Annotated in this window: 49 protein-coding genes, 8 tRNA genes, 1 other RNA gene and 1 pseudogene (1 of these 59 running past the window's edge); 27 read left to right on the forward strand and 32 right to left on the reverse strand. The window is 70.4% G+C overall.

Going from position 1 to position 57671, the window contains the following annotated elements:
* The 5 genes from ACIREO_RS34575 to ACIREO_RS34595 all read right to left on the reverse strand — a co-directional run.
* Positions 1-2082, reverse strand: a 2082-nt coding sequence (locus ACIREO_RS34575) for a DEAD/DEAH box helicase (protein ID WP_404117628.1), incomplete at its 3' end; no start/stop codon positions are given.
* Between the two features lie 239 nt (positions 2083-2321).
* Positions 2322-2879 carry a hypothetical protein gene (locus ACIREO_RS34580; RefSeq protein ID WP_404117631.1) on the reverse strand — a complete coding sequence of 186 codons (558 nt, stop codon included), beginning with the start codon at positions 2877-2879 and terminating at the stop codon, positions 2322-2324.
* A gap of 121 nt (positions 2880-3000) precedes the next feature.
* Entirely contained in the window at positions 3001-3384 is a 384-nt protein-coding gene (locus tag ACIREO_RS34585) for a fluoride efflux transporter FluC (protein ID WP_404117634.1), read from the reverse strand.
* Positions 3381-3824, reverse strand: a complete 444-nt coding sequence (locus tag ACIREO_RS34590; protein ID WP_404117827.1) for a CrcB family protein — start codon at positions 3822-3824, stop codon at positions 3381-3383. The genes ACIREO_RS34585 and ACIREO_RS34590 overlap by 4 nt, the downstream gene beginning before the upstream one ends.
* Before the next feature lie 50 nt (positions 3825-3874).
* Positions 3875-4228 (reverse strand): metallopeptidase family protein, encoded by a 354-nt coding sequence (locus ACIREO_RS34595; RefSeq protein WP_069171480.1) that lies wholly within the window; start codon positions 4226-4228, stop codon positions 3875-3877.
* Positions 4229-4353: 125 nt separating this feature from the next.
* Here ACIREO_RS34595 and ACIREO_RS34600 point away from each other — a divergent pair, with 125 nt between their 5' ends.
* The 4 genes from ACIREO_RS34600 (at position 4354) to ACIREO_RS34615 (ending at position 6334) form a co-directional block, all read left to right on the forward strand.
* A complete protein-coding gene (locus ACIREO_RS34600; protein ID WP_404117637.1) occupies positions 4354-5889 on the forward strand; it encodes a metallophosphoesterase in 1536 nt (511 codons plus the stop codon).
* A 159-nt stretch (positions 5890-6048) separates the two neighbouring features.
* A tRNA-Glu gene (locus tag ACIREO_RS34605) sits at positions 6049-6121 on the forward strand.
* A gap of 39 nt (positions 6122-6160) precedes the next feature.
* A tRNA-Asp gene (locus ACIREO_RS34610) sits at positions 6161-6235 on the forward strand.
* A 22-nt stretch (positions 6236-6257) separates the two neighbouring features.
* Positions 6258-6334: transfer RNA gene (locus ACIREO_RS34615), tRNA-Phe, on the forward strand.
* A gap of 39 nt (positions 6335-6373) precedes the next feature.
* Here ACIREO_RS34615 and ACIREO_RS34620 read toward each other — a convergent pair.
* On the reverse strand, positions 6374-7204 hold the full coding sequence (locus tag ACIREO_RS34620) for a cytochrome c biogenesis CcdA family protein (RefSeq protein ID WP_404117640.1): 831 nt from the start codon (positions 7202-7204) through the stop codon (positions 6374-6376).
* Complete coding sequence (locus ACIREO_RS34625) at positions 7201-7962, reverse strand: DsbA family protein (protein ID WP_404117643.1); 762 nt, start codon at positions 7960-7962, stop codon at positions 7201-7203. The genes ACIREO_RS34620 and ACIREO_RS34625 overlap by 4 nt, the downstream gene beginning before the upstream one ends.
* A gap of 208 nt (positions 7963-8170) precedes the next feature.
* Between ACIREO_RS34625 and hrpA the strand changes: the two genes are divergently transcribed.
* From hrpA to ACIREO_RS34640, 3 genes are all read left to right on the forward strand, one after another.
* On the forward strand, positions 8171-12091 hold the full coding sequence (gene hrpA, locus ACIREO_RS34630; protein ID WP_404117645.1) for an ATP-dependent RNA helicase HrpA: 3921 nt from the start codon (positions 8171-8173) through the stop codon (positions 12089-12091).
* Between the two features lie 116 nt (positions 12092-12207).
* A tRNA-Asp gene (locus ACIREO_RS34635) sits at positions 12208-12282 on the forward strand.
* A 142-nt stretch (positions 12283-12424) separates the two neighbouring features.
* Positions 12425-12739: a DUF6274 family protein gene (locus tag ACIREO_RS34640; RefSeq protein ID WP_404117647.1), complete on the forward strand. Its 315-nt coding sequence runs from the start codon at positions 12425-12427 to the stop codon at positions 12737-12739.
* A gap of 524 nt (positions 12740-13263) precedes the next feature.
* Here ACIREO_RS34640 and bldC read toward each other — a convergent pair.
* Together bldC and ACIREO_RS34650 are read right to left on the reverse strand one after the other, a co-directional pair.
* The gene (gene bldC / locus ACIREO_RS34645) at positions 13264-13470 is read right to left on the reverse strand and encodes a developmental transcriptional regulator BldC (protein WP_003949541.1); all 207 of its coding nucleotides are present in this window, start codon (positions 13468-13470) and stop codon (positions 13264-13266) included.
* A gap of 671 nt (positions 13471-14141) precedes the next feature.
* Positions 14142-14984, reverse strand: coding sequence for a hypothetical protein (locus ACIREO_RS34650; RefSeq protein WP_404117650.1), 843 nt, complete (start codon positions 14982-14984; stop codon positions 14142-14144).
* 180 nt (positions 14985-15164) lie between these two features.
* On the opposite strand from ACIREO_RS34650, the gene ACIREO_RS34655 reads away from it, so the two are divergent.
* Both ACIREO_RS34655 and ACIREO_RS34660 read left to right on the forward strand, forming a co-directional pair.
* Entirely contained in the window at positions 15165-16256 is a 1092-nt protein-coding gene (locus tag ACIREO_RS34655) for a Leu/Phe/Val dehydrogenase (protein WP_404117652.1), read from the forward strand.
* A 346-nt stretch (positions 16257-16602) separates the two neighbouring features.
* Positions 16603-16860, forward strand: coding sequence for a DUF3073 domain-containing protein (locus ACIREO_RS34660; protein ID WP_328895287.1), 258 nt, complete (start codon positions 16603-16605; stop codon positions 16858-16860).
* Positions 16861-17019: 159 nt separating this feature from the next.
* Here ACIREO_RS34660 and purM read toward each other — a convergent pair whose 3' ends face one another.
* On the reverse strand, positions 17020-18093 hold the full coding sequence (gene purM, locus ACIREO_RS34665) for a phosphoribosylformylglycinamidine cyclo-ligase (RefSeq protein ID WP_404117655.1): 1074 nt from the start codon (positions 18091-18093) through the stop codon (positions 17020-17022).
* 60 nt (positions 18094-18153) lie between these two features.
* Positions 18154-19680 (reverse strand): amidophosphoribosyltransferase, encoded by a 1527-nt coding sequence (purF, locus tag ACIREO_RS34670; protein ID WP_404117658.1) that lies wholly within the window; start codon positions 19678-19680, stop codon positions 18154-18156.
* A 510-nt stretch (positions 19681-20190) separates the two neighbouring features.
* On the opposite strand from purF, the gene ACIREO_RS34675 reads away from it, so the two are divergent.
* Together ACIREO_RS34675 and ACIREO_RS34680 are read left to right on the forward strand one after the other, a co-directional pair.
* Complete coding sequence (locus ACIREO_RS34675; protein ID WP_351527697.1) at positions 20191-20283, forward strand: putative leader peptide; 93 nt, start codon at positions 20191-20193, stop codon at positions 20281-20283.
* A 199-nt stretch (positions 20284-20482) separates the two neighbouring features.
* Positions 20483-21949, forward strand: coding sequence for a sulfatase (locus ACIREO_RS34680; protein ID WP_404117660.1), 1467 nt, complete (start codon positions 20483-20485; stop codon positions 21947-21949).
* Positions 21950-22044: 95 nt separating this feature from the next.
* Here the strand turns inward: ACIREO_RS34680 and ACIREO_RS34685 are convergent, their stop codons facing one another.
* The 7 genes from ACIREO_RS34685 to purS form a co-directional block, all read right to left on the reverse strand.
* Positions 22045-22878: an META domain-containing protein gene (locus ACIREO_RS34685; RefSeq protein WP_404117830.1), complete on the reverse strand. Its 834-nt coding sequence runs from the start codon at positions 22876-22878 to the stop codon at positions 22045-22047.
* Positions 22879-22915: 37 nt separating this feature from the next.
* Positions 22916-23716, reverse strand: a complete 801-nt coding sequence (locus tag ACIREO_RS34690) for a sterol carrier family protein (RefSeq protein ID WP_404117663.1) — start codon at positions 23714-23716, stop codon at positions 22916-22918.
* Between the two features lie 52 nt (positions 23717-23768).
* Positions 23769-24962 carry a hypothetical protein gene (locus tag ACIREO_RS34695; protein ID WP_404117665.1) on the reverse strand — a complete coding sequence of 398 codons (1194 nt, stop codon included), beginning with the start codon at positions 24960-24962 and terminating at the stop codon, positions 23769-23771.
* 138 nt (positions 24963-25100) lie between these two features.
* Positions 25101-25628, reverse strand: a complete 528-nt coding sequence (locus tag ACIREO_RS34700; protein WP_404117668.1) for an ArsR/SmtB family transcription factor — start codon at positions 25626-25628, stop codon at positions 25101-25103.
* Between the two features lie 104 nt (positions 25629-25732).
* On the reverse strand, positions 25733-27982 hold the full coding sequence (gene purL / locus ACIREO_RS34705; protein WP_404117670.1) for a phosphoribosylformylglycinamidine synthase subunit PurL: 2250 nt from the start codon (positions 27980-27982) through the stop codon (positions 25733-25735).
* The gene (purQ, locus tag ACIREO_RS34710; protein WP_404117673.1) at positions 27979-28659 is read right to left on the reverse strand and encodes a phosphoribosylformylglycinamidine synthase subunit PurQ; all 681 of its coding nucleotides are present in this window, start codon (positions 28657-28659) and stop codon (positions 27979-27981) included. Before purQ ends, purL begins: the two co-directional genes overlap by 4 nt.
* A complete protein-coding gene (purS, locus tag ACIREO_RS34715; protein WP_404117676.1) occupies positions 28656-28907 on the reverse strand; it encodes a phosphoribosylformylglycinamidine synthase subunit PurS in 252 nt (83 codons plus the stop codon). Before purS ends, purQ begins: the two co-directional genes overlap by 4 nt.
* Before the next feature lie 384 nt (positions 28908-29291).
* On the opposite strand from purS, the gene ACIREO_RS34720 reads away from it, so the two are divergent.
* From ACIREO_RS34720 to ACIREO_RS34745, 6 genes are all read left to right on the forward strand, one after another.
* A complete protein-coding gene (locus ACIREO_RS34720) occupies positions 29292-29627 on the forward strand; it encodes an Lsr2 family protein (protein WP_404117679.1) in 336 nt (111 codons plus the stop codon).
* A 152-nt stretch (positions 29628-29779) separates the two neighbouring features.
* Positions 29780-29851 (forward strand) — tRNA-Gly (locus ACIREO_RS34725).
* 79 nt (positions 29852-29930) lie between these two features.
* A tRNA-Gly gene (locus ACIREO_RS34730) sits at positions 29931-30003 on the forward strand.
* Between the two features lie 166 nt (positions 30004-30169).
* A complete protein-coding gene (locus ACIREO_RS34735; protein ID WP_404117681.1) occupies positions 30170-31429 on the forward strand; it encodes a sensor histidine kinase in 1260 nt (419 codons plus the stop codon).
* Positions 31426-32049, forward strand: coding sequence for a response regulator (locus ACIREO_RS34740; protein ID WP_404117683.1), 624 nt, complete (start codon positions 31426-31428; stop codon positions 32047-32049). Before ACIREO_RS34735 ends, ACIREO_RS34740 begins: the two co-directional genes overlap by 4 nt.
* Before the next feature lie 22 nt (positions 32050-32071).
* Positions 32072-32147 (forward strand) — tRNA-Gly (locus ACIREO_RS34745).
* Between the two features lie 41 nt (positions 32148-32188).
* Here the strand turns inward: ACIREO_RS34745 and ACIREO_RS34750 are convergent.
* The 6 genes from ACIREO_RS34750 to ffs all read right to left on the reverse strand — a co-directional run bounded on the left by ACIREO_RS34750 (position 32189) and on the right by ffs (position 40799).
* On the reverse strand, positions 32189-33115 hold the full coding sequence (locus ACIREO_RS34750; protein WP_404117685.1) for a phosphoribosylaminoimidazolesuccinocarboxamide synthase: 927 nt from the start codon (positions 33113-33115) through the stop codon (positions 32189-32191).
* A 139-nt stretch (positions 33116-33254) separates the two neighbouring features.
* Positions 33255-34718 (reverse strand): N,N-dimethylformamidase beta subunit family domain-containing protein, encoded by a 1464-nt coding sequence (locus ACIREO_RS34755; protein ID WP_404117688.1) that lies wholly within the window; start codon positions 34716-34718, stop codon positions 33255-33257.
* A gap of 217 nt (positions 34719-34935) precedes the next feature.
* A complete protein-coding gene (locus tag ACIREO_RS34760) occupies positions 34936-36663 on the reverse strand; it encodes a hypothetical protein (RefSeq protein WP_404117691.1) in 1728 nt (575 codons plus the stop codon).
* 302 nt (positions 36664-36965) lie between these two features.
* On the reverse strand, positions 36966-38234 hold the full coding sequence (gene purD / locus ACIREO_RS34765; RefSeq protein WP_404117694.1) for a phosphoribosylamine--glycine ligase: 1269 nt from the start codon (positions 38232-38234) through the stop codon (positions 36966-36968).
* 97 nt (positions 38235-38331) lie between these two features.
* Positions 38332-40623 (reverse strand): DNA polymerase III subunit gamma and tau, encoded by a 2292-nt coding sequence (locus ACIREO_RS34770; RefSeq protein WP_404117697.1) that lies wholly within the window; start codon positions 40621-40623, stop codon positions 38332-38334.
* Positions 40624-40702: 79 nt separating this feature from the next.
* An RNA gene (gene ffs / locus ACIREO_RS34775) (signal recognition particle sRNA small type) lies at positions 40703-40799 on the reverse strand.
* Between the two features lie 132 nt (positions 40800-40931).
* Here ffs and ACIREO_RS34780 point away from each other — a divergent pair.
* The 6 genes and pseudogenes from ACIREO_RS34780 (at position 40932) to ACIREO_RS34805 (ending at position 46867) form a co-directional block, all read left to right on the forward strand.
* Positions 40932-41019: transfer RNA gene (locus tag ACIREO_RS34780), tRNA-Ser, on the forward strand.
* Between the two features lie 278 nt (positions 41020-41297).
* Complete coding sequence (locus tag ACIREO_RS34785; protein ID WP_404117832.1) at positions 41298-43748, forward strand: helicase-associated domain-containing protein; 2451 nt, start codon at positions 41298-41300, stop codon at positions 43746-43748.
* 92 nt (positions 43749-43840) lie between these two features.
* Positions 43841-44344 (forward strand): annotated as a pseudogene (locus tag ACIREO_RS34790) (hypothetical protein).
* Between the two features lie 66 nt (positions 44345-44410).
* Complete coding sequence (locus tag ACIREO_RS34795; RefSeq protein WP_404117700.1) at positions 44411-44689, forward strand: CopG family transcriptional regulator; 279 nt, start codon at positions 44411-44413, stop codon at positions 44687-44689.
* Complete coding sequence (locus ACIREO_RS34800) at positions 44686-45111, forward strand: PIN domain-containing protein (protein ID WP_404117703.1); 426 nt, start codon at positions 44686-44688, stop codon at positions 45109-45111. Before ACIREO_RS34795 ends, ACIREO_RS34800 begins: the two co-directional genes overlap by 4 nt.
* A gap of 469 nt (positions 45112-45580) precedes the next feature.
* Positions 45581-46867, forward strand: a complete 1287-nt coding sequence (locus ACIREO_RS34805; protein ID WP_404117707.1) for a hypothetical protein — start codon at positions 45581-45583, stop codon at positions 46865-46867.
* Between the two features lie 444 nt (positions 46868-47311).
* Here ACIREO_RS34805 and ACIREO_RS34810 read toward each other — a convergent pair whose 3' ends face one another.
* Positions 47312-48241 carry a helix-turn-helix domain-containing protein gene (locus ACIREO_RS34810; RefSeq protein WP_404117710.1) on the reverse strand — a complete coding sequence of 310 codons (930 nt, stop codon included), beginning with the start codon at positions 48239-48241 and terminating at the stop codon, positions 47312-47314.
* Entirely contained in the window at positions 48238-49035 is a 798-nt protein-coding gene (locus ACIREO_RS34815; RefSeq protein WP_404117713.1) for a peptidoglycan-binding protein, read from the reverse strand. Before ACIREO_RS34815 ends, ACIREO_RS34810 begins: the two co-directional genes overlap by 4 nt.
* 379 nt (positions 49036-49414) lie before the next feature.
* Here ACIREO_RS34815 and ACIREO_RS34820 point away from each other — a divergent pair, with 379 nt between their 5' ends.
* Together ACIREO_RS34820 and ACIREO_RS34825 are read left to right on the forward strand one after the other, a co-directional pair.
* A complete protein-coding gene (locus ACIREO_RS34820; RefSeq protein ID WP_404117835.1) occupies positions 49415-49861 on the forward strand; it encodes a hypothetical protein in 447 nt (148 codons plus the stop codon).
* Between the two features lie 168 nt (positions 49862-50029).
* On the forward strand, positions 50030-50683 hold the full coding sequence (locus ACIREO_RS34825) for a hypothetical protein (RefSeq protein WP_404117716.1): 654 nt from the start codon (positions 50030-50032) through the stop codon (positions 50681-50683).
* 448 nt (positions 50684-51131) lie between these two features.
* Here the strand turns inward: ACIREO_RS34825 and ACIREO_RS34830 are convergent, their stop codons facing one another.
* Positions 51132-52640, reverse strand: coding sequence for an oxygenase MpaB family protein (locus ACIREO_RS34830; protein ID WP_404117719.1), 1509 nt, complete (start codon positions 52638-52640; stop codon positions 51132-51134).
* Complete coding sequence (gene uppS, locus ACIREO_RS34835) at positions 52637-53326, reverse strand: polyprenyl diphosphate synthase (RefSeq protein ID WP_404117838.1); 690 nt, start codon at positions 53324-53326, stop codon at positions 52637-52639. Before uppS ends, ACIREO_RS34830 begins: the two co-directional genes overlap by 4 nt.
* Before the next feature lie 499 nt (positions 53327-53825).
* On the opposite strand from uppS, the gene ACIREO_RS34840 reads away from it, so the two are divergent.
* Positions 53826-54470: a dihydrofolate reductase family protein gene (locus ACIREO_RS34840; protein WP_404117722.1), complete on the forward strand. Its 645-nt coding sequence runs from the start codon at positions 53826-53828 to the stop codon at positions 54468-54470.
* 67 nt (positions 54471-54537) lie between these two features.
* On the opposite strand, the gene ACIREO_RS34845 is transcribed toward ACIREO_RS34840, so the two are convergent.
* The 3 genes from ACIREO_RS34845 to ACIREO_RS34855 form a co-directional block, all read right to left on the reverse strand.
* On the reverse strand, positions 54538-55005 hold the full coding sequence (locus tag ACIREO_RS34845) for a DUF4234 domain-containing protein (protein ID WP_404117725.1): 468 nt from the start codon (positions 55003-55005) through the stop codon (positions 54538-54540).
* A gap of 206 nt (positions 55006-55211) precedes the next feature.
* Positions 55212-55826: a glyoxalase gene (locus tag ACIREO_RS34850; RefSeq protein ID WP_404117728.1), complete on the reverse strand. Its 615-nt coding sequence runs from the start codon at positions 55824-55826 to the stop codon at positions 55212-55214.
* Between the two features lie 102 nt (positions 55827-55928).
* On the reverse strand, positions 55929-56849 hold the full coding sequence (locus ACIREO_RS34855; RefSeq protein WP_404117731.1) for an SDR family oxidoreductase: 921 nt from the start codon (positions 56847-56849) through the stop codon (positions 55929-55931).
* A 98-nt stretch (positions 56850-56947) separates the two neighbouring features.
* On the opposite strand from ACIREO_RS34855, the gene ACIREO_RS34860 reads away from it, so the two are divergent.
* Positions 56948-57520, forward strand: a complete 573-nt coding sequence (locus ACIREO_RS34860; RefSeq protein WP_404117733.1) for a TetR/AcrR family transcriptional regulator — start codon at positions 56948-56950, stop codon at positions 57518-57520.
* Between the two features lie 31 nt (positions 57521-57551).
* Here ACIREO_RS34860 and ACIREO_RS34865 read toward each other — a convergent pair whose 3' ends face one another.
* A protein-coding gene (locus ACIREO_RS34865) for an IclR family transcriptional regulator (protein WP_404117736.1) crosses the window boundary here: on the reverse strand, positions 57552-57671 show its 3' portion. Its footprint extends 630 nt past the window's final position; the window shows 120 of its 750 coding nt (coding positions 631-750); the start codon falls outside the window, past its right edge — the gene reads right to left on this strand; its stop codon occupies positions 57552-57554.

Genomic DNA, 57671 nt, shown 5'->3' on the forward strand with positions numbered 1-57671 from the left:
GTTGCTGCGGAACGCCGGACGGTCGTTGTCACGACGCTCGACGGGACGGCCACCACGGTCGTCCCGACGCTCACCGCCGCCGGAGCGGAAACCACCGGAAGGGCGGTCGTCACGACGGTCGTTGCTGCGGAACGCCGGACGGTCGTTGTCACGACGCTCGACGGGACGGCCACCACGGTCGTCCCGACGCTCACCGCCGCCGGAGCGGAAACCACCCGAGGGGCGGTCGTCACGACGGTCGTTGCTGCCGCGGAACGACGGACGGTCGTTGCTCCCGCGGTAGCCGGTCCCACCGGAGGGACGGCCACTGCGCTCGCCGGTACCCCGGTCGTTGCCACCGCGGTAACCTCCGCGGTCGCCGCCACGGTCGTCACGGCGGCTGAAGTTGCCCCGGTCGTCACGACGGTCGTCGCGCGCGGCCGGCTGCTCCGGGACGGACACCGCTGCGATGAGCGCGGCCTCGGCCTCGGCGGCGACCTCGGCCACCGCTGCCTCCGGGTCGTCGCCCCGCTCGCGGGCGGCACGGGCGACCAGACGGTCGGCCTCCTCGCGCAGCTCGACGGCACGGCGCTGGATGCGCTCCAGCTGCTTGGTGAGGTCGGCGGCCTCGCGCTCGGCCTGCTTGGCCGCGTTGTTCGCAGAGTCGGCCTGGACCTCGGTCAGCGAACGGGCACCGGTGATCTCGGCGACCTCGGGCTCGAAGACACCCGCGCCCTGCACGATGTGACGCGAGGCGTCGACGCCCGCGTCCTCCATCAGACGGAAGATCTGACGGCGCTGGTGCGGAAGCGCCAGCGAGACGACGACACCGGACTTGCCGGCACGGGCGGTACGGCCCGAGCGGTGCAGGTAGTCCTTGTGGTCGCCGGCCGGGTCCACGTTGAGGACGAGGTCGATGCCGTCGACGTGGATGCCGCGGGCGGCGACGTCGGTGGCGACCAGGGCGTTGACATAGCCCTTCTTGAAGTCCTCGAGCACGCGGGTACGAGCACCCTGCGTCATGCCGCCGTGCAGCGCGTCGGCCTTCACACCGGACTCGATGAGCTGCTCGGCGATGCGGTCGGCGCCCAGCTGAGTGCGGACGAAGATGATCGTGCGGCCCTTGCGGGCGGCGATCGCGGCCGTGACGGGCGCCTTGTCCTTCGGCTTCACGACGAGGACGTGGTGCGACATGGTCGTGACGTTGCCCTGGGCGCTGTCGACCTCGTGCGTCACCGGGTTGGTCAGGTAGCGCTTGACCAGCGTGCCGATCTCGTTCTCCATGGTGGCGGAGAAGAGCATGCGCTGGCCGCCGCCGGGGATCTGGTCGAGCAGCTCGGTGACCTCGGGCAGGAAGCCCAGGTCGGACATCTGGTCGGCCTCGTCGAGAACGGCGACCTGGACGTTCGCGAGCGAGCAGGCGCCGCGGTTGATGATGTCGCGCAGACGGCCGGGCGTGGCGACGAGGACGTCGACACCGCGCTCCAGCGCGTAGATCTGGTTGCCCATCGACGTACCGCCGCAGACGACCTTCATCTTCAGGCCGAGCACGTCGCCGTACGGCTGGAGGGCGTCCGCGACCTGCATCGCGAGCTCACGGGTCGGGGTGAGGATGATGCCGCGGGGCTTCTTCTTCTCGGTGTTGCCGCCGGACAGCGTGGCCAGCAGCGGAAGACCGAAGGAGAGCGTCTTGCCGGAGCCGGTACGGCCACGGCCGAGGATGTCCTTGCCGGCCAGGGCGTCCGGGATGGTCGCGGCCTGGATCGGGAAGGGGGCCGTCACACCGTTCTGCGCGAGCTTGCGGACGATGCCGTCGGGCAGTCCGAGCGAGGAGAAGGTGACGCTCGGCTCGGCGTCCTCCTCGGCGGCGGCCTCTTCCGAGGTGTCCGCGTCGGCGGTCTCCGCAGCGGCGGGCTCCACGACGGCGGTCTCCGCAGCGGCGGGCTCCACGACAGGGGTCTCCACGACGGGGGCCTCCGCAGCGGCGGGCTCCACGACGGGGGCCTCGGTGGCGGGGGTCTCTTCGGCTGCCTCGGGGGCCTGGGCCACTACGGCTTCGGCGGCCTGGACGACCTCGATGTTCTCGACGTCGTTCTCGGGCATGACGGTGTGGTCAGAACTGGAAATTGACATGCGAAATGCGAAACCTTCCGGAGTCTCGGCACGCGCCCGTAACTCCGTGTTTTCGCAATTTCGACCGCCTCAATGCGGTCCAGCCACGGCAAGGGAGAGTACGCGCCACACGGCGCTCTTCTGTGTCGGCGCCGGGCATAGGATCAAACGATCTACTACCATACGCACCCTCCCCCCATTCGTGCAAACCGGGTCTCCCCCGGCCTCGCTCATACCGGCGCGACCTGCGGTGATACCCGGGGAGTGGGCCACACCTCGGCCCTCCCCGGCGCCCCCATCGCGTCGTCACGTGACTGCGCTGCGGGCGACGCGGAAGGCTGCTCCGGAGGCGACGGGGGCTCCGGCTCGGGCGAGGGCGGAGGCTCCTCAGGGGTGACCGGCGGAGCGGGCGGCTCACCCGGGCCCGGATCGGTGGGCGCCGGGGTGGGCAGCGGCCCGCCGCGGGTCGGTTCCGGGGTGCCGGGACCCCCGGGCGCAGGGCCGGCCTTCCCGGGGCCGGCCGAGGGCGCACGGCCCGGCTCCTTCGCGTCCGGCTCGCGGGAGGCGCCACGGTCGGACTGCGCCTCGGCACGGCCGCCACCGGAGCCGGACCGGCCGGTGCCCGGCACGGCGCCGCCGTCCGGACGGGCCGACGCGCCCTTCTCGCCGGCGGTACGCGAAGGGGCCGGCTTCCCGGCGTCGTCGCCGACGCTCACACAGCCTGTGGACACGGCGATCGTCAGCACGGTGACGGCTGCCCAGCGGACGCGGGCGGACAACTGGCGCACGGGGTGGCACCTCCGGGGAGGAGAGGGAACGGCCGGAACGGGAGAGCGATGTGTCCAACTCCCCCGCCCCCGCCGGGGACACGCCCGGACACAACACCCGCACACACACCGGCCGGCCGGATCACACCGCGGAGCCCCCGAAGCCCCCCGCGAGCTCCGCCCCCAGGAACACCGCCCCGAGCCCCACCAGCAGGGACGCCAGCAGATTGGCGCCCGCCAGGAAGCCACGGCCCGTCTCGGCCAGTCGCAGGGTCTCGTACGAGAACGTCGAATACGTCGTCAGCGCTCCGCACAGCCCCGTGCCCAGCAACGCGTACACGGGTGTGGACACCGTGGCCCCCGTGAGTACGCCGAGCAGCAGACTGCCCGCGGCGTTGGCGGTGAAGGTCCCCCAGGGGAACACGTACGGCGTACCCGCACCGTGCCGCGCCTGCACCGCACGGTCCGTCAGATAGCGCAGCGGCGCCCCTACGGCGCCTCCGATGACGACCAGCAGCCAGTTCACGCGGTCCGCTCCCGTCTGTCGTCCAGCGCCCGTGTGAGCGCGGCCGCCCCCCACACCGCACCGAGGGCCGCCACGGCCGTCGCCGCCGCGTACGCCATCGCCGTGGCCACCTCCTGGCGCGCCAGCAGCCTGGACACATCGACGGCGTACGTCGAGAACGTGGTGAACCCGCCGAGCACCCCGACGCCCAGGAACGGCCGCACCAGCGGATGCGTGACCCTCCCCCGCTCGGCGGTCAGCACCATCAGCACACCGATCAGGGCGCAGCCCGCCACATTGACGGCGAAGACCGCCCAGGGGAAGCCGCCCCCGGCGGCGGGCCAGGCGAGGGACGCCGCGTAGCGGGCCGTGGCCCCGGCCGCGCCGCCCGCCGCGATCACCGCCAGGACCCGCCACTTCCCCGGGCCCTCCGTCTCCGCGCGCTGCGCGGGCACGGAGATGTCGACGTCCGGGTCGACGACCGGCCGCTCCGGCGGCGGGCTCTGTGCGCTCACCCGTACCCCAGTGCGTGCAGCCGCTCGTCGTCGATGCCGAAATGGTGGGCGATCTCGTGGACCACCGTGATCTCCGTCTCGGCGACCACGTCCTCGCGGGTCTCGCACATCCGCAGCGTGGGCCCCCGGTAGATGGTGATCCGGTCCGGCAGCACACCCGCGTACCACTCACCGCGCTCGGTGAGGGGAGTGCCCTCGTAGAGCCCGAGCAGCTCCCGGTCCTCCGCGTCCTCCGGCTCCTCCTCCACGAACACCGCGACGTTGTCCATCAGCCGCATCAGCTCCGGCGGGACCCGGTCAAGAGCCAGGCTCACCAGCTCTTCGAACTCCTCGCGCGTCATCTCCAGCACCCCGCCATTGTCACGTACACCGGGCCGGGACGGGCGGGCCGCACCCGGTTCCGGCGGCCACCCGCCCGGCCCACACCACCCCGCCCGCCCGCATGTCCGATGCCCGATCTGGGCATACGCGCCCAATGGCACGCCCGTTCCACGCCGCAGCCGTCCGTGTCCGCCGCCTCTTCCGCTCCCGCTCGCACGCCACCGCCCCCGCCGGCGGGCTCGCCCCCGCCGCGCACCCCTGGAAACGCGCGTTCGGCCTGCTGGCGGTGGTCGTGCTGGGCGCCTGGCTGGGGCTGCTGGTCGTCGGCAGTGTTCGTACGCCGGTGGGTCCCATGGACACCACCATGACCCTGCGGCCGTCCGTGAGCGGCGGCACCAAGATCAACGTGTCACCGCTCGGCGCCCTGGAGCTGGACTCCCACCACGCCCCCGTCCGCCTGGACGTGGACGTCGACCAGCTGGACCCGGAGCGCTCGCAGGCCCTCGTCAAGCACCCCGAACGCCTCTCAGGTCTCCAGGACGAGGTCACCGACGACGTCGCCTCCGGCACCCGGGAGCTGGCGGTCCGCTCCTGCGTGGCCGTGGTCTCCGGCGCCACCGCCCTCGGACTCGTCGTCTACCGGCGCCCCCGCCGCGCCCTGGCCGCCGGAGGCCTCGCCCTGGCCCTGCTGGCCGCCTCGGGCGTCAGCGCCTACGCCACCTGGAACCCGAAGTCCGTCCTGGAGCCGAAATTCTCCGGGCTGCTCTCCAGCGCCCCCTCGGTCGTCGGCGACGCCCGCTCGATCGTCAGCGAGTTCGACGTCTACCAGCAGGAACTGGCCCGGCTCGTCACCAACGTGACCAAGCTGTACGACGCCACGTCCACGCTCCCCGTCTACCAGCCGGACCCGGGGACCATCCGTGTCCTGCACGTCTCCGACATCCATCTCAACCCCGCCGCCTGGCACATCATCGCCTCGCTCGTAGAGCAGTACGAGATCGACGTGATCATCGACTCCGGCGACACCATGGACCACGGCACCGCCGCGGAGAACGGCTTCCTGGACCCCGTCGCCGAGCTCGGCGCGCCCTATGTGTGGGTGAGGGGCAACCACGACTCCAAGGTGACCCAGGACCGTCTGGGGAAGACCAGGAACGCGCACGTCCTGGACGAGGGCGGCGCCGTGGACGCGGCCGGGCTGCGGATCGCCGGCACCGGGGACCCGCAGTTCACCCCGGACCGCACACGCCCCATCGGCGGCAAGGCATCCGAGCAGCTCGCGGGCGCGCGCCTCGCCTCGGCACTGCGCGACCAGAAGCGGGCGGGCACCCCGGTGGACATCGCGGTGGCGCACGACCCGAACGCGGCGCGGGAGACGGACGGCACGGTGCCGCTGGTCCTGGCCGGCCATGTGCACCACCGGGTCAACGAACTGCTGCCCCTGGGTACGCGGCTGAAGGTCGAGGGCTCCACGGGCGGCGGAGGCCTGCGCGCCGTGCAGAACGAGAAGCCCGAGAAGGTGCGTGCCTCGGTCCTCTACCTGGACCGCGCCACCCGCCATCTGCAGGCCTGGGACGAGATCACCCTCGGAGGTCTCGGCCTGACGACGGCCGAGGTCAGCCGCCATCTCCCGGAGGAGAACCTGAAGAGCCCGGCCCCTTCCCCGTGCGCCCCTACGACCTCGCCGTAGGGCCTCTCGTCTGGATCAGGCCGGATCAGGGAGCGGTGCCAGGGCACGCGAGCCCGCCTGATCAAAACGAGAGGCCCAAACCGTTTTGGCGATAGCTCCCCGCAACCCGTATGCTTCTCACGTCCCCGACGCGCTGGAAAGCGCGCAGGCGGGCCCTTAGCCCTCATCGTCTAGTGGCCCAGGACGCCGCCCTTTCAAGGCGGTAGCACGGGTTCGAATCCCGTTGGGGGCACGCTTTACAGTGTGCGAGACTCGTCTCGCACATTAGCTAGGTCCTGTGGAGCAGTTTGGAGTGCTCGCCACCCTGTCAAGGTGGAGGCCGCGGGTTCAAATCCCGTCAGGACCGCTGCAGCCCGTATGAGCTGCGTGGCTGGGTAGCTCAGTTGGTACGAGCGATCGCCTGAAAAGCGATAGGTCGCCGGTTCGATCCCGGCCCCAGCCACCATCCGAAAGCCCCGTCCGCCGGACGGGGCTTTCGCCGTACTCAGCCCTCGTCACGCCGCCGCCGCACCGCCTGCACGGTCAGCCCGAGCAGCACCACCGCCGCCACGGCCGCCAGCGCCGCCGCGTCCGGCACCCGCTCGCCGAGACGCTGGGCCCACTGCTCGACGGCGAACGAGTCGTCCACGTCCAGGAGTCCGGGCAGCGCGGTCGTCCCGTCGTAGACGAGGAAGAGCACTCCGAGCCCGATGAAGAAGAGGCCGGAGAGCAACGAGGTGCTGTGCAGCTCGAAGCGGCCGGCCCGCAGCGGCCTGCCGCGCAGCCAGGCCCGGCGGCCGAGGTCGAAGCGTTCCCAGAGCAGGGCGAGCACGAACAGCGGGACGGCCATGCCCAGGGCGTAGACGGCGAGCAGCAGACCGCCGTAGACGGGGCTGCCGCTGACGGCGGCCACCGTGAGGACGCTGCCGAGGATCGGGCCCGCGCAGAAGCCGGCGAGCCCGTAGACCGCGCCCAGGGCGTAGACGGAGAGGGCGGTGGTGGGCCGGATCCTGCCGCTGAGGGCGGCGATCCGCCGGGACGCGAAGCCCAGCCCCACGATCTGGGCGAGACCGAGCCCGACGATCAGCCAGCCCGCGCCGAGGACGAGGGCGTCACGGTGCCCGTAGAAGAGGCGTCCCGCGTACGAGCCCGCGGCGCCGAGCGGGACGAGCGTGGTGGCGAGACCGGCGTAGAAGATGCCCGTACGCGCCAGGAGCCGTGAGGCGGAGTCGACGGAGTACGCGAAGAAGGCCGGGAGCAGCAGGGCGCTGCACGGGCTGACGAGGGCCAGGAGGCCTCCGAGAAGGGCGGCGAAGTAGCCGATGTCCGGGGTCATTTCGCGGGGTCACCGGCGCTTCCTACGTTCGCTTCCTCCGCCGCCGCGTCCTCGATGGCCTGGGTGAAGACGGCCATGGGCTGGGCCCCGGCCACGGGGCGGCCGTTGATGAGGAAGGACGGGGTGGACGTCGCGCCGATCCCGTAGGCCTGCTCCCGGTCCTCGCGGACCGCCTCGGTGGCCGCAGCGCTGTCGGTGTCGCGCGCGAAGCGGCCGAGGTCCTTCACGCCTGCCTGCTGGGCGAGGGCCCTGAGGCGTTTCTTGCCGAAGCCCTTCTCCTTGGCGTCCTCGGCGTAGGCGGCCCGGTGGAAGGCCCAGAAGCGGTCCTGTCTGCCGGCCGCCCAGGACGCGCGGGCCGCCGCCTCGGACGCCTCGCCGAAGATCGGGAAGTTGCGCCACTCGATGCGCAGGGTGCCGTCGTCGACGTACCTCTTGATCAGTTCGGGTTCGGTGTCCCGGGCGAACTTCCCGCAGTAGCCGCACTGGAAGTCGGCGTACTCGATGAGGACGACGGGGGCGTCGGTGCGGCCCTGCGCCAGTTTGTCACCGGCGTCGCGCCGGGCCAGTTCCGCCAGCTCCTCGTAGACATCGGGGTCCGGTCCCGCGGTGGTGGCTGCGGCCGGGGTGTCGGAGGCGGGTTCGTCCGGGGCGGTCGCCCGGTAGGAGACGAGGGCGAGGAGCCCGGCGGCGAGCACGACGACAAGGCCGAAAAGCATCGGCTTCTTCGCGGAGGGCGAGGGGCGGGCGGGCGTGGGCATACGGCGCTCCGTGCGGGTGCGGTGCGGAGGAGGGCGAGGAGGCGTGGGGTCGCCCTGCGACGGGGAACGGGTGATCAGTTGCCCGAAATGGTACGTCCTGTGATGCCATCGTCCCGCTCGGTCACCGGGCCTCCCGGGAGCGGTGTGACACGGCCCGGACGAAATACGTTCGCCAGTCCCTGCGCCCGGGTGAGATCCTGGGGTCCGTATGTCTACTTCCTTCGCCGACCTCCAGTCCCAGCTCGGGCAGCTCTCGCTCCGCGACGCGCACAGGCTCGGCCGTCGCCTCGAGGGTGCCCGGCGCATCCACAAGCCCGAGGCCCGCCAGTCCGTGCTGGACGAGATCTCCGCCGAGGCCGGCAAGGCGTCCGAGCGGCTCGCCGGCCGCGCCGCGCGGATGCCCGCCCTGTCGTACCCGGAACAACTCCCGGTCAGCCAGAAGAAGGACGAGATCCTGGAGGCGATACGCGACCACCAGGTCGTGATCGTCGCCGGTGAGACCGGATCGGGCAAGACCACCCAGATCCCCAAGATCTGTATGGAGCTGGGGCGCGGCGTCCGGGGCATGATCGGGCACACGCAGCCCCGCCGGATCGCGGCACGCACGGTCGCCGAGCGCATCGCGGACGAGCTGGAGACCCCGCTGGGCGAGGCCGTCGGCTGGAAGGTGCGCTTCACCGACCAGGTGAATCCGGACGCGACCTTCGTGAAGCTGATGACGGACGGCATCCTGCTGGCCGAGATCCAGACGGACCGCGAGCTCCTCGCCTACGACACGATCATCATCGACGAGGCCCACGAGCGGTCGCTGAACATCGACTTCCTGCTGGGCTACCTGGCCCGGCTGCTGCCCAAGCGTCCCGATCTGAAGGTCGTCATCACCTCGGCGACCATCGACCCGGCGCGCTTCGCCAAGCACTTCGGCGAGGCACCGGTCGTGGAGGTCAGCGGCCGGACGTATCCGGTCGAGGTGCGCTACCGCCCCCTCCTCGAAGAAGAGGGCGACGACTCCGACCGCGACCAGATCACCGCGATCTGCGACGCCGTCGACGAGCTGGACCACGAGGCTCCGGGTGATGTCCTGGTCTTCCTGTCCGGGGAGCGCGAGATCCGCGACACCGCGGACGCGCTGAACAAACGCAACCTCAGACACACCGAGGTGCTCCCCCTCTACGCCCGCCTCTCGCACGCCGAGCAGAACCGGGTGTTCCAGCGCCACACGGGGCGCAGGATCGTTCTGGCGACGAACGTCGCCGAGACCTCGCTGACCGTCCCCGGCATCAAGTACGTGATCGACCCGGGCAACGCCCGCATCTCCCGCTACAGCCACCGCACGAAGGTCCAGCGGCTGCCGATCGAGCGGATCTCCCAGGCCAGCGCCAACCAGCGCAAGGGCCGCTGCGGCCGTACGTCGGACGGCATCTGCATCCGGCTGTACTCCGAGGACGACTTCGTCACGCGTCCGGAGTTCACCGACCCGGAGATCCTGCGGACCAACCTCGCCTCCGTCATCCTCCAGATGACCGCGGCCGGCCTGGGCGACATCGAGAAGTTCCCCTTCATCGACCCGCCGGACCACCGCAACATCCGCGACGGCATCCAGCTGCTCCAGGAGCTCGGCGCCCTGGATCCGGCGGAGAAGGATCCGAAGAAGAGGCTCACCCCGCTGGGCCGCAAGCTCTCCCAGCTGCCCGTCGACCCCCGCCTGGCGCGCATGGTCGTCGAGGCCGAGAAGAACGGCTGCGCCCGCGAGGTCATGGTCATCGCGGCGGCGCTCTCCATCCAGGACCCGCGCGAGCGGCCCGCGGAGAAGCAGACCCAGGCCGATCAGAACCACGCCCGCTTCAAGGACGAGACGTCCGACTTCCTGGCGTTCCTGAATCTGTGGCGTTATGTCCGGGAACAGCAAAAGGAGCGCGGTTCCTCCAGCTTCCGCCGGATGTGCAAGCAGGAGTATCTGAACTTCCTGCGGATCCGTGAGTGGCAGGACATCTACGCACAGCTGCGTACGGTCGCCAAGCAGATGGGCATCGAGCTCAACGAACAGGACGCGCCGGAGCAGTCGGTGCACACCTCGCTGCTTGCGGGGCTGCTGTCGCACATCGGGCTGAAGGACACCGAGAAGAACGAGTACGTGGGCGCCCGCAACGCCAAGTTCGCGATCTTCCCCGGTTCGGCGCTCTTCAAGAAACAGCCGCGCTTCGTGATGTCGGCGGAGCTGGTCGAGACGTCCCGGCTGTGGGCGCGGGTCAACGCGAAGGTCGAGCCCGAGTGGATCGAGCCGCTGGCGCAGCACCTGCTGAAGCGCACCTACAGCGAGCCGCACTGGGAGAAGGACCAGGCGGCGGTGATGGCGTACGAGCGGGTCACGCTCTACGGGGTGCCGATCGTCGCCCAGCGCAAGATCAATTTCGGCCGTATCGACCAGGAGGCGTCGCGCGATCTGTTCATCCGTAACGCCCTGGTCGAGGGCGACTGGCGCACGCACCACCAGTTCTTCCATGACAATCGCAAACTCCTCGGCGAGGTCGAGGAGTTGGAGCACCGCGCGCGGCGCCGCGACATCCTCGTGGACGACGAGACGCTCTTCGACTTCTACGACCGGCGGATCCCGGAGCACATCGTCTCCGGCGCCCACTTCGACTCCTGGTGGAAGCACAAGCGCAGCGACGAGCCCGAGGCGCTCGACTTCGAGCGCTCGATGCTCATCAACGAGAAGGCCGGGGCCGTCACCAAGGACGACTATCCGGACTCCTGGCGGCAGGGGAAGCTCAAGTTCCGGGTGACCTACCAGTTCGAGCCGGGCGCGGACGCCGACGGTGTGACCGTCCACATCCCGCTCCAGGTGCTCAACCAGGTCACCTCGGAGGGCTTCGACTGGCAGATCCCTGGCCTGCGCGAACAGGTGGTCACCGAGCTGATCCGCTCGCTGCCCAAGCCGATCCGCCGGCACTACGTCCCCGCACCGGACTACGCGGCGAAGTTCCTGGACCGTGCGGTCCCCCTGCAGGAGCTGCTGCCGCTGACTCTCGCCCGTGAGCTCCAGCGAATGGTCGGCGTCCCGGTCACGGCGGACGACTTCGACCTGTCCCGGATCCCGGACCACTTGAAGATCACGTTCCGGGTCACCGACGAGCGGCGCCGCAAGGTCGCCGAGGACAAGGACCTGGAAGCGCTGAAGATCCAGCTGCGCCCCAAGGCCCGCCAGGCCCTCTCCAAGGCCGCCGCGGCCACCGCTGGGCCCTCGGGTGAGTCCATCGAGCGTTCGAACCTCACGGACTGGACGATCGGCTCCCTGGACAAGGTCTTCGAAACGCGTCGGGCCGGCCAGCCGGTCAAGGCGTACCCGGCGCTCGTCGACCAGGGTGAGAGCGTCGCCGTACGCCTCTTCGACACGCAGGCCGAGCAGCAGCAGGCGATGTGGCGCGGCACCCGGAAGCTGATCCTGCTGAACATCCCGGTGAACCCCGCGAAGTTCGCCTCGGACAAGCTCACCAACCAGCAGAAGCTGGCGCTGTCGCGTAATCCGCACGGCTCCATCCAGGCGCTGTTCGACGACTGCGCGACGGCCGCCGCCGACCGGCTGATCGCCGCGCACGGGGGGCCGGCCTGGGACGAGGCCTCGTTCCGGAAGCTGTACGACAAGGTGCGCGCCGACCTCGTGGACCTCACCGTCCGCGCGATCGGCCAGGTGCAGCAGATCCTGGCCGCCTGGCAGGCGTGCGAGCGCCGGCTGAAGTCGACGAACAGCCTGGTCCTGATCGACAACGTGACGGACGTGCGGGACCACCTGGCCCGCCTCGTGCCGCCCGGGTTCGTCACCGCGACCGGGCTGCGCAGACTGCCCGACCTGATGCGCTATCTGGTCGCCGAGGACCGCCGGCTGCAGCAGATGCCGACGAACGTCCAGCGCGACACGGCGCGCATGGCGAAGGTCCACGACATGCAGGACGAGTACGCCTGGCTGCTCGAACAGCTGCCGCAGGGGCGGCCCGTGCCCCAGGAGGTCCTGGACATCCGCTGGATGATCGAGGAGCTGCGGGTGAGCTATTTCGCGCACGCCCTGGGCACCGCGCAGCCCGTCTCCGACAAGCGCATCGTGAAGGCGATCGACGCGGCCGCTCCGTGACCTGGCCCTCCACGGGGCCGTAGCGGCTCCCGCACGGTGAGTGAGTTCGACCTGGCCCTCGGACCTCCTGTACAGTCTGTCTTCGCAGCAGGCCGCAAGGCAGGCAGCGAAAACCTGGTCCTGTGGAGCAGTTTGGAGTGCTCGCCACCCTGTCAAGGTGGAGGCCGCGGGTTCAAATCCCGTCAGGACCGCAGTAGACGGAAGCCCGGATCCTCTGGATCCGGGCTTCCGTGCGTCTTGACGCCGGCTCCCGCCGCGGGTAACTCCGTAGGACGGAGTCCGTCCCCCTTTCCCTCGACGCGGGGCGGCCTGGGCCACCGGGAGGCCGCACGCATGTCTGCGCCCACGGAGAGGCACGAGACCCGCGCGCTGCTGCGCGCCCATCTGGCGGCCGCCTCCGGCTACCGCCACCTCACCCGGCACTGTCCGATCTGCCACCGCCTGCTGCGGCTCGCCATGGAGCCCCTGACGGCCCCACAGACGCCCTGTGCGCCATCGGGGCCGACCGGGCCGCCGCCGGCTCCGGAGACCGCCTCCGGCGCCCCCGCGAGGGGCACTGAGGCCGAGGCGTCGGCGACGAAGGGCGACGCGGCCGCAGCGGAGCGCCGCACGCGCTCGCCCGGGGACGAAAGTCCTCCCGCGACATGACCATCTGCCGCAGCCAGGCACCCCCGCACAGTGGCAGGCTGGTGGTTGGCAAGACCACGCCGGTGTGACGGGAGTCACCGAATCAGTTTTTCGCAGGGGGCACTTTACGCACTTCCTACAACTGGCGAATTTAATATGTGCAATTGCACTGCCTTGGAAGTACATCCCGGACCGTTCCACCCGAGCCGTCCCACGACGCCCGGGACCCGGGCGAACAGCCCCGAACAACCCCGCCCACAGTCGCACGTGACCGCCCCGGCAAACCGACCCGTCGGCAGGTTCGGGCGGGCACCCGCACCGTTCGGACGCCCTTCACGAGCCGGCGGGCACATCCCTCAGAGCCCCCGGACACAAAAAAGATCGCGCTGGACCCGGCGGAGTCCAGCGCGATCGAACGACGTACCCGCATGTCACAGGCATGGCGCCCGTTGGGGCAGGCGCCCGTCGTATGGAGCTATGAGTGCGGACACCGAGGGTTGGGGGACCCTTCAGCGCCCTGTTGTGGCTGCGGCGACAGGGGTGTGTCAGGCCTCGCTGCGCTGCTGCGGAATACCCGCAAGCAGTGCGCGGACCTCTGCCTCGCGGTACCGGCGATGCCCACCGAGCGTGCGGATGGACGTGAGCTTGCCAGCCTTTGCCCAACGGGTGACCGTCTTCGGGTCCACGCGGAACATCGTGGCAACCTCAGCCGGGGTCAGCAGCGGCTCGGCATCAGGGGTGCGAGCGGTCATGAGCGGCCTCCTCGGGAGAACCGAACCATCTCGGTTCTTTCCTCTAAATTCTGCACCTTGACCCGCGTTGCCCGAAATGGCGGACGCGGGCCGAGTCGGTTATAGGACGAACGGCTTGTCTTCGGCACTACAACTACACCATCCGTCCAGCCACGTCGGCCAAACCGATGGAATTGCCCTCCCAGGTGTTCATCAGCGACGGAAGCCGATGGACCATGCCATAGCGGACAGTCACGCCCCAGTAACGATCAGTCACAGGACACTCAGGAGTCGTCAGGAGTCGTCAGAAGTTCTCAGACCCCCCATAGCGTGCAATGCTGAGCATTCCACCCATAGTTGGGCGGACAGAGTCCTCCCCCGGACTCCTTGTCCTATTTTGGCATGAGGAGTAGGGAAGGGCGCAAGGGCCCTGTTAGTGCTATCCGTCACGCTTGAGGCAAAGGCCCGGTTCGGGACGTAGGTCCCGCTCCTGGCGGACGGCTTCCCGCCCCACCTGTCTCACGCGTCACACCGAACGCCGGTTCACGGCCCGTCAGTCCCCCTCAGGGCATCTCCGTTCACCTCCGCCGGGATCCCTCGGTGCCCACGGATGTCGGACACCTCACAGGATGTCTCTTCCCTGCGGATAGCCCCTCTATGCGACGGTGCGTTCCAATTCACACCGCTTCAGCCTAGTTGGAGGATTGTAGGTCACGCACCGCGCGCCAGCGGTCGGCCAGCCGCCCGTACGCGACACCCGCCGCGTCACTGTCCCCGGAGCGCAGCGCGGCGATGCCCTCGGCCACATCCGCTGCGGAACGGTCAGCGGCGAGCTGCTCGGCGCTCAGCGCGTGGACCAGGCCGCCGTAGTCCAGCTCGACCATGGCGCGCGGATGGAACTCCTCGAGCCAGCGCCCCACCTCCACGAGCCCTTCGGCCAGCGGCCCTTCGTCGACGGTCTCCCGCAGCGTCCGCAGCGCCCTCGCCAGCCGGCGCCGCGCCTGCACCATCGGGGTCCGGTAACGCAGCAGCCGGTCCCCGACCGTACCGGCGGTCAGATACTCCCGCTCCGCGTCGTCGAACAGCACGAACCAGCGCACCGGCACGTGCCACACCGTGGTCCGGATCCAGGGGCGGGCATCCGGATTCCGCTCGGCCCACCGCTCGTGGTCCGCCGCCGCCTGACCCCGCACCACCGGGGGCAGCACCGCGTCCAGCACAGTGGCCGGAAACAGACCCCCCAGTTCGCTCATTGCGAGCCAGCCGCGCATCCGGGTCCGCCACGGGCAGACGCAGACCACCCCGTCGACGAGCGCCACGAAGGCGTCCCCGCTCTCGTGCACCGGCACGGGCACCGGAGGGGTGGGAACCAAGTCCGCCAGCGAGCGACGCAGTTCGTCCTGGGCAGTGGGGAGCTCGGAGCGCTGCGCGTAACGCGTCCAATGGCCCCGTTCGGGTTCGCGGAAGGCGGCGAGCGGTTCGTACACCCGCAGGTAGGACGCGTAAGGGATGAGCACCGAAGACACCACCGACATGCGTTAAATCGTGTCACGCCGGTACTCCACAGGGGGGTGATCCCCGGCACGGGAACAGATCTACGTGTCACGAGGACTTACGCTCTTGCCCAGTCGGGCCGGCCGCGGTCGCGGTCGGCCCGGGGCCCTCCCCACCTTCAGGAGGGTCTTTCCGCCGCTTCGTACTTGGGAGTCACCACAGTGACCGATGTGACCGGCGTGCCTGTCGATGTGCTGCACACCCTGTTCCACTCGGACCAGGGAGGCCACGAGCAAGTCGTCATCTGCCAGGACCGTGCCAGCGGCCTCAAGGCCGTCATCGCCCTCCACTCCACCGCCCTGGGCCCGGCCCTCGGCGGGACCCGCTTCTATCCGTACGCCTCCGAGGCGGAGGCCGTCGCGGACGCGCTGAACCTGTCGCGCGGCATGTCGTACAAGAACGCCATGGCCGGCCTCGACCACGGCGGCGGCAAGGCCGTCATCATCGGCGATCCCGACCGGATCAAGTCCGAGGAACTGCTCCTGGCCTACGGACGGTTCGTGGCCTCGCTGGGCGGGCGCTACGTGACCGCCTGTGATGTCGGCACGTACGTCGCCGACATGGACGTCGTCGCCCGGGAGTGCCGCTGGACCACCGGCCGCTCCCCCGAGAACGGCGGCGCGGGCGACTCCTCGGTCCTCACCGCGTTCGGCGTCTTCCAGGGCATGCGGGCATCCGCCCAGCACCTGTGGGGCGACCCCACGCTGCGCGGCCGCAAGGTCGGCGTCGCGGGCGTCGGCAAGGTCGGCCGCCATCTGGTCCAGCACCTGTTGAGCGACGGTGCCGAGGTCGTCGTGACCGATGTGCGCGAGGAGTCCGTACGCCGGATCACCGATCTGCACCCGGAGGTCTCCGTCGCCGTGGACACGGACGCGCTGATCCGGACCGAAGGCCTCGACATCTACGCCCCGTGCGCGCTCGGTGGCGCGCTCAACGACGACAGCGTTCCCGTGCTCACCGCCAGGGTGGTGTGCGGAGCGGCCAACAACCAGCTCGCGCACCCCGGCGTCGAGAAGGACCTTGCCGACCGATCGGTTCTGTACGCACCGGACTACGTGGTGAATGCCGGCGGCGTGATCCAGGTCGCCGACGAGCTCCACGGTTTCGACTTCGACCGGTGCAAGGCGAAAGCCACCAAGATCTTCGACACCACGCTGGCCATATTCGCACGTGCGAAGGATGACGGGATTCCGCCGGCTGCTGCGGCCGACCGGATCGCCGAACAGCGGATGGCGGACGCCCGCCGTCGCTGATCCGCGCACGCAGCGTGGAGTACCCGCCACCGGACCGTGACGAAGCGCCGGTGGTGGCGGGCCCGGGGCCCACGGGGGGACGGCCTGCGGGCCCTGGGGAGACAAGACTCACTCCGGTCGGCGGGTCGGCCGTCCACAAGAGGTTAAAATCGGGGTTGACCAGCCAGGACGGGCTCCTCCGAGGTCCTGCACCGAGGAGCGTGATGCGGGCGGCGTACCGTATGGCCGAGGAAGCAGGTACCGTTAAAGCCACGGGCGCGGTCTCTCTGCTGAGAGTCCGTCCTGAAACATGAACGCGTGTCAAGACTCTGGGGCCGTCGAGCCCCGTCACCGAGGGGGTCGAGCCATGGGGCGCGGCCGGGCAAAGGCCAAGCAGACCAAGGTCGCCCGTCAGCTGAAGTACAGCAGCGGCGGGACAGACCTGTCGCGTCTGGCCAATGAGCTGGGCGCATCACCTTCGAGTCAGCCACCGAACGCCGAGCCGTTCGAGGACGACGACGAGGAAGATGACCCGTACGCACAGTACGCGGATCAGTACAACGACGACGAGGACGCGGACGCGGACGATCAGTCCGGTCCGTCGTCACAGCGCCGCGGCGCTTGACCTCGCGCTGACACATCAACCCGGTCCGGGCCTGCCCGGACCGGGTTCTGTGCTGTCCCGGTACGGATGTGGCGCATCGACGCGATCGGCCTGCGGCCCGCTCCGGCCGCCGCCGGTCCGGTGTGTGCGCCGGACCGGCGGTGACCTGACGGGTGCGTCCTACCGTGCGTAGCTGCCGGTCAGCTCGGCGCCCGTCGCGTGGCCGCCGCGCTCGGTGATCTCGCCGGCGACCCAGGAGTCGACACCCCGGTCGGCCAGCGTCGTCAGCGCCGCGTCCACCGAGTCGGCGGGCACGATCGCGATCATGCCGACGCCCATGTTGAGCGTCTTCTCGAGCTCCAGCTGCTCGACCTGTCCGGCCTTGCCGACCAGGTCGAAGACGGCGCCCGGCGCCCAGGTGGCGCGGTCGACCGTGGCGTGCAGCCCGTCCGGGATCACCCGGGCCAGGTTGTTGGCCAGACCGCCTCCGGTGACGTGGCTGAAGCCGTGCACATCGGTCGTGCGGGTCAGTGCCAGGCAGTCCAGGGAGTAGATCCTGGTGGGCTCCAGCAGCTCCTCACCGAGCGTCCTGCCGAACTCCTCGACCTCGCGGTCCAGGCTCCAGCCGGCGCGGTCGAAGACCACGTGGCGCACGAGCGAGTACCCGTTGGAGTGAAGACCGGACGACGCCATCGCGATCACCGCGTCACCCTTACGGATACGGTCCGGGCCGAGCAGCCGGTCGGCCTCGACCACGCCCGTCCCGGCGCCCGCGACGTCGAAGTCGTCCGGGCCCAGCAGACCGGGGTGCTCGGCGGTCTCGCCGCCGACCAGGGCGCAGCCCGCCAGGACACAGCCTTCGGCGATGCCCTTCACGATGGCCGCGACACGCTCGGGATGGACCTTGCCGACACAGATGTAGTCGGTCATGAAGAGCGGCTCCGCGCCGCAGACGACCAGGTCGTCGACGACCATGCCGACGAGGTCGTGGCCGATGGTGTCGTACACGCCCATCTGCCGGGCCAGGTCGACCTTGGTGCCGACCCCGTCGGTGGCGGAGGCGAGCAGTGGGCGCTCGTAGCGCTTGAGCGCCGAGGCGTCGAAGAGGCCGGCGAATCCGCCGAGGCCGCCGAGGCCCGCGACCTCGGGGCGCTGCGTCTTCTTCACCCACTCCTTCATCAGCTCGACGGCGCGGTCACCGGCTTCGATGTCGACGCCCGCCGCGGCGTAGGAAGCACCTGTTGTCTCAGACATGGCCCGGGATCTTTCGTGTGGGAATACGGGGCTGGTGGGGAAGCAGCCGGTCGGTCCGGGTCACGGACGACGCAGCGCGTCGGCCGCCGCGGTCGCGGCGGGGCCGGCCGCCAGCTCCGTCTCCAGCAGCTGCTTGCCGAGCAGCTCCGGGTCCGGAAGCTCCATCGGGTATTCACCGTCGAAGCAGGCGCGGCACAGATTCGGCTTGGCGATCGTCGTCGCCTCGACCATCGCGTCGAGCGAGATGTACGCCAGGGAGTCGGCACCCATGGAGGTGGCGATCTCGTCGACGGACATGCCGTTGGCGATGAGCTCGGCGCGCGTCGCGAAGTCGATACCGAAGAAGCAGGGCCACTTCACGGGCGGGGAGGAGATCCGGATGTGGATCTCGGCGGCGCCCGCCTCGCGCAGCATCCTCACCAGGGCGCGCTGGGTGTTGCCGCGGACGATCGAGTCGTCGACGACGACCAGCCGCTTGCCCTTGATGACTTCCTTGAGCGGATTCAGCTTGAGCCTGATGCCCAGCTGGCGGATGGTCTGTGAAGGCTGGATGAAGGTCCGGCCGACGTAGGCGTTCTTGACGAGCCCGGACCCGAACGGAATTCCGCTCGCCTCGGCGTAGCCGATGGCCGCGGGGGTTCCGGACTCCGGTGTCGCTATGACCAGATCGGCCTCGACGGGGGCCTCGGCCGCCAGCTTCCGGCCCATCTCCGCCCGGGAGAGGTAGACGTTCCGACCGGCGATGTCGGTGTCGGGGCGGGCCAGATAGACGTACTCGAAGACACAGCCCTTGGGCTTCGCTTCTGCGAATCGAGAGCTGCGCAGGCCGTTCTCGTCGATGGCGATCAGCTCGCCCGGCTCGATCTCGCGGACGAAGCTGGCACCGCAGATGTCGAGGGCGGCGGACTCGGAGGCCACCACCCAGCCACGCTCGAGCCGGCCGAGGACCAGGGGGCGGACGCCCTGCGGGTCACGGGCCGCGTACAAGGTGTTCTCGTCCATGAAGACGAGCGAGAAGGCGCCCTTGACCTCAGGGAGCACCTTGGTGGCAGCCGCCTCGATCGTGAGCGGCTTGTCGTCGTCATTTCTCTGGCCGGCGAGCAGCGCGGTCACCAGATCGGTGTCGTTCGTCGCAGCGACCTGGGTGGCACGGCCGTCCTTGCGCGGAAGGTCGGCGACCATCTCCGCGAGCTGGGCCGTGTTGACCAGGTTGCCGTTGTGACCCAGGGCGATCGAGCCGTGCGCGGTGGCACGGAACGTCGGCTGCGCGTTCTCCCACACCGAGGCACCGGTGGTGGAGTAGCGGGCATGACCGACCGCGATATGGCCCTGGAGCGATACCAGAGACGTTTCGTCGAAGACCTGCGAGACCAGTCCCATGTCCTTGAAGACCAGGATCTGCGACCCGTTGCTCACTGCGATGCCCGCGGACTCCTGTCCACGGTGCTGCAGGGCATACAGTCCGAAATAGGTGAGCTTGGCGACCTCTTCGCCCGGAGCCCAGACACCGAAGACGCCACAAGCGTCCTGGGGGCCTTTCTCTCCGGGGAGCAGGTCGTGGTTGAGTCGTCCATCACCACGAGGCACGCCACCGAGTGTAGGCGAGATCGACCACCGGTCCGAATTGGGTGACCTCCCGACCGGGGCCTCGGGCAGGGCGGCCAGGGGCTTTCCAGGAGGGCCCGGACCGGCACCGAGTGATCACTCCGGGCGATCACGGCCCTGTCTCCGCCGCACCTCCCGCCGTGCCCCCGGAGGGCCTCGGGGCCGCCGACGCCCGGGATGGAGGGCGGTTACCGACGGGTCGGACGCCTCGGCCGTTCCGCACCACGACCCACCCCGTCGTGGCACTCGGTGAGCCGGGACACCGGGCGGCGCGGGCCGTGGCCGAACGGCCGTTTCGTGGCGAGCCTCACACCGCGGAGCGCCGACGCAGGCCCCGCGGGCCGCTCCGGACCATCCGCGATGCCCCCGGTCCGGCCCGGCCGAATCGCCTGGTCCGGTCGAGGCGGCGGGCCCGGCGGCATGTGGACAGGCTGTCCGCAGTGCGAGACCACCGTTGACAGGCTCATGGCCCGTTGGGCAGGCTCCTTCTCCATGCAGCCCCTCGGTGATCACTCGGTCACGCTCGTGGAGCGCCGCCACGTCGATCTGGGACGTGTCGCGAGCGCCATCTGTCGCTGCGCCTGATCCGGCCGCACCTCCGGGGACTGCCGTAGGGCTTCCGCCCCGAACTCCGGTACGCGCCCGCATTCCCGCTCTTCTTCCTCGCTGCCCCGTCATGTCCGGGTACGCCCACCTGTGCACCCTTTTCGACGGAGCGCCGCGTCCGCCCCCTTTCGCGCTCCGCCCTCCCCGGCCGGAGCGCGTGGCCCGCCCTGGAGCTCTCATGACCTCTCGCGATTCGAACGCACATTCGGACAGGCGTTCCGGCTCACCACTGAGCCGACGCGCCTTCACCACCGCCGTGGGCGCGACCGCCGCCACCGCCGCCGTCGGAATACAGACCGCCGTCCCGGCAGCCGCCGCTCCCGGGACGGCCACGGACGGCGTGACGCGGGAGCGGCCGTTCCGCGCCGCCCCCGGCAGACACTCGCGCCGCCCCAACATCCTTTTCATCCTCGGCGACGACCTCGGCTGGGCGGATCTCTCCTCGTACGGAGCCCCGCACATCCGCACCCCCAACCTGGACAGGCTCGGGCGCGAGGGAGTCCGGTTCACGGACGCCTACTCCGGGTCCGCCACCTGCTCCCCCACCCGGTTCAGCCTCTACACCGGCCGCTATCCGGGGCGTACGAAGGGCGGGCTCGCGGAGCCGATCGCCGACCGGTCCGTCGGGCTGGATCCCACCCATCCGACCCTCGCCTCCCTGCTGCGGGGCGCCGGCTACTCGACCGCGCTGATCGGCAAGTGGCACTGCGGATACCTGCCGGACCACAGCCCCACCAAGTCGGGCTGGGACGAGTTCTTCGGCAACTTCGGCGGGGCCCTGGAGTACTACTCCAAGCTCGGCCTGGGCGGTGAGTACGACCTGTACGAGGGCGACGCCGAGTACAAGGACCTGCGCTACTACACCCGGGTCCTGACGGAGCGCGCGAGCGAGTACGTGCAGCGTGACCACGACAAGCCGTGGCTGCTCAACCTGAACTTCACCACCCCGCACTGGCCGTGGATCGCCGACGGCGACACGGAGGCGTCCGCCGAGATCGTCAGCCGGATCAAGGCCGGCGACTCAGGCGCCCTCCGGAACGCGGACGGCGGCTCGGTCGAGAAGTACACAGAGATGGTCGAGGACCTGGACCGCTCCGTCGGCGAGGTCCTGAAGGCGCTGAAGCGCTCGGGTCAGGAGGAGGACACCCTGGTCTTCTTCGCCAGCGACAACGGCGGCGAGCGGTTCTCCTACAACTGGCCGCTGTCCGGCAACAAGAGCTCACTCCAGGAGGGCGGCATCCGCGTCCCCTCGGTGCTGCGCTGGCCCGCGCGGATCGACGGTCACCAGGTCAGCGGCCTCCCCGTGTACTCACCCGACTGGACGGCGACCCTGCTGGAGCTCGGCGGGGCGCGGCCGGGCCCCGCCCATCCGCTGGACGGCGTCAGCCTCGCCGGATATCTGCTGCGCGACGAGACGCCGAAGGAACGTGACCTGTTCTGGCGGGTGCGCGGTGAGCGGGCGCTGCGGCGCGGCGACTGGAAGTACTACCGGGGGAAGAGCGGGACCGACCAGCTGTTCAACCTGGCCGGCGACCAGCGCGAGCAGGCCGACCGTGCGGCTGCCGAGCCGGAGCGGCTGGCCGGGCTGCGGGCGGCGTGGGAGAAGACGGACTCCGGCCTGCTCCCGTATCCGAGCGGCTCCTGAGGGTGCGCGTCGTCCCGGCCGGCTCCTGAGGCCGCTCGCCGTCCTGGCCCGCTCCTGAGACCCCTCGCCATCCCGGGCGGATCAGCCCCGGCCGGTCACTTCCCGGCCGGGGCGGTCGCGGCGAGCCCCTTGCCGTTCTTCGCCTCGATCGACAGGGAACGGTGTTCGATCTCGTACGCCGTCTTCCCCTCCAGCACGCCGAGCAACGCGCGCTCCAGCTCCATCTCGGGGTCCGCGCACATCTTCCGGGTGGAGGCGATCGGACCGAAGGTGAGCGCCGATCCGGAAACCACCGCCTTGCCGTGGAAGGTGTTGCAGCCGAGGTTCCCCTCCACCGAGCCGTCCTTGCCGAAGGTGAGATGCGCCTTCTTCTCCGTCCCGGCGGGCAGGGAGGCGGCGGCACCGCCGGACACGAGTCCGGTGACCTTCCAGGTGGTACCGGTGAGCGGGGCCGGCGGCTCGGAGGTGAGGACGATGGAGTCGCCCTGCGCGGTGGTCAGGGTCAGGGTCTTCCCGTCGCTCCGGCTCGCCACCGCGGCCTTGAGCTCGCCGTTGAGGGCACGGCCCATGGCCTTCTCGAACTCCTGAACATCCTCCTCGCACCCCATCTCCGTGGTCGTGCCCGGCCCGACGGTCACCTTGTCGCCCTCGACCTCGACGTCGGCGGTGAAACGGTTGCAGCCCAGATTGCCGGTGGCCCTGCCCTCGGGGCCGATCTCGACGTGGGCACCGGCGGGGGCGGCGGTCTTCTTCCCGCCGACGGTCAGGGAGGACACGGTCCAGTGGACACCGGTCAGGGATGGGCCCGTCCGTACGGTGCCGCTGCCGTCTCCGGAGTCCCCGGAACCCGCTCCGGAGCCCGACTCCGTACCGCAGGCGGCAAGGGTGAGGAGGGCCAGGACGCTGACAGCCATACGTTGTTTGCGCATGGCCATGGGACGGATCGAGTAGTCGATCCGGTTCCCCTCAGCCCATCAGCGGAAGCAGCGGGGCGAGGTCCGCCCGCTCCCCACTGGCGCTGACCTGCGCCGCTTCGAGTGCCTCCGCCCATCGCGTACGTCCGGTGGCCAGCCGGATCCAGGTGAGCGGGTCCGTCTCCACGACGTTGGGCGGCGTGCCCCGGGTGTGTCTGGGGCCGCCGATGCACTGGACGACGGCGAAGGGCGGGACACGCACCTCCACGGAACCGCCCGGCGCCTTGTCCGCGAGCGCGTCGGCGAGCAGCCGGGTGCAGGCGGCGAGCGCCTGGCGGTCGTACGGGATGTCGAGGCCGGTCGCCCGGTGCAGATCGTCGGTGTGGACGACGAGTTCGACGGTGCGGGTCACCAGGAAGTCACCCAGCCGCATCGTGCCCGACCGGATCGTCACCAGCCGCTCACCGGCATCGGCGGGCACCAGCTCCGCGAACCGGGCGGCCGTCGCCTCGTACAGCGCGCCGAGATCGGGGCTCGCTCCGGCGAGGTTCCGGGTGTGGTCGGCGATTCCCGCGGCGTTCCCTGCGGTGGAGAAGGGCCACTCCAGCAGGGAGGTCTCCGGCTTGGGCCCCCCGGCCGGCTCCGGCAGTTCCATGGCCCGGCTGACCCGCTCCAGCGCCATCGTCAGGTGCGCCGCGAGCTCACGCACGGTCCACTCCCCCAGTCCGGGCAGGGCGAGCTGCTCGGGCGTCAGCGTGCGGACGGCGTCCTGCACGTGGGCGAACTGGGCGAGGACGGCGGTCCTGGTCCGGGAGATGTTGTAGGCGCGGGGGCGCTTCTTGGCCGGTGGCATAGGGGCGAGACTAACCGGCGGGTCCGACAGTGGCCCTCGCGTGCCGCCGGACTCAATTCCGGGCGAAGTCCGCCGGGTCGGGGAAGACCGTACCGGTGCAGCCACGGCGTTCCGTCGCGTCGTCGACGTATGCCCGGAACAGTGGTTCAAGCCGGTCGGCGACTATGCGGTCGTAGGGATAGGACAGCCACATCACATGCACGGCGGGCCGGCCTCCGCAGACGGAGGAAGCCCACCAGATGCCGGCGGAGTCCGTGCCCGCGGTGCCCGGCGCAAGCTCGGTCGGCTCCAAGATCTTGCTGCTCAGAAGCCCCCGCGTCCCGTCACCGACGTACGTCTCCGTCTTCACCCACCAGGGGAGGTACTTCAGCACGTCCCCCAGCTTCTGCGGGTAGTTCGATGACTTCGCGTAGCCCGGGAAGATCCTGCGAGTCTCCTTCTCCCCGACCGCCAGCACACAGGCGTCGTGGTCACTCGCCCTTCCCGCCGGAGCGGCGAGCGCGCGGTCGGGAAGCCGGCCCCGGTCCTGCGTGGCCAAGAACCGCCGGTACCAGGCGCAGGTGCCGCCTGTGCTCGCCGGGGGGGGCCGAGCTGCAGCTTCGGCTCGGCCAGCGCGGCGGGAAGCTCGGGGAGGTCGGCCTCGCACCCCGTCCGCCCGGTCCGCCGCCTGCCGCGCCAGGCCGGCGAGCGTGCGGCGGTCCTCGGCCGTGACGGGGTCGTCGTACCGGGCGACGGCCGTCGCCTCTACGGAGGAGACCGCGCCCCCCTTCTCGCAGACCGCCCGGGCCGTCATCCTGTACTCGTCGTAGTCGCCCAGCCTGCCGTCCCCGATCGGATGCGGGACGGCGTGGCTCACGCGGGGCCTGACCGGCCCGTCCTCGTCGCGGTACGGAAGGCGGAACGGCTCGTCGTGCCGTTCGTCGACCTCGGTCGTGGCCTGCTCTTCGTCCGGGTCGGCGGAGTGCCGGACGAGGGAGAGCGCGAAGTGCCCGTACGTCGTCCCCGGATCGCCCACCCGGTGGACGAGACAGCCGCTGTAGGTCTCCTCGGTGGATATCTCGCGCTCGTCGTCGAGCTTCACCCGGTCGATCCCCCCGCCGTCCAGCCCGAGGACCGGGTCAGGATCGATGAGGCCGCCGCACGCCGCCGTGATGTGCTCGCGGCTCTCCCCCCGGGCACGGAGATCGATGAACTCCATGGCGAAGGCCCAGATGCTGAGCCGATCCCGGCGACGGCCAGCACGCACAGCAGCATGTTGAAGGCATTACCCCAGGGCCCGCGGTCGGGCTACTCCCGTACGACGCCGTCCTGTTGCGCACTTTCCCGATCGTCCACCGTCGCCCCCGTACGGCCCGATGCTCAATGACGGCCAAGCGTACAGACCTCACGGCCGGGCGGCCGTGAGCATCACCAGCAGCGGCACAACCCGCGCGCCGGGCACCTCGTAGCGCCCGCGTCCTGTCGTGTGCAGCCAGCCCGCCCCGGTCAGCAGCCGCAGATGGTGGTAGATCTGGCCGGTCGTTCCCGTGTCGTCCAGTCCGGCCAGCTCGGCGGCCGTGCGGCGGCCGCCGAGGATCTCGCGGAGCAGCCGCAGCCGGACCGGGTGGCCGAGCGCGGCCAGGGGTTCGGCGGCTTCCGCCCAGTCGGGACGGTCCTCGTCCGTGCTCCCCAGGAGCCCCACCGTGAGCGCGCCGTACTGCCATTCGTAGCGCTCACCGGCCGGCAGCTTCACCGCGCCAGTGAACAGCACCCCGCCGTCGGCCGCGGCCTCCCCGGCCTGGCCGAGCTGTTCCTTCAGCCCTTCCAGCGCCCAGAGTTCACCGCCGCCCAGCTCCGGCTTCGCGCTCCCGGCTGCCGACTCCAGCACCGCGAGGCGGCGCTCCAGTTCGGCGACACGGTCCTCGATCTCCATGACATCCACCTTACGTAATTACGTAATCCCAATCAACAGGTGCGGCAGGAACGACGAAGCCCCCGTCCGGTCGACCCGGACGGGGGCTTCGGTATGGGCAGGACTCAGGCGAACAGAGCCTTCAGGGTCCCCTCGTGCGCCGCGCCCAGCTCGCTCAGCGGGATGCTGAACTCACCCTGGATCTCGATCTCCTCGCCGTCCACGACACCGATCCGGGCCACGGGCAGCCCCCGCGCCCCGCACATGTCGTTGAAGCGGAGCTCCTCGCTGCGCGGAATCGACACGACCGCACGGCCCGCCGACTCCGAGAACAGGAAGGTGAACGCGTCCAGACCGTCCGGGACGACCAGCCGGGCACCCTTCCCGCCACGCAGGCAGGACTCGGTGACCGCCTGGATCAGACCGCCGTCGGAGAGGTCGTGCGCCGCGTCGATCATGCCGTCGCGGGAGGCCGAGATCAGGATCTCGCCGAGCAGCTTCTCGCGGCCCAGGTCGACCTCGGGCGGCATCCCGCCGAGGTGCTGGTGGACGACCTCGGACCAGGCCGAGCCGCCGAACTCCTCACGGGTGTCGCCCAGGAGGTAGAGCAGCTGGCCCTCTTCGGCGAAGGCGACCGGCGTACGCCGGGTGACGTCGTCGATCACACCGAGGACGGCCACGACGGGCGTCGGGTGGATCGCCGTCTCACCGGTCTGGTTGTAGAGCGACACGTTGCCGCCGGTGACCGGGGTACCCAGCTCCAGACAGCCGTCGGCGAGACCACGGGTGGCCTCGGCGAACTGCCACATGACGTCCGGATCCTCGGGCGAACCGAAGTTCAGGCAGTCCGAGATGGCGAGCGGCTTGGCGCCGGACGCGGCGACGTTGCGGTAGGACTCGGCCAGTGCGAGCTGCGCGCCCGTGTACGGGTCGAGCTTGGCGTAACGGCCGTTGCCGTCGGTCGCCATGGCCACACCCAGATTCGACTTCTCGTCGATCCGGACCATGCCGGCGTCCTCGGGCATCGCCAGCACGGTGTTGCCCTGCACGAAACGGTCGTACTGGTCGGTGATCCAGGACTTGGAGGCCTGGTTCGGGGAGCTGACCAGCTTGAGTACCTGCTCGCGCAGCTCCGCGCCGTTCGCCGGACGGGCCAGCTTGCCGGCGTCGTCGGCCTGCAGCGCGTCCTGCCAGGAGGGGCGGGCGAACGGCCGGTGGTAGGTCGGGCCCTCGTGGGCCACGGACCGCGGCGGTACGTCCACGATCTGCTCGCCGTGCCAGAAGATCTCCAGCTGCGAGCCCTCGGTCACCTCACCGATGACGGTGGCGATGACGTCCCACTTCTCGCAGATCTCCATGAAACGGTCCACGTGCTGCGGCTCGACGATCGCGCACATGCGCTCCTGCGACTCGCTCATGAGGATTTCCTCGGGCGAGAGGGAGGAGTCGCGCAGCGGCACGGTGTCCAGCTCGACGCGCATACCGCCGGAGCCCGCGGAGGCCAGCTCGCTCGTGGCGCAGGAGAGCCCGGCGCCGCCGAGGTCCTGGATGCCCGCGACGAGCTTCTCCTTGAAGATCTCCAGGGTGCACTCGATGAGGAGCTTCTCCTGGAAGGGGTCACCGACCTGGACGGCGGGGCGCTTGGTGGGCTTGGTGTCGTCGAAGGTCTCCGAAGCCAGCACGGAGACGCCGCCGATGCCGTCGCCGCCGGTGCGGGCGCCGTAGAGGATGACCTTGTTGCCGGGGCCGGAGGCCTGGGCCAGGTGGATGTCCTCGTGCTTCATCACGCCGATGCAGCCGGCGTTGACGAGCGGGTTGCCCTGGTAGCAGGCGTCGAAGACGACCTCGCCGCCGATGTTCGGCAGACCGAGACAGTTCCCGTAGCCGCCGATGCCCGCGACGATGCCCGGCAGGACCCGCCTGGTGTCGGGGTGGTCGGCAGCGCCGAAGCGCAGCGGGTCGACGACCGCGATCGGGCGGGCACCCATGGCGAGGATGTCGCGGACGATGCCGCCGACGCCGGTGGCCGCGCCCTGGTAGGGCTCGATGTACGAGGGGTGGTTGTGCGACTCGACCTTGAAGGTGACCGCGTAACCCTGGCCGACGTCGACCACACCGGCGTTCTCGCCGATGCCGACGAGCATCGCGTCGTTGGCGGGGACCTTCTCGCCGAACTGCTTGAGGTGGACCTTGCTGCTCTTGTACGAGCAGTGCTCGGACCACATCACGGAGTACATGGCGAGCTCGGCGCCGGTGGGACGCCGGCCCAGGATCTCGCGGATCCGGGCGTACTCGTCCTCCTTGAGGCCGAGCTCCTTCCAGGGCTGCCCGGCGTCCGGGGTCCCGGCCGCGTGCTTGACCGTGTCCAGGCTCATGCGTTGACCAGCTTCTTGATGATCGAGGTGAAGAAACCCAGACCGTCGGTGCGACCGGTACCGATCAGCGGCTCGACGGCGTGCTCCGGGTGCGGCATCAGACCGACGACGTTGCCCGCGGCGTTGGTGATGCCGGCGATGTCGCGCAGCGAGCCGTTCGGGTTGACGTCGGCGTAACGGAAGGCGACGCGGCCCTCGGCCTCCAGCTCGTCGAGCGTACGCTCGTCGGCGGTGTACCGGCCGTCCACGTTCTTCAGCGGTACGGAGATCTCCTGGCCCGCCGTGTAGTCCGAGGTCCAGGCGGTCTCCGCGTTCTCCACCCGCAGCTTCTGGTCGCGGCAGATGAAGTGGAGGTGGTTGTTGCGCAGCATCGCGCCGGGCAGCAGATGCGCCTCGGTCAGGATCTGGAAGCCGTTGCAGATGCCGAGGACCGGCAGACCGGCCTTCGCCTGCTCGATGACGGTCTCCATCACGGGCGAGAAACGCGAGATGGCGCCGGCGCGCAGATAGTCGCCGTAACTGAATCCGCCCGCCAGGATGACCGCGTCGACCTGGTGGAGGTCCTTGTCGCGGTGCCAGAGGGATACGGGCTCGGCGCCTGCGATCCGCACGGCCCGCAGGCTGTCCTGGTCGTCGAGCGTGCCGGGAAAAGTGACGACGCCGATACGGGTGGTCACTTCCCCTCCTCCACCTTGACGGTGAAGTCCTCGATGACGGTGTTGGCGAGGAAGGTCTCGGCGATCTCGTTAATACGGGCGAGGGCGGCGTCGTCGACCGGCCCCTCGACCTCGAGCTCGAAACGCTTTCCCTGACGAACGTCCGCGATTCCGTCGAAGCCGAGACGGGGCAGTGCGCGCTGCACAGCCTGTCCCTGCGGGTCGAGGATCTCCGGCTTGAGCATGACGTCGACTACGACGCGTGCCACTGGCACTCCCGGTGGTGTGGTGCGGCTGTGTCTCCGAGGGGTTCCCCAGATCCCCGCGGGTCCACTCAGCGTACCTGGCCAGAAATTCTACGCGGGTAGATATCGGGCGGCCCTGATCACGGCGAGATATCGGAGGCGACAACAGCCGGGGAAAATCCTGGAAAAAATCTTCACGCGGATTGCACGCGGACGCACGGAGGCAACACGCGGATGTATTTGGCCGGGCTTCACAATGCGGCTCCCACCGCTGTACAAATGAATACCGGGGAAAGCACGATTGCCCCGGAACAGTCGACAGCCGTCGATCCGTATCCGCCCAGCCGCCGGAAGGCCGGCATCAGCGCATGTCAAGCGCGACGATGCCGTAGGAAAGGACCGATATCCGTGGCTCAGCGCGTCGTGGTTACGCTCTCCGACGACATCGACGGGGGAGAAGCGGCGGAAACGGTCACCTTCGCCCTGGACGGGAAGTCGTACGAGATCGACCTCAATCCCGCCAATGCAAAGGAACTGCGGAAGTCCCTGGCCCCGTACGTGGCGGCCGGCCGAAAGCAGACAAATACCGGCAAGCGCGGCAAGGCCCCGGTGTCGTACCACCACACATCGCTCGCGCCGGACCCCGCGGCCGTCCGCGCCTGGGCACGCTCGCACCGGATGGAGGTGCCGGCCCGCGGCCGGATCCCCAAGAAGGTCTACGAGGCGTTCGACGCGGCCAGTTGAGGGCTGCGCCCGGAATGCTCCATTCCACTACGACACCCGTGCGCCCCCGGAGCGACACCTCGGGGAGCCGACTTGCACAACACCCCTGCAGGTCGGCTAGAGTCTGGAGCACGCCGAAGGGCAAGGCCGAAGAGCCGGGCCCGACGCAGCGTGCGGGTGTAGTTCAGTAGTAGAACATCCCCCTTCCAGGGGGAAGGCGCAGTGTGCAATTCCTGTCACCCGCTCTGCACTGCCTTACCGAACCACTGAGTGGATCAGGTAGAGTAGTGAGCGCTCCACCGGTGAAAGCCGAGTGGCGGCAATGCGGACGTAGCTCAGTTGGTAGAGCGCAACCTTGCCAAGGTTGAGGTCGCCAGTTCGAACCTGGTCGTCCGCTCTTGTTTCAAAGGCCCTGGTCGATATCGACCAGGGCCTTTGGCGTTTTCGTTTATCGACGCATGACGTTTGTCATGGGCGGTGATGACACCCAGCACTGGTCGCGGCCGTGATCCGGCGGAAGTCTTGAACAAGAGGTCCACGGGGAACAAGAGGGAGCCGGAACCGTGTGGGTACGGACGCAGGTGCGCAGGTGGCAGAGGCGCGAGGGATTCGACAAGATCGATCTCTACACACGCGGGACCATGCACTCCATGGTCTGGGGGATGGTCGTGTGCGTGGCGCTCCTGTCGGTGACGCGCCCGGTGCGGCACTCGGACGCGCCCGCCGCCCTGATCTCCTTCACGGTCCTGACCGTGATCGCACAGGGCGTCTGCTCGGTACCGCTGGTGTCCCGGGCGCTCGACAGCTACCTCGGCCGCCGGGCCGCCGGGGGACGGCTGACCGCTCTCGCGGCCGTCCTGTCCGTCGCGAACGCGGCGGGCCTGCTGGCGCTCGGCGGGTACACCGGCACCGAGACGTACCCCGAGCTGCAGGTGGCCCTGGTGGCGGTGGTGTGGCCGTTCCTGACACCGTTCGTCCTCGCCGTCCCGATGTGGGTGTCCGGTGTGTGCATCGCTGTGGTCGCGGCCGGCATGAGCGGGGGTGCCCTGCTGGCGGGGGGCACCGGGGCCTTCGCCCTGACCACCCTGGTGGGAGTGGGCTTCGGCGGTCTGCTGATCTCCTTCACCGTGCGTCTTTCCGCCTGGACGCTCGGCATCATGCAGAAGCTCCGAGACACCCAGGACATGGAGACCCGCCTGGCGGTCGCCGAGGAGCGGCTGCGGTTCGGGCGGGACATGCACGACGTGCTGGGCCGGAATCTGGCGGTGATCGCGCTGAAGAGCGAGCTCGCGGTCGAGCTGGCACAGCGCGGGAAGCCCACGGCGATGGACCAGATGGTCGAGGTGCAGCGCATCGCACGCGCCTCCCAGCAGGAGGTCCGGGACGTCGTGCGGGGCTACCGGGAGGCTGATCTGCGTACGGAACTACTGGGAGCCCAGGGGGTCTTGCGGGCGGCGGGAATCGAGTGCGCCGTCCACGGCGACGCCGGGCAGCTTCCCTCTCCCGTGCAGTCGGCGCTCGGCTGGGCCGTACGCGAGGCGGCCACCAACGTGCTGCGGCACGGGGATCCACAGCGGTGCGACATCCGGCTGGAGGCCGCGCTGGACGGGGTCCGGCTGGTGGTGGAGAACGACGGTGCGACACCGGGCGAGACCGTCGCCCCCGGAGGCGGCTCAGGGCTCCACGGACTCCGGGAACGGCTGGCGGCGGTCGGCGGTTCACTGGAGGCGGCGCCGACGGACGACGGGCGTTTCCAACTGACCGCGGCTGTCCCGCTGCCCTCGCCACGGAACACCGCGCCCTCCCCGCTGGAGAAGAGATGACACCCGCACCGGACCCCGTCCGCGTCCTGCTCGCCGACGACGAGCACCTGATCCGGGGCGCGCTGACCGCCCTCCTCGCGCTGGAGGACGACATCGTCGTGGTCGCCGAGGCGGCGACCGGGCCTGAGGCGCTCGCCATGGCCATGGCCCACCGGCCCGATGTGGCCGTCCTGGACCTGGAGATGCCGGGCGCCGACGGTGTGAAGGTCGCCACATCGCTACGGACCGGGCTGCCCGGGTGCAGGACCATGATCGTGACGAGTCACGGCCGGCCGGGGAACCTGAAGCGGGCGCTGGAGGCGGGCGTCAGGGCGTTCGTGCCGAAGACTGTCAGCGCCCGGCGGCTGGCCGAGATCATCCGTACCGTTCACGCGGGAAACCGTTACGTGGACCCGGAGTTGGCGGCCGACGCGATCTCCGCCGGGGACTCCCCCCTGACCGCACGGGAGGCGGAGGTGCTGGAACTGGCGGCGGACGGTGCGCCGGTCGCGGAGATCGCGGAGCGGGCCTCGCTGTCACAGGGCACCGTACGCAACTACCTGTCGGCGGCCGTCTCCAAGCTCGGGGCGGAGAACCGTCATGCGGCAGTGCGTCTCGCACGGGAGAGAGGTTGGGTATAGTAGGCACCGCGCTTCGGCGCTTGCGGACGTAGCTCAGTTGGTAGAGCGCAACCTTGCCAAGGTTGAGGTCGCCAGTTCGAACCTGGTCGTCCGCTCCATGTGAGAAGGCCCCGGTCCTCGTGACCGGGGCCTTCTTGCGTCACACCCCCTGGGCCGGCCAGCTCATTCCGGTCAGGAGCTCGTACGCGTCGATGTACTTGGCCCGCGTCGCGTCGACGATCTCCTGCGGCAGCGGCGGGGGCGGCTGCTCGCTGTGGCGGTCCCAGCCGGAGGCCGGTGACGTCAGCCAGTCGCGCACGAACTGTTTGTCGTAGGAAGGCTGCGCCCTGCCCGGCTCCCAGCTCTCGGCCGGCCAGAAGCGGGAGGAGTCGGGCGTCAGCACCTCGTCCGCGAGGATCAGCTCCTCACCGCCGTCCGCGGTGGGCGCGAAGCCGAACTCGAACTTCGTGTCGGCGAGGATGATCCCCCGCTCACGGGCGATGTCCCGGGCGCGGCCGTAGACGTCGAGCGTCGTCCGGCGCAGCACCGCCGCCGTCTCGGGGCCGACCTCACGGGCGACCTCCTCGTACGAGACGTTCTCGTCGTGATCGCCGACCGCGGCCTTCGTGGCCGGGGTGAAGATCGGCCCCGGAAGCTCGGAGCCGTCGACGAGTCCCTCGGGCAGGCCGAGCCCGCAGACCGTCCGGGTCGCGTTGTACTCGGTCAGACCGGAGCCCGTCAGGTAGCCGCGCGCCACGCACTCGACCTGGACCATCCGCAGCGAGCGGCAGATCAGGGTCCGGCCGGCCCAGTCGGCGGGGGCCCCGGCGGGGAGCTCCGTGGACAGCACATGGTTGGGGACGAGATCGGCGAGCTGGTCGAACCACCACAGCGACAGCTGGGTGAGCACACGGCCCTTGTCGGGAATCTCGGTGGGAAGGACCCAGTCGTACGCGGACATACGGTCGCTGGCGACCATCACGAGGTCGCCCGCCTCGTTCCGGTACAGGTCACGCACCTTGCCGGTGTGCAGATGGGTGAGCCCCGGCACCTGCACAGGCTCGGGCTTTTCTACGAAACCGGACACGCTGCCTCCGCGTAGGTTGATCCAGGAGTCGTTCCGATTGTCCCGCATGCGAAGGAGCCGCGCCGCCAGGGGTCGCACCGTGGACGGGACGGGACGGGACGGGACGGGGCCGCGGACGGGACGGGCCGCGGACGGCTTCTCAGTCGCGCTTGCAGATCCGGTCGAGCAGATTGGCAGTGGCCCGCTGGATACGGGAGTCGACATGGCCCGGACGGTCCAGCGCGGGGGACCAGGCGAAGGTGCCCGAGGCGAAGACGAGCGCGCCCGACGGAGCCCGGTACAGCGAGGTCTCCTGGTGCCGGGTCGCACCGTCGCCGTCGGTGTACGGGGAATGCGCGAGCAGCATGCGGCTCTCGTGCTCGGGCAGCGCCGTACGCGGGAAGTAGCGGTCGGCCTCGCCGGCGACCAGGCCGTCGAGCTCGTCGCCCTCGGCCGCGCCGGTGGCCTCCCAGAGCCAGTGGCTCGCGTTCCGCACGACCATCGGGTGCGGATCGGGGACCCGGCCCGCGTACTGGATGCCGAGCAGCTGCTGCTCGGGGCGGTCGATCTCGCGCCACAGCGCGGGCTTACCGGGGCCCCGGCGCTTGCGGCAGGTGAGCAGGCGGTCCGGGACGCCGGAGGGGGACGGGCCGAGGCCGACCTGCCAGTACATGGTGTTGGCCGAGAGGAAGACGAGCGAGGTCCCGGTGTCCCTGGCGAGCTCGGCGGTGCGGCGCATCGGCACCGACCAGTACTCGTCGTGGCCGGGGAAGACCAGGCCCCGGTAGCGGCTGGGGTCGACACGGCCCGCGTGCAGGTCCCGGGCGTCGGCGTAGGCGATGTCGTAGCCGTAACGCTCGGCCCAGCGGATGAAGTCGTAGGCGTGGCCGACGTGGAGCGGCAGCCCGGCGCCCGCGTAGGGGCGGTCGAAGGAGATGGTGACGGCGGCGTCCTCCTCGCCCAGCAGCCGGCCCCGCTCGTCCCAGGCGTGGTAGAGACTCGCGCCGGTCCGGCCGTCCTCCGGATAGAGGTTGTAGGCCTGCCAGGTGACGTCCGGAAGCAGGAGCAGCAGGTCCGCCGGGTGGTCGTCGCGGACCGTGAAGGGGACGTGCGAGCGGTGGCCGTCGGCGGTGGTGAGCACTGCGACGTACGCGCCGACCGACCAGTAGCTGGGGATCTGGAGCCGCCAGGAGAGCCACCAGTGATGGCAGGAGACCGTCCGCTCGGCGGCCAGCGGTGCCGGCTGGACGATTCCGGAGAGGCGCGGGCTGGTGGTGATCTTTGCGGCGCCGTCGCCCGCGTAATGCCCGATGCGGTAGACGTCGACGGAGAACTGCTGGGGCGGGTCCACGGTGATGTGGAAGTCGATCGCCTCGCCGGGCGCCGCGGCACCGGGGGACACGAACCCCTTGATCTGCTGGTGCACGTCGTCGGCCGTACGCGTGCCGCCGCCGCTCCCGCCACGGCCGAGATCTGGATCGGCGTACCAGGGTACGACCTGGCCGGTGTCGTCGAAGTAGTTCTCGCTGCCTCGCAGCCAGGGCAGAGGGCCCTGCCCGAAGGGGTCACTCACGGCATGCGCGAGGGCACCCGATTCCCATCGCCGGATCTGCTCCGCCCCCATCCCGCACCCCTCACTCGTCCCCCGGCATCTCTGACACGCCGGATGCCGGCGCCACCCCCAGCACATCACATTACGCACGCATCTCGTTACCGTTCGTCGCGAATTTATGTGAACGGAGCTGGATTTTCCGGGTATTGGGGGGATGTTTGGGGCATTTCTCCATCTAAGTGGACGGACGACCGTTCATTTCGGCGGCCCGTCGGCCCAGGCGCACCTCTCAGCCCAGGCGTACGGGTTTGTCGGTGCGCACTCCCACCGTCGTGAGCCAGGAGAGCAGCGGCTCCGCGTCCCCGTCCTCGACGAGGCTGAACACGGGGGCACCGAGGTCCGATCTGCGACCGCCGTCGACCAGCAGGGCGGGGCCGTCGAGCCAGTCGAGCCCGGGCGCGGCTCCCGCCGTGTCCACGGCGGCGCAGCAGACCATCGCCACGACGTGGTCGGCGAGCAGCTCCGTGCCCGTGCGAGGCGGCTGAAGGGGGAGGAACGGAAGCGGGCCTGGGCCCCAGAGATCGAGAGGGTCGGTGTCCGCTCCGGCCTGCGCACCGTCCGCCGGGGAGCCGCCGGTCCTGGAGTGCGGTGCGGCCTTCTCCTCGTCCCGGGCGACAGCGGCGCCGATCCCTGCCGCGAGCGCCTCGCTGTCGGCCCCGGGTGTGGCGAGGTGGTCGATCACGCGCGCCAGCGTGGGCACCGCCGAGCCGTCCGCCGCCGACGCGTCCGGGGCCCCCACGGAGACGCTGCCGGCCACGCCCATGGCGTCGAGCACCCGGTGCAGCCGGGCGGCCTCCGTACGCCATTTCCGGTCCACGACCTCGTCCGGATACTGCTGCCAGTCGACCGGGGACCAGCCGGGCCCGGTCTCCGCCGGCCCGCCGTGGAAGAGCCGGGCGGCCAGTAGTGAGGCCGCCTCGTCCGCCGCGCCGGGCTCCTCGATGAGATCGCAGGCGGGACGCTCCCCCAGCCGGGAGGTGAAGCCCTCGGCCAGCTTGTCGCGCCGGGAGAGCTCCGTGAGCGCGGAGACGACACCGGCGTCGAGCCGGGAGGGCCAGCGCCCCATCCGCCATGCGGGCAGCGCGACCCGGGTCAGCAGCCGGTCCCAGCCCGCGTAGGCCAGCCCGACCTGCTCCTGGGCGACGATCCGCAGACCGTAGTCCACCTCCTGTGCACGCCCCGACGCGGCGGCCGCGACACCGCGCTCCATCTCCGCCGCGTGACTGCGGCAGGCGCGCAGCAGCGTCCTGGCGATCCACCCCACGAAGGCCGTGCGAATCCTGCGTACGCGGCCCTGCCCGGGCACGGTGGCATCCGCGACCGCGGCGTCCAGACCGCGGACGAAACGGCGGGCGGCGGCTATGTCGGGGTGCGCGGACGGCCCGGTGCCCGCGACGACCGGGGCGAGAACCGCTCGCAGCTCGGCGACCCTCATCCACCACAGGAAGGGGGAGCCGATCACCAGCACGGGCGCCGCGGGAACCCGGCGGCCACGCCTGTTCCCCGCCGGCCCCCCGGGGCCCTTCGCCCTCGGCTGGGCGGCGGGGTGCGTACGGTCCTCCAGCCAGCTGTCGCAGTCCGGGGTCAGCGCTATGGCCGACGGCGCCGGGACGTCCAGCCTGTCGGCGAGGTCCCTGACCAGCCGGTAGAGATCGGGAGCGGCCGCCTCGGTGAGAGGCACGGTCGGGCTGACCGCCGGTCTGGCACGTGCCACCGCGACGGCGACCGCCGCGGCGAGCAGCAGGATCACGACGGCACAGGCCGTCACCGCCCAGCTGACCTTGGACCACACGCCTGGGCCGATGCGCTCCTGGGCCACCGCGACGAGCAGCACGACGGCCGCTGCCGCCGGCAGGATCGCCAGGGCTGTCGCTCTGCTGCGGATGCGCAGCAGAGCCATGGCTCTGGCCCGCGCTGCGTGCGCACCCAGCTCCTCAACCGAACCGGTACCGGACACGACTGGACGTCACCCCCTCTGCCCCCGCGACGGTGTTGGTCACTCCCCCACTGTGGCACCCGTCACTGACATCGCAATGCCGGTGGGCCAAGTGCCGGAACGCTTGCGCCGCACCCTAGTTGGGGCCTCGGCGGGCGTCATCCGGATGGCCGAGCCGTCACCCGATGGAATGGCTTTGGGCAAAGCTGCTGACGTGCCGGTGCACAGGCGTTCGGTGATACGGCAGCCTCGTCCGGAGGCCCCGGACACACCTGTGCCCGGCGCCTCCGTGGAGGACCGGGCACAGGGGACGAGCGGGCGTCTCAGGCTTCTGCGGTGGCGGCTTCCCCGGCGGCCTTACGGGCGATGTCCGTACGGTGCTGGGAGCCGTCGAGCCGGATCCGGCCCACCGCGGCGTAGGCGCGCCCCCGGGCCTGCGTGAGGTCCTTGCCGGTCGCCGTCACGGAGAGCACGCGCCCTCCGGCGCTGACCACCGCATCGCCGTTCCGCCTGGTGCCGGCGTGCAGGACGAACGCGTGCGGTGCATCCTGCGCCACCACATCGGCGAGGCCCTCGATCGGGTCTCCCGTGCGAGGCGTGTCCGGATAGTTGTGGGAGGCGATGACCACGGTGACAGCGGCGTCGTCGTGCCAGTTCAGCGCGGGCACGGTGGCCAGGGTGCCGTTCGCCGAACCGAGCAGGAGGCCGGCGAGCGGTGTCTTCAGCCGGGCCAGGACCACCTGGGTCTCCGGGTCGCCGAAGCGGGCGTTGAACTCGATGACCCGTACCCCGCGCGAGGTGATCGCGAGGCCCGCGTACAGCAGCCCGGAGAACGGGGTACCGCGGCGGCGGAGCTCGTCGACGGTCGGCTGCAGGACGGTCTGCATGACCTCGTCGACCAGCTTCGGGTCGGCCCACGGGAGCGGGGAGTACGCGCCCATGCCGCCGGTGTTCGGGCCCTCGTCGCCGTCCAGGGCGCGCTTGAAGTCCTGGGCCGGCTGGAGAGGCAGGACCGTGGTGCCGTCGGTGATCGCGAAGAGGCTGACCTCGGGGCCGTCGAGGAACTCCTCGATGACCACACGGTCGCAGGCCAGGGCGTGGGCACGTGCGGCTTCGACGTCGTCCGTGACGACGACGCCCTTGCCGGCCGCGAGACCGTCGTCCTTCACGACGTACGGGGCGCCGAAGGCGTCCAGGGCCTCGTCGATCTCGGCGGGTGTGGTGCAGACGTAGCTTCGGGCGGTCGGGACGTTGGCACCGGCCATGACGTCCTTGGCGAACGCCTTGGAGCCCTCCAGCCGGGCGGCCTCGCCCGAGGGGCCGAAGCAGGGGATGCCGGCCGCGCGCACGGTGTCGGCGACACCGGCGACAAGCGGCGCCTCCGGGCCGACGACCACCAGCTCGGCACCCAGCTCGGTGGCGAGGTACGCGACGGAGTCTCCGTCGAGTGCGTCGACCGGGTGCAGTTCGGCCACCTCTGCGATTCCGGCGTTGCCGGGGGCGCAGTACAGAGCGGTGACTTCGGGGTCGAGGGAAAGAGAGCGGCACAGGGCGTGTTCGCGGGCGCCGCCGCCGATGACGAGGACCTTCACGGGATGCAGCCTAGCCGCCGGGGACAGGAGGCCTCGACGGGCGCCGCTCCGTGGACGGCCGGCGCGCGGAACGGGGCCTTACCGGGTGGTGGTGCCGCTACTCGTTGGTGAACTCCTCGACGACCGTGGCACCCAGCTCGCGGACGATCAGGTCGTGCCCGGAGAGCGCTGAGTCCACCAGGTCGGGATCGTCCGCCTCGGCGGTGTCGTCCTCGGGCGAGACCGCGCGCGACGGCTCGGGGGCCGCCCGGTCGTACGAGGAGCGGTCGTACGACGACTGCTCGGGCCGCCCGGGCTGCTGCGCCGGGGGCTGCGGAGCCGGCTGCGGGGCCTGCTGGGCGGGAGCCGCCGGCCGGGACTCGTACGACGGGGCCGACGGCGCGGGCTGGGGCTGATACGGGGCGGCCGGAGGACGGCCGCCACCCCCACCGCCGCCGGGCGCGGGCTGACCGCCGCCACCCGACGGGTCGACGACCGCGTCGACCTTCCACTTGGCGTTGAACTGCTCGGCGAGAGCCTGCTTGAGCACCTCTTCGCTGCCGCTGCTCGAGAAGGTGTCGCGGGCACCCGCACTGAGGAAACCGATCTGCAGGGTGCTGCCGTCGAAACCGGTGACCTGGGCGTTCTGGCTGAGCAGGATCCAGGTGAACCGGCGACGGTTCTTCACGGCCTCGAGGATGTCCGGCCACATGTTCCGCACCTGGGCGGCGCCCTGCACCATGTCCTGCCCTCCGGGCGCGGGCGCCTGAGCGGCGGGAGCCTGCGCGGGAGCGGCCGGGGCGGGAGCCTGGCTCTGCGGTACGCCGCCTCCTGGCGTGGAGGCGGTCGGCCAGCCACCGGTCCGGCGCGGCGTCTCCCCACCGCCCGCGCCGCTGCCCGCTCCGGCGCCTGCTCCGGCGCCTGCTCCGGCCGCCGCGGGCCAGGCGCCCGGACGCTGACCGGCGGGCGGCGCGACCGGCTGCTGCTGTTGTTGCTCCTGCTGGACCGGCGGCGCCTCCTGAGCCGCTGCCGGCCGGGGCTGCTGAACGGCCGGAGGAGCCACGGCTTCGGCGGCCACGGGCACGGCCCGGGGGACCTCGGCGGGTCCACCGCCCGGAGCGTCGCCCCGGACGGCCGCACGGGCCGCGGCGGGGCCTCCGGCACCTCCGGCAGGCATCGCGACACCGGCCCCATGGGCCTCGGGACCGGGTACGTACCCCACGGCGGGGCCGGTCCCGGCCGTGGCGAAGGACGCGCCGCGCTCCAGCCGGTCCAGCCGGGCCTGCAGCGAACGCTCGTCGTCGAAGGCGGCGGGCAGCAGCACCCGGGCGCAGATCAGCTCCACCTGGAGCCGGGGCGAGGTCGCCCCGCGCATCTCGGTGAGCCCTTCGTTGACCAGGTCCGCGGCGCGGCTCAGCTCCGCGGCACCGAAGACGGACGCCTGGGCCTGCATCCGCTCCACCACATCGGCGGGCGCGTCGATGAGCCCCTTGTCCCCGGCATCCGGCACGGCAGCCAGAATCACCAGGTCGCGCAGCCGCTCCAGCAGGTCCGCGACGAAGCGCCGGGGGTCGTTGCCGCCCTCGATCACCTGGTCCACGACCTCGAAGGCCGCCGCCCCGTCACCCGCCGCGAAGGCGTCCACGACGGAGTCCAGCAGGGTCCCGTCCGTGTACCCGAGGAGCGAGGTCGCCATGGCGTATGTCACACCGTCGTCGGCGGCGGAGGCGAGCAGCTGGTCCATGACGGACATCGAGTCACGCACGGATCCCGCACCGGCCCGCACCACGAGCGGCAGCACGCCGTCCTCGACGGCGCTGCCCTCCTTGCCGCAGACCTCCGCGAGATAACCGCGCAGCGTCCCGGGCGGCACCAGCCGGAACGGGTAGTGGTGCGTACGCGACCTGATCGTGCCGATGACCTTCTCGGGCTCCGTGGTCGCGAAGATGAACTTGAGATGCTCCGGAGGCTCCTCGACCACCTTCAGCAGGGCGTTGAACCCGGCCGGGGTGACCATGTGCGCCTCGTCGATGATGTAGATCTTGTACCGACTCGACGCGGGCCCGAAGAACGCCTTTTCCCGCAGGTCACGGGCGTCGTCCACACCACCGTGCGACGCGGCGTCGATCTCGATCACATCGATCGAACCCGGCCCGTTGCGCGCGAGGTCCTGGCAGGACTGACACTCCCCGCAGGGGGTCGGCGTGGGCCCCTGTTCGCAGTTCAGACAGCGGGCGAGGATGCGCGCACTGGTCGTCTTTCCACAGCCGCGCGGCCCGCTGAACAGATACGCGTGGTTGACCCGGTTGTTCCGCAGGGCCTGCTGCAACGGGTCAGTGACATGCTCCTGACCGATGACCTCGGCGAAGGACTCGGGGCGATAGCGGCGGTAGAGCGCAAGGGACGACACACATACGAGGTTATCGGGGCGGACCGACAACCGGCCCCGCCCCGGACCGGGCGCCCGGCAGGACACCACACCCCGGACACGCAAGGGCCCCCCACGCACCCGCCAGAGCCAACCTACCCTTGCTGCCTTCCGGCCCTGGGGGAGTTCAGTCAGATAGCGCCACGTGAGGGGCTGACGCCCACCTTAACCGATCCCGACCCCCTGCCGTCCACCCGCTCCCCGACCTGACCCCTCCCGCCGGACGGTCCGGAACGATCTCCGGGGAACGTGTTCGCGAGCACCCTCCAACGTCTTGTATTGTTTGCCGCGGAGGATTCGCCTAGTGGCCTAGGGCGCACGCTTGGAAAGCGTGTTGGGGGCAACCCCTCACGAGTTCGAATCTCGTATCCTCCGCCATTGCTCTCACCGGGCAATACGTCGAAGGGCCCCGCAGCTTGCTGTGGGGCCCTTCGACGTTGCCGGTCTCAGTTCTGGTCTCATTCATTTCCGACATAAGAGACATTTCATTCCGCCGACTTGCCGTCGCCGAGTCGAGTCACAGGACATCGCCTTCACTCAAAAGCGGGTTTCTGCCGACTCAGGACGCAGGCGTCCCCCGCGATCCGCCATTCTGGGTCTGTGCAGGACCGATTGCGGTCGGAGACCACCAGCACTCGTCTTTGTGAGGTGTCCCCATCGGCAAGCCCAGCGGATCAACTCTGGCCACGTGGCTGAGTGATCTGGAAGTCGACCGGCTCGAGCGGGTCCTGGCAGCTCGCCCGGATGCCGTGTCCCCGCCGGAACCACGATCGTTCGGCGAACTCGCGGACCGCCTTCAGCGCCCGGCGTCGGTGGCCCCGGTGCTGCCCGGACTCGCGCTGCCACACCTGCAGGTAGCCGAGGCACTGGCGGCGTTGGGGCCCGTTCAACGTGCCGCCCTGGCCGATCTGCTGGATGCGACCGGAACGGAGAGCACTCGCGGGCTGGACGCGGCCTTGGAGGCGCTGGCCGACCGCGCACTCGTCTGGCCGGACGGCGAAGGGCTGCTGCGCATGGCGGCGCCGTTGCGGCAGGCGTGGGACTCGCCGCTGGGGCTGGACGCTCCGCTCACCCGGCTACTGGCGGACACGACCTCCGAGGAACTGCGCCGCATGCTGGTGGCCCTGGGCATCCCGTCGCCCGGCACCACCAAGAAGCATCGGCTGACCGCCCTGCTGGAACACCACAGCAATCCGGAGCGGGTGGCCGCGGTGATCGCTTCGGCACCTGCGTCCACCCGGAAGCTGCTTGAGCGGCGGGCGTCTCAGCAGGGTGAACAGGCTCAATTACCGGCGCGTTTGATCACGTTCAGGGCCCCGTCGGCCGACTCCGAGCCGGGTGCGCGCTGGGCACTGGAGCGGGGGCTGCTGGTCCAGGACCGGTACTCCGGGTACGGAACCACCCGCATGCCCGCCGAGGTGGCGCTCGCACTGCGCGGAGTCGGCTGGCACGCCCCCTTCGAGCCCGTCCCGCCCGTCGTGCGGACGGCGTCGGTCACCTCGGCGGAAGTGGACCGGGAGGCGGCGGCAGCCGCCACGGCGTTCGCCGCACATGCCGCGTCGGTTCTGGCGACGTGCTCCGCTGCTCCGCCGGTCCTGCTGAAAACCGGCGGGGTCGGAGCACGTGAGCTGTCCCGGATCAGCAAGGCGGCGCAGTGCGACGACATCGTCGTACGCCTTGTTCTGGAGACGGCGTACGACGCCGGGCTGCTGGCCCAGGACGGCGACCGGGTCGCGGCAACGGACGGATACGACACCTGGGCGGAACGAGAACCAGCGGAGCAGCTCACCGCGCTTCTCCACACCTGGCGGACGCTGCCGCTGACTCCGGCCCAGGCCCGCGACGAGGACGGCAAGGTACTGCCCGCGCTCGCCGGAACACCGCCCTGCGGCGGCTGTATACGGGCCCGAGAAGGGCTTCTCGCCGCCGCAGCGGAGTTCCCGGCGCACCGGGGAGTGCACAGCCCCGCGGAACTGGGGCCGATGGTTGCCTGGCACCGCCCGCTCGCCGAACAACTCCCCCAGGACACCACGCCCTTCGCCACCCCGATCCGGGAAGCGGAACTGCTCGGGGTCGTCGCCCGAGGCTGCCTGTCCCCCATCGGTGCTGCTCTGCGGACCGACGGCGCCGAAGCCGCCGAAACGCTCGCCGCCGCCTGTGAGCGGCTGCTGCCGGCAGCCACCAGGGCAGCCCGTATCGGCGCGGACCTCACCGCCGTTGTCACCGGCACACCGTCCGCCCGCCTCGCCGCACTGCTGGACACCGTTGCGGACAAGGAAGTCGGTGGCACGGCATCGGTGTGGCGGTTCAGCCCCACAACCATTCGCCGTGCCCTGGACACGGGCCGCACGGCGGATGCCATCGCGGCCGACCTGGGCGCCGTCGCGGTCGGCGCCCTCCCCCAGCCGCTGTTGTACCTGATCAACGACTCCGCACGCACTCACGGCCGTGTGCGCATCGCCCCCGCTGCCTGCGTGATCCATGGCGAAGAAGCCGCCCTCCTCGCCGAACTCGTCACTCACAGAAAGCTCGCCGCCCTCGGCCTACGCGTGTTGGCACCGACCGTGCTGGTCAGCCGGACCCCACTCGACAAGACCCTCGCCGCGCTCCGGGCCGCCGGCTACGCCCCCGTAGCCGAGAGGGCCGACGGAACCGTACGCGTCGAGAAGACCCGGCGCCGACGTGCCGCCGCCCCGGTCCCGGTCCCCCCGCTCCCGGGCCAGCGGCAGCGGTCCGTGCCGACGGTGACTCAGATGACTCCGGTGACCGTCGACCTGAGCACGCTGGCCGCCAGGCTGCGGGCCGCCCCGCCGACACTCCCGGCTCCCGACCCGTTCGGCACCGGGGTCCCCTACGGCACGGACACCGAGGAGATCGCCGCCGCGTACGCGAAGAACCTGGCGTACAGCGATGTCCGCCAGCTCGCCCATGCCGTCGACGTCGGCACAGCCATCACGGTCGAGTACGTCGCCGCGTCGGGCAACCGGACCGTACGTATCCTCAGCGAGCTCGTGCTCGACCCGCCCTACTTGTACGCCTGGTGCCACCTGCGCGACGACCAACGGGTCTTCACCCTCTCCCGCATCCACGGCATCATGCCCGGGTAGGGGATCCGCGTCGTGGCTCGGTGTTCGGCCGGTCACTGCGGCCATGCCCCGCCGCCAAGCACTGCGACGAGCCGCCATTACGATCGCCGACCATGGACTGGGGTCGAACGCACCGCACAGTTGAGGCAGTGGGCCAGGAGGTGGGGCGCGGGCTCCGCACAAGCCGTTGCTGTTCCTGTACGCGCTCAGCCGGTTCCAGCAGGACGCCGACGACGAGCTGCGGTACAGCACGGTGGAGCAGGATCTGCGGCGGCTGACGCCGGAGCTACGGGCGGCGCTGCGGCGGGATCCGCCCCTGCTCGGCCGAATGACACGCGTACTCCTCGATCTGAACTTCCCACCCTCCCTCCACGGCGAGCTGTGCGAAGCCGTCGGCCTGGAACTGGAGCGGCGAGGGCCGTGGCGAGGGCCACCGCATCCTGGTCTCACAGAGCTTCGTCGGCCGCAGCACCGCCGCCCGCGAGCACGTCATCATGCTCGCCGGCCGTCCGGTCATCGGCCCCCGGTCGGGCGTCCGCCCCATCGCCGCCGCCCATCGTTCCTGGCACACCAGCCAGGTCTTCCAAGGCAGCCCACGTCCCGCCACGACCGCCTGAACGCCGACCTGGCGGTCACGCGAACGCACTGGTACGGGGTGTGATACCAAGAGTATGGTCTCTTATATGGCCACGAAGAAGGTAACTGTGACGATTCCCGAGGATCTCCTGGACGAGATCCGCGCGGAGGCGGCAGAACGGGGAATGTCGGCGTACGTCGCCGAGGCGCTGCGCTTCAAGCGCGACCGGGACCGGCTGCGGGAACTGTCCGACTGGCTGCAGGACGAATACGGCCCCCTCACTGAAGACGAGCGCACAGCAGCGTTCGAGGAACTGGAGGACCTCGACGCCGAACACGAGCGCCGCCGCGCCGCTGGAAAGCACAACGCCGGAGAGGCCGCGTGAAGAAGCGTGCCGCCGAGCACAAGCAGCGGCCATTGCGCGTCTTCGTGCTCGACTGCGAAGCCCTGTCCCTGGCTGTGCGCGGCGACCGGAAGATGATCGCCTGGCTAGACCTCGCGGCCCGGGGTGAAGCCGAGGTGGTGACATCTCCGCTGACGCTGGTCGAGACGTATGACGGCAGAACCACCGAGCAGCGCTGGGACTGGGTGCTCTCCCGGCTCAAGGTCGCCGACATCGGAAAGGACGAGGCCCGCCAGGCCCGCCGACTCCTGGCCGACGCCAAGCTGCACGGCCACAAGTACGCGATCGACGCGGTGCTCGCCGTCATCGCGCGACAGCAGAAGGGTCAGGTCACCGTCTTCACCTCGGACGTGGACGACCTGGAGAAGCTGGTCCCGGAGTCGATCATCGTCAAAAAGGTTTGACCCGGCTCTCTGGTCTCAGTCCTCGTCTCATTCACCCTCGTCCAGCGCCGTCCATCACCCACCCGACGCCCTGATCCGCCGCAGGTCAGAACGCTCCTGATCACTTCCGGACCCCCAGGCGAACATTTGGAAAGCGTGTTGGGGGCAACCCCTCACGAGTTCGAATCTCGTATCCTCCGCCATTGCTCTCACCGGGCAATACGTCGAAGGCCCCGACCGGGGAACCGGTCGGGGCTTCGACGTTCCTCCGCACCGGGGGCACGACCGCCGACCGTCTCCTCAGATCGGCACCACGTACACATCCTGGGCGTCCAATGCCTTCAGACAGGCGCGAAGGTCTGCCGGATCACTGGTGAAGGTCGCGGAACTTGTGGACCTCGCCGCACAGGAACGTGCCGAAGACTGCCCCGACGTACACCCACCCACCGCGTCCCACGGCACGCCCGCCCACGACGACAACGGAGTACCCATGCAGAGCGACCGGGCCCCCGCATCCCACGCGCCCCTCTCGCGCCGACGGCTCTTCGGCCTCTCCGCCGGGGCCCTTCTGGCTGCCGGGTGCACCGGCGGCGCGGACCGCGACGACCGGGGGAACGACACCACGGGCAAGCCGGAGGGCACGGAGTCCTCAAGGCCCCGCGCCACCGCCCCGCACGGTGCCCTCGGCGCGAACTTCAACGAGGACCCCACCTATGTGGACAAGGCGGCCCTGGACGGCCTGGGCACCAGCTGGGTCCGCGGCTTCACCGTGCTGGACCGCGTCAAGGAGGGCATGGCCCCGGAGCGCCTGCGGGCGGTCGACACGCTCCTGAGCCTGCACAGGCAGGGCTTCGGCACCATCCTGGCGCTGAAGTTCCAGTTCAGGAAGGAGGGCCGGACGGTCCCGGCCCCGGGGAGCCGGGAGATGCGGGCCGAACTGGCGGCCGTGGACAAGGTGCTCGATGCCGTGCTGGACAAGGTGGAGATCCTCACCCTTGGCAACGAGCCCTTCCTGGAAACCCGTCCGCAGGAGAGGCGGACCAAGCTCAACCCCTTCTACCAGGCAGTCACGAAGCACGTCATCGACTACCGGGACGAGCACTTCCCCGACGGGTGCCGCACCCGGCTGTACATGGGCGCCCTCAACCACCTGGATGACCCCGCGATGCTCTCGGTCGCCACCGAGGAGTGGATCGACTTCGTCAACCGGACCTCGCAGCTCGACGGACTGGACATGCACCCGCACGTCACCTCGGCCGGGGACGCCCAGAAGTACCTGGACTACCTCCTGCCCCGGCTCGACAGCGGCAAAAAGTACGTCGTCACCGAGTTCTCCCTGGTCAACCACTACCAGCGGCAGATGCCGAAGCCACTGTCCGCCCCATTCCTCACCGCCCACGGCAAAGAACTCGGCATCGGCCGAGACACCCGGGTGTGGCAGTTCCTCAAGGCCGCCGCCGAACGCCCGCTCACCGAGGAGCAGTGGCGGGACTTCCTGCGGATGAGCCCGTGGTTCGAGGACCACAAGCACTTCATGCGGGACCAGGTGACCGCGTACCGGGAGGCGGGCCGCCTGGCCGTGGCCACCTACGGCGTGGTGCAAGGGAAGGCATCCGTGCGGGACCTCACCGAGAAGACGAAACCCTGGATGCTCAACAGCCTCTACGTTCCTCGCACCGTCCGTCACGAACGAGGCGCCCCACTCCCGCGTACCTATGCTCTCTCCGACGACTTCGCGGCACTGCAACGCGAACAGGACCGCCTCCCGAAACGCTGATCTGGCTCGTGAGGACACCAAGGGGCCTTTGCGGTGGTCCGTGCCTCGCTAGGACGGCGCCGGTCGCCGCCCCGGCACGAAGAAGTCGGCCCCGGCCGCCGCTGATCAGCGGTTCGAGAACGGGCCGCTCGCCGTGTTCGACGCCGACGGGCGGTGTCGGCGTACTGCGCCTGGGCCTTGTCCCGGACGTTCCCGCCAGTACGCTGCCCACGTGACGTAAGCCTTCGTCGACAGCCCCCGGAACGCTGCGTAGAGCCTTGTGCCGCGCGGGTACTTGGGACCGGTTCGCCTGTCCCGGCCCCACGCCGTTTCCACACGGCTGCCCACGCGAGTCGCACGCTTCCTTCCGGGCGCCGTCCGTCTTCCACGTGCCACAGAGGCCCGTGCCCGGCGGGCGGTGTCGTCCCGCATCGACCGTGGTCATCGTGCTAGCCCTCGGCGTCGTCATCGAGCCGCCGCACGCTGACGTGCCTCGGCCGGGCTCTGCCCCCCGCCCGACTGCACCGAGGGCGAGGGGGTCCGGGGCCTGGCCGAGGGCTCGGTCACCCGGGCCTCGAAACACTCCCGCTCGCCGTCGGCCGACGCCGGCCGGAAGCAGGCCCGGACGGTGCTGCCGACGGTGGCCTCGGTCATCCCGGTGTAGACGAAGGTCGCCGCGTCCTCCGCGTTCCCGATGCGCACGCTGTGGGTCGGGCCGTCCGCCGTGACGTCCACCCGGTCGCCGATCTCGGCCCCCCAGGTCCGTACCCAGCTCGCACCGCACTTCTCGCTGTGCCGCAGTTCGACGTGGGCGCCGGCGGCTGTGCGGTACGCGGCGAGGGTGTCGGGGCCGATGCCACAGATCAAGCGCATCGGATCCCGCCCTTCGCAGGCGGCCCCATGGCACAGCGGAGCGAAGGAGAAGGGGACGGAGGCGGGCGACGATTCGTCCCTGGGCGCCTCGGAGTCCGGCAGCAGGAAGAGCAGCACGACGGCGACACCGCCGACGATCACGCTGTAGGCCGACGCCAGCAGTACCAGGAGCCTGGTACGTCCAAGGCGTCGCCGAGGCCCTTCGGTCGTGGCGGCCTCCATGGGCTGTGGCGGCGGACCGTCCGTCGAAGGGGAAGGGGCGGGCTGGGGGGTGGCCACCGAGCGACCGCTCCAGCGCGACTCGGCGATCTCCCAGAGTGCCAGCAGCCGCCCCTGCGGTTGGTCCGCGAGACGGCACAGTTCCTGTACGGCCTGGCGTGGAGGCAGGGCCTTGCCGTTGAGGTAGCGCTCCCAGGAGGACTTGCTGTACGCCGTCCGCTCCGCCAGTGCGGCCAGGCTCAGCCCCGCACCGGCCCGCAGTTCCCGCAACGCCGCGACCAGCCGGGTATGTTCCGGAGTCACGTCGGATCTGCCTCCCGCAGGGCATCCCAGGTCGGCGGGTCGATGACTCCGTTCACGATCAGCCCGTTCCTCTTCTGTATGTGCTCGACCGCTCGTCGCGTCTTCGGGCCGAAGACACCGTCGACGTCCCCCGGAACGGTACCCGCCCGGCGTAGCAGACACTGGGCCTCGGCCACTTGGAGGCCCACCTGGGTGTTGGAGAGGAGCACGTCCGCGGTCGGGCTCAGCCCCGCGTGCCAGCGGCCGTCGCGTCTCTCCATGCGGCAGGTGTAGATGACCGGGACCAGGGTCTCCGACACGGTGGCCGGCGCGGTCGCGACGGTGTCATCGCGCTGGTGGGCGAGTTGGGTACGGGCCTGGGTGAGCCGCACAGCCAGCAGGAGGGCCACGGAGACGGACAGGACGGTGACAACGGTCGCCGCGGTGAGCGCGGCGCGCAGGTGGCGCCCGCACGGCTGCCGCTCCCCGGGGGCCTGCGCCGGGGCCGCGGGCGGGCTCTCGGGCGCCCGGTCGGCGGCCTGCCGTCCCTCCAGCCGGCGTTCGGCGGCGATCTCGTGCAGCGCCAGCAGGCGGGCCGGATCCTCGCCGCAGACCCGGGACATCGCCGCCACGGCCTCCTGCGGCGGCAGGGACCTACCGTTCAGGTACCTCTGCCACGACTTCGCGCTGTATCCGGTCCGCGCGGCCAGTTGCCGCGAGCTGAGTCCACTGCGGTCCTTCAGCCCGCGCAGCCGGACGATCAGCTGACGGGCGGGCGGGGACAGTTCCCCGGGCAGTTCCTTCCAGCGGGGCACGCTTTTCCCATCACGTTCCGGACCGCAGGCGCGGCCTCCGTGCGTCGGTCTCATTCTGCATCAGCTGTCACGGGCGACACAGAGCGGGAACCTGCCGCGACAGCCTGGCGGGCCTCCGCCCGGGTGCGGAACCGGCCGCCCCTCCGGCGCCGTGGTCCCGCCGCGGGGACTTGGCGGTCGGTATCTCCGCAGGCCGGAACGCGGGACGTCCCGGGACGGGGCCACTTCCGCGGCAGCTGTAGCCGACCGCCGCGCCGCTCCCGCAGTCTCGGTGTCGAACCGGCCGGATGCGGTCGGCGCCGTTCACGCCACCTCACAGGAGTGTTCCCATGACGCCCTCTCTCTCCTTGTCGCCACCGGCCTGACGGCCGGCCCGGTGATGACTACACCGGCCCACGCCGCCTATGGGCCCTGCAACACCACCTCATGGCGTGACGTTCCCACTCTCGGCGGGGAGAACGACTTCAAGATTCCGGCCCGTTCGGGCAATGGGAGCTCCTGCTACCTGAGCTACTACGAGGGCTCTTCCCCGGCGGTCAAGGCTCTTCAGCAGGCCATCACCATTTGCTACCCCGGCACCTGGGCCTCCACGAGGATCCACAACTCCGGTGGCGCCGACGGCGTCTACGGCACCGGCATGGTCGCGGCAGTGAGGTGGCTGCGGATCAACAAGCAGTATCCGGTGACGTTGCCGGACTGCCCGAAGGCCACTGTCGACTCACAGCGGATTCGCAGGCTGCGGCGGGGAGACGGAAGCGCCGCGAAGGGCCTGGCCGGAAAGGCGGCCACCGGGGGGAACGCCGGAGCCGTACCACACAGGCCCTGATTCCGGAGCGGGCCCGCCACATTCCAGGATGCCCCTCGGCGTGAGTCAACGAAGAGACGCTGCCAGAAAGCCATCTCGATATGCCTGGCTGCATTGTCAGTCAATTCGCGAACCACCAGAAAGTTCAAAGCTGCCATATGGGGCAGCCTTCATATCAGCGAGGAAACAATGCACAAGCGACGGATAGTTCTTGCGGCCTCTCTGGCCATCATGGGATTCGCACTCTCGGCCTGCGACGGCGACGAGGAAGGGGTGGCGGCGCAGGATTCACCATCGGCATCGGCATCGGCATCGGCATCGGCCCCGCCGAGCAGCGAAACCCCGGCTGCCGACGACAACAGCGGAGACGGCGGTAGCGCTCCGGCCGAGGGAGACGTCGCAGAGCCGGGGGCAAAGCTCAAGGTCGGCGACAGGGCCGTCCTGCCGTTCGAGTACACGAGCGACAAGAAGGGCACCATCGCCCTGACCGTCACGGCGATCGAGAAGGGCACCGAGGCCGACATGGCCGCCTTCGGTGACAAGGCGAAGGGCATGACGCCCTACTTCATCAAGATGAAGGTCGAGAACGTCGGCGGCACCGACCTGTCGTACGCGTCGCTGAAGCTGGACGGCGTGCTGGAAGGCGGCGCGGGCACGGGCGTCATATTGATGGGCGACATTCCGGGCAAGTGCGACAAGGAGAGCGCGCCCCGCGAGTTCACCACCGAGGGTGCGTCGTACGAGACCTGCTCGCTCAGCGCCACGAAGACCGCGCCCGTCACCGGTGCCGAGTTCGACGAGGGCGACGCGTACAGCAACAGCCCGGTCGTCTGGGCCAGCTGAAGCAAGCTTCGCGCCATGCCGTAGCCGGAGCGTGGCACCAGCGAGGTGATCGCCGCGTACCGCGACGAGAACAATGTGTACGGACTCACGGAGGGCGATGACAAAACTGAGGCGTCAGGTTATGACTTCTCCATCGTCACCGCGAGCGGACGGGTCGCCTGCCACGAGCAAGCCGGTCGAAGGCGGCGAGCCAGACCTGCCGGACCACAAGCCGGGCCGGCAGGAGGGCCCGAAAGCCACTTGTCACAGCGCCCAGCGCTGCTGAGCCAGTAGCCGAGCCATCCGAGTAGCCGAAAGCCCCACCCGCCCGGGGGCTCGTCCTTGGCTCAGACCGGAAGCGACGCCGCCACCGATACGCCGAAGGCCTCCGCAGCCGCGGGGGCCTTCGGGCCTGTGGGCGCCGCCTCCGCCACAGGCCGGACGGCGCGGTGGTCGGGCGGACCGCGTTCTACGCGTCGGAGAGCAGGGGGTCGTAGGTGGCCGAACGCTGACGTCCCGACATGAAGGACAGGAAGTCCCGCACGAACGCGCTTCGGGAGTACCGCCCGTCGGCATCCACGATGGTTCGCCCGAAGCCTCTCCTGAACAGGGCGCGGTACTCCTCGGCGTCGATGAACTGGTCGCCGTCCGCGTCCGTGACGTCGAAGAGGACCTCGGCGACCCTGATCAGTGCCGGTCCTGCCAGGGACGGGACCGCGGTCACGTACTCCTCCTCGCTGACCCGTCCGTCCCCGTCACTGTCCAGGGCCGACTGGAGCTCCCTCCACCACGCGGCGAACGCGTCGTACAGACGGGTCTCCTCCGGCTCGTCCAGGTCGAGACGGGAGCAGAGCTCCCGAGCCATGGCGGCGAGATCGGGCCAGTCCAGATAGCCGTCCCCGGTCTGGTCCAGTACCTCGGTGAAGAACTCGCGGGCGGTGCGCCGGGACTCGGCCCCGCCCGAACCGTCGGCCGCGCCCTGTTGCACCGATGCCGGTGTGACCAGCCGGAACAGCGCACCGGCCCGTTTCGACCTGGCGCGCAGAGTGGTGAATGTCTCGGCCCAGGGGCCGTCGCTGTCCGGCGACAGGTTGAGCAGGCCGACGACGTTCTCCGTCTGGACCCAGTTGTCGGGCAGGGCGCGGGCCAGACGGGCAGCCATGTAGGCACTCTGCATCAGGGTCTGCGCACCGGGGACCTCCGGCAGCCCCGCCCGACGGCGGAAGACCTCGGGAAGGGAGGCCACGGTGACGGTTCCGATGACCGGCCCCGCCAGCGCCCGGCCCGCCGCCCAGAGGGTCGGCAGTCCCGCGAACAGCGGCGGTGCCGGCAGATGTTCGAAGAGTCTGTAGAGGATGATGCGCAGCGCATCCGTGTTCTGCAGTTCCTCCGCCACCATGCGGTCGTAGTACTGCCAGAATCCGGGCAGGGTCGGCGGGAGGTGGCCCGCCTGATCCCCCAGGGCGGCCAGGAAGGCCCGGAATTCGGCGTAGAGCCGCTCCATGGTGATCTGGTCCAAGGGCTGTCCGCTCAGTCGGCACATGGTGACGGAGCTCTCGAAGAGCGTCGCGACCACCCACGCACGCACCTCGGGGTCCATCGCGTCGTAGGGCTGGTCGCCGGCGCCCGTGCCGCTCAGCCGTGAGTGCAGGCGGTTGAGCCGTGCCGCCTCTCTCTGCCTGGTCTGTTCGTCGGCTCCGAACATGCGCTGCAGGCTCACGAGGGTGTTGCGCAGCCGTCGCCACGGGTGCGTCACGAAGGAGGAGTTGTCGGACAGTGCCGCGCCGATCTGCGGATGGGCGGCTTCCAGCACCGTGGCTCTGACGACGGCCAGTGCCCAGCGGGGGTCGTTGAAGAAGCGGTGGAACTGCGACCCGGGGCCGAACAGGGATTCGGTGGCTTCCCGGGCGGGGTCTTCCTGCGGCGCCCCGGCATCGGGCCCGGTCCGTGTGGATCGGCTGCTGTCCGTGTCGTTCACCTGTGAGGTCCTCCATTCGCTTGCGGCGCCACGCCGCCGAAGCGGCGGTCGCGACGGCGGTATTCGTGCAGGCACTCCAGAAGGTGCGGCGCACGGAAGTCGGGCCAGAGCACCGGAGGGAAGATCCACTCGGCGTAGGCCACCTGCCAGAGCATGAAGTTGGAGATGCGCTGTTCGCCGGAGGTACGGATGACGAGGTCCACGTCAGGTGTGTCGGGGACCGGCAGATGCGCGGCGAAGCAGGCCTGGTCGACGGCGTCCGCGGCCACCCCGGCGCGGATGAGGGACCGCGCCGCGGCGACGATGTCCTGGCGCCCGCCGTGGTCGAACGCCACGGTCAGTGTCATGCCCCGGTTGCCCTCGGTGAGTGTCATCAGGTCGGCGAAGTCCTGTGCCAGCGGGGCGGGAATCCTCGGATCCTCGGCTCCCAGGAACCGGCATCGGATGCCACGCGCGTGCAGCAGCAGCGCGTGTTTGCGCACCACACGGCGTACCAGGCGCATGAGGAAGTCGATCTCCTCGCCCGGGCGCCGCCAGTTCTCGGTGGAGAAGGCGTACAGACTGAGCCATTCGACCCCCGCCGACCGCGCCGCCTCGATGACGTCGATCACCGTCGCCTCGGCCGCCCTGTGCCCGGATGTACGCGGCAGGGAGCGTTGCTGCGCCCACCGGCCGTTCCCGTCCATCACGCACGCGACATGGCGAGGCACCGGGCGCTGCCGCTCCTCGCCGGGCGGGCGACGTGGCTGTACCGGAACGGTCGGCACGGCGGGGGCCTCCGGCTGCACGCCGGCACCATCGGCCGGCTCGCCCGTCGCATGCGCTTGACCGGATGGCCCTGCTGCACCGAGTGCCACTGAAGCGCCCCCTCTGACTCGTGTCCGCCGGGCTTCGCCCGGGCCTCGACGCCGGTTGCGGAGGCGGAGGCAGCGGGTCACCGGCCTGCGGATCCCCCGGCCGCTCCTCACTCAGCAGAGTGCCGGTGCCCGGCCCCCGGCGCACCGCGATGCCCGCATGTTCACCCGTAGCACGCCAGTCGGAGAGCACCGGCGGACGCATCGCGAAGGAGCCCAGCGCCCGGCGGCCCGCGGCCGCATGGATCAGTACGGTGTCGCAGCGGCCTCGGCGATGACTTCTCCTCGTGCGTGCGGTCTTATTACTGACACCCGATCCAGGAGGAAGCACATGGGACAGTTGCTGAGGGTCCAGAACTTCACCGTCTCGAGCGACGGTTTCGCTGCCGGTGAGCACCAGAGTCTGGAGAGGCCGTTCGGTGACGCCGATCCCGGGGCCCTGATGTTCTGGGCCGGTGCCACTGCGAGCTGGCCCAATCGCACCGACCCCGGGGGAAGCCGCGGCCTGGACGACTACTTCACGCGGGACTTCGCACACAACATCGGCGCCGAGATCATGGGCCGCAACAAGTTCGGTCCCTACCGCGGGCCCTGGGAGAACGAGGAGTGGCGTGGCTGGTGGGGTGACGAACCCCCGTTCCACACACCGGTGTTCGTCATGACCCACCACGAGCGCCCCTCGTTCACCCTCTCCGACACCACGTTCCACTTCGTCGACGGTGACCCCGCCCACGTACTCGACCAGGCACGGGAGGCGGCGCGGGGCAAGGACGTACGGCTCGGTGGCGGGGCCACCACCGTCCGGCAGTTCCTCGACGCCGGCCTCGTCGACACCCTGCACGTGGCGGTCGCTCCGGTGAAGATCGGAGCCGGCGTGCAGCTCTGGGAGTCCCCCGACGAGCTGCTCGACCGGTACCACCTCGATGTCGTGCCCAGCCCGAGCGGGGTGACGCACCACCTGTTCTGGCGGAGGTGACGGGCAGCCCGCTCGTTCGGCGCAGGTGTGGGCGGCGCTTCGTCGTCCGATCCGGCCGGAGAGGGCTTCAGACCGGGAGGGACACCCCGGCGCCAGGTACGACGCCCGGGTAGGCGCCGACTATCAGGTTGAGCTGACGCTGCATGTACCAGACGTTCAGGCCGAAGACGAACATCAGCCACATGCTCGTGGCGGGGCTGCACGTCACCGGCAGGCCGGCTGCGCGCTGGGCGTCCGCGATTGCCTGACCGGAATTGCGGAAGGAGATCAGCGGAGCGATCAGGGTCCAGCCCAGGAAGATCAGGACCAGCACGCTGCCCCCGGGCTTCAGGTCCTGGCGCCGGTCGAACTCCTGCAGCTCCTTGTGGATCTTGAAGTACCAGACCAGCTGGTAGATCCCGAGGGTGATGAGCGTCAGGCCGAGCCACACAGCGACGGGCCCGCGGCGCTTCATCGCCAGCCCCGACAAGGGGCCCGCGCCGGACGGGCTCGGAGCGGTCGGACCGGACACGGCGCCGGGATGAGTATCGGCCATGTGAGCTGCTCCATCTGCTTGTTCTGGTTCGAGCTGGAGCAGCATGGCAGTAAGTGAAGGATATGTGAAGGTGGTTGAGCGCGCCCGGACGGGCCGTCACTCCGCTGTGACCAAAACGAGCGCCGATCCGTCCCGACAGGACTACAACCATCGGTGGCCACCGCGAGTCCGCCCCGTCTCCCCTTGCCGTGGAACGGCGCACTTCCTCAGCGCGAAGCCTTCTCCCACTCGAAGCCGTCCGGGTCGGTGAACGGGCCGACATCGCTGTCGAGTGCGATCCGGTGCGCCCCTGTGCCGTCCGGCGGGACGCCGGCGTCCTTGGCCAGGGCCCGGCGTCCGTAGAGCGCCAGCGTGACGGGGCTCGTGGGCGTGTCGAACTCGACGTACTTGCGGCCGAAGCTCTTCCCCACGGTCAGGCCGTTGCCGACGTAGAACCGCTTGCTCGCGAGCACGTCCTCGACTCCCAGCAGAAGCACGAAGCGGTCGATCTGCCGGGTGGCCGGGCCCTTGTCCTTCTTCGCCGAGGTGGCGACCTTCCAGAGTGTTCCGTCAGGAGCCCGTACGACGCCGCCGTAGCCCCAGAGCGACTTCGTGGCCGGCTTCACCGCCGAGGCGCCGGCGTCGAGGGCGGAGTCGATGAGGCTGTTGACCGTGGACGGCTGGGAGACCGTCAGCGACAGCGTGAAGCCGCGGAAGCCGGCCGTCGGCGCCTCCGAGGGCCGTACGCGCAGCTGGGGGCCCAGGCCGAACGCGGCGGCGTAGAAGTGTTCGGCGGCGGCGGGGTCGGCCACCTCGAGGGTGACTGATGCGATGGAAGCCATGGAACGAAGCTATGGCGGTTCCGCGCCGTGCGCTTCTCGATTCCTGACCGGTTCGGGTGACCGGTCCGGTGACCGGTCCGGCCGACCCGCCGCCGCACTGTGTCAGGCCGCGCCAGGAGCGTCGAAGTAGTGGCCCTTCCCGAGGTCGTCCAGCAGGCCGGGGCGGGTCGGCTGCCAGCCCACCAGTTCGCCGGTGAGGGCGTGCGACGCCGGGGCGTCGAGGCCGAGGAAGCCGCTCAGCCAGGAGAAGTGCTCCGCCGCCTCCGCCGGGGCGACGGACCTCACCGGTACGTCGAGTCGGCGGCCGATCACCTCGGCGATGTCGCGGATCGCGACGCCCTCCTCCGCGACCCCGTGCAGCACCGATCCGGCGGGGGCCTTCTCCACCGCCAGCCGGAACAGCCGCGCGGCGTCGAGGCGGTGGACCGCCGGCCAGCGGTTGGCGCCGTCGCCGATGTGACCGGAGACGCCCTTGGCCCGGGCGACGGCGACCAGGGCCGCCATGAAGCCGTTGTCTCCCTCGCCGTGGCAGGTGGGGGAGAGCCGCACCACGGAGGAGCGGATGCCGCGTGAGGCGAGTTCGAGCGCTGCCAGGGAGGTGGCCGCCCGGACCGAGGACGGTGAGCCGTCGATCGTGGGCATGTCCCGCTCGGTCGCCACCTGCCCGGTGGCGAGACCGGCGACGCCCGATGCCAGGACGAAGGGGCGGCCGGTGCCCGCCAGCGCGTCGCCGAAGGTGTCGACGGCACGCCGGTCGGCCTCGGCGGCGCCCAGGAAGTCACCGCTGAACGCGATGTCGTGCTTGAAGGCGAGGTGGATCACCCCGTCCGACGCGGCGGCCGCGTCCCGCAGGACGTCCAGGTCGTCGACGGTGCCACGGACCACCTCGGCCCCGGCCTCGGTGAGCGCGGCGGCTGAGGAGTCGGAGCGGGCCAGCCCGGCGACCTGATACCCGGCGTCGATGAGCTCGGGAACGACGGCGGAACCGATCCAGCCGGACGCGCCTGTCATGAAGATACGCATGGAGAACTCCGGAACTGTGGATGCCAGTTTTCGATGTCAGTTACTGCCATCAACGGTAACACCTGACGTCAGTCACTGCCATCGCGTAGGATCGGCCCATGGGTAGATGGGAGCCGAACGCGCGCGGGCGCCTGGCGGAAGCGGCGTTGGAGCTCTACAGCGAGCGGGGCTTCGAGCAGACCACCGTGGCGGAGATCGCCAAGCGGGCCGGGCTGACGGAGCGGACGTACTTCAGGCACTACGCCGACAAGCGCGAGGTCCTGTTCGGCGGCTCCGACCTGCAGGACCTGCTGGTGGGCGCGGTCGCCGGCGTTCCGGAGTCCACGGCTCCGATCGACGCGCTGGCGGTGGGCCTCGACGTGGTCTCCGAGATGTTCGACGACCGCCGCGAGTACGCCCGGAAGCGGCAGGCCGTGATCACGGCCAACGCGGAGCTCCAGGAGCGCGAGCTGATCAAGCTCGCTTCGCTGTCGGCCGCGCTCGCCGGCACCCTGCGCCGGCGCGGTGTCCCGGAGCCTGCCGCGAGCCTGACCGCCGAAGCGGGCATGGCCGTCTTCAAGGTCGGCTTCGAGCGGTGGATCGCGGCGTCCGAGGAGCGCGCGATGGCGCCGGTGATGCGGGAACTGCTGGTCGAGCTCAGGGCCGTGGCAGCGGGCGGACACGGCTCGTAGTCGCAGGAGGCTCCCGGCGGCACATCAGGTCTCAGGTGCCGAAGGAAAGCTCCCTGGTCACCCGGTCCGCCGACGCCAGCAGACTCTCGCGGACCTGGCTGGTGCGGTACATCCGGTCCGCCCGGAACGAGACACCCAGCGAGCCGAGTGT

This window comes from Streptomyces sp. NPDC102441, assembly GCF_044765585.1.
Classification (GTDB): domain Bacteria; phylum Actinomycetota; class Actinomycetes; order Streptomycetales; family Streptomycetaceae; genus Streptomyces.

What these genes read in the sequence shown, in the direction of transcription:
- ACIREO_RS34600 (WP_404117637.1), top strand. Translation starts at nt 4,354, where the DNA reads ATGGCACGCCCGTTCCACGCCGCAGCCGTCCGTGTCCGCCGCCTCTTC.
- ACIREO_RS34620 (WP_404117640.1), bottom strand. Translation starts at nt 7,204, where the DNA reads ATGACCCCGGACATCGGCTACTTCGCCGCCCTTCTCGGAGGCCTCCTG.
- ACIREO_RS34625 (WP_404117643.1), bottom strand. Translation starts at nt 7,962, where the DNA reads ATGCCCACGCCCGCCCGCCCCTCGCCCTCCGCGAAGAAGCCGATGCTT.
- hrpA (WP_404117645.1), top strand. Translation starts at nt 8,171, where the DNA reads ATGTCTACTTCCTTCGCCGACCTCCAGTCCCAGCTCGGGCAGCTCTCG.
- ACIREO_RS34640 (WP_404117647.1), top strand. Translation starts at nt 12,425, where the DNA reads ATGTCTGCGCCCACGGAGAGGCACGAGACCCGCGCGCTGCTGCGCGCC.
- bldC (WP_003949541.1), bottom strand. Translation starts at nt 13,470, where the DNA reads ATGACCGCTCGCACCCCTGATGCCGAGCCGCTGCTGACCCCGGCTGAG.
- ACIREO_RS34650 (WP_404117650.1), bottom strand. Translation starts at nt 14,984, where the DNA reads ATGTCGGTGGTGTCTTCGGTGCTCATCCCTTACGCGTCCTACCTGCGG.
- ACIREO_RS34660 (WP_328895287.1), top strand. Translation starts at nt 16,603, where the DNA reads ATGGGGCGCGGCCGGGCAAAGGCCAAGCAGACCAAGGTCGCCCGTCAG.
- purM (WP_404117655.1), bottom strand. Translation starts at nt 18,093, where the DNA reads ATGTCTGAGACAACAGGTGCTTCCTACGCCGCGGCGGGCGTCGACATC.
- ACIREO_RS34675 (WP_351527697.1), top strand. Translation starts at nt 20,191, where the DNA reads ATGCAGCCCCTCGGTGATCACTCGGTCACGCTCGTGGAGCGCCGCCAC.
- ACIREO_RS34680 (WP_404117660.1), top strand. Translation starts at nt 20,483, where the DNA reads ATGACCTCTCGCGATTCGAACGCACATTCGGACAGGCGTTCCGGCTCA.
- ACIREO_RS34685 (WP_404117830.1), bottom strand. Translation starts at nt 22,878, where the DNA reads ATGCGCAAACAACGTATGGCTGTCAGCGTCCTGGCCCTCCTCACCCTT.
- ACIREO_RS34690 (WP_404117663.1), bottom strand. Translation starts at nt 23,716, where the DNA reads ATGCCACCGGCCAAGAAGCGCCCCCGCGCCTACAACATCTCCCGGACC.
- ACIREO_RS34700 (WP_404117668.1), bottom strand. Translation starts at nt 25,628, where the DNA reads ATGGAGATCGAGGACCGTGTCGCCGAACTGGAGCGCCGCCTCGCGGTG.
- purL (WP_404117670.1), bottom strand. Translation starts at nt 27,982, where the DNA reads ATGAGCCTGGACACGGTCAAGCACGCGGCCGGGACCCCGGACGCCGGG.
- ACIREO_RS34740 (WP_404117683.1), top strand. Translation starts at nt 31,426, where the DNA reads ATGACACCCGCACCGGACCCCGTCCGCGTCCTGCTCGCCGACGACGAG.
- ACIREO_RS34755 (WP_404117688.1), bottom strand. Translation starts at nt 34,718, where the DNA reads ATGGGGGCGGAGCAGATCCGGCGATGGGAATCGGGTGCCCTCGCGCAT.
- ACIREO_RS34795 (WP_404117700.1), top strand. Translation starts at nt 44,411, where the DNA reads ATGGCCACGAAGAAGGTAACTGTGACGATTCCCGAGGATCTCCTGGAC.
- ACIREO_RS34805 (WP_404117707.1), top strand. Translation starts at nt 45,581, where the DNA reads ATGCAGAGCGACCGGGCCCCCGCATCCCACGCGCCCCTCTCGCGCCGA.
- ACIREO_RS34820 (WP_404117835.1), top strand. Translation starts at nt 49,415, where the DNA reads ATGACTACACCGGCCCACGCCGCCTATGGGCCCTGCAACACCACCTCA.
- ACIREO_RS34825 (WP_404117716.1), top strand. Translation starts at nt 50,030, where the DNA reads ATGCACAAGCGACGGATAGTTCTTGCGGCCTCTCTGGCCATCATGGGA.
- uppS (WP_404117838.1), bottom strand. Translation starts at nt 53,326, where the DNA reads ATGGACGGGAACGGCCGGTGGGCGCAGCAACGCTCCCTGCCGCGTACA.
- ACIREO_RS34840 (WP_404117722.1), top strand. Translation starts at nt 53,826, where the DNA reads ATGGGACAGTTGCTGAGGGTCCAGAACTTCACCGTCTCGAGCGACGGT.
- ACIREO_RS34845 (WP_404117725.1), bottom strand. Translation starts at nt 55,005, where the DNA reads ATGGCCGATACTCATCCCGGCGCCGTGTCCGGTCCGACCGCTCCGAGC.
- ACIREO_RS34850 (WP_404117728.1), bottom strand. Translation starts at nt 55,826, where the DNA reads ATGGCTTCCATCGCATCAGTCACCCTCGAGGTGGCCGACCCCGCCGCC.
- ACIREO_RS34855 (WP_404117731.1), bottom strand. Translation starts at nt 56,849, where the DNA reads ATGCGTATCTTCATGACAGGCGCGTCCGGCTGGATCGGTTCCGCCGTC.
- ACIREO_RS34860 (WP_404117733.1), top strand. Translation starts at nt 56,948, where the DNA reads ATGGGTAGATGGGAGCCGAACGCGCGCGGGCGCCTGGCGGAAGCGGCG.